This is a genomic window from Salipiger pentaromativorans (assembly GCF_024721115.1).
GTDB lineage: Bacteria > Pseudomonadota > Alphaproteobacteria > Rhodobacterales > Rhodobacteraceae > Salipiger > Salipiger pentaromativorans.
On the sequence record NZ_JAMDHK010000013.1, the window covers coordinates 53,170 to 109,279 of the forward strand.

Genomic DNA, 56,110 nt, shown 5'->3' on the forward strand with positions numbered 1-56,110 from the left:
GACGAATTTGCTCACATCGCCGCCGAGACGCGCGATCTCCTTCACCAGCTTGGAGGCAATCGCCTGATGCCGGGCCTCGGCCATCAGGAACACCGTCTCGACGCTGTTGTCGAGCGCGCGGTTCATGCCGACCATCTGGAATTCATACTCGAAATCCGCCACCGCGCGCAGCCCGCGCACGATGATCTGCGCACCCACGTCATGGGCGCAGTCGATCAGCAGATTCTCGAAGGGATGGGGCACGATCTCGGTGCCGGTCTCTTCCGAAAGCGCCCGGCATTCCAGCTCGATCATTTCAACGCGCTCTTCCAGCGTAAAGAGCGGGCCCTTGTCCCGGTTGATCGCGACACCGATCACCAGACGGTCGACAAGCGCCGCAGCGCGGCGAATAATGTCGATATGGCCCAGCGTGATCGGATCGAACGTGCCTGGATAAAGACCGATGCGCATGGGGGCTCCTCAACTTCCCGACTTTCGGCACGCAACAATATTACTTAAGGGAATGCAACCCCCGAAACGGCCCGCACGCAGCGGAAAGAGGCGGAACACGCTGAAAGACCGGGGTTTTCCGGCATCGGCGCCGCTTGCGCCGGGCCATTGTGCGATCTGCGATGGCCCGGCGCACGGTCCCGGACCGCGCGCCGCCGCCGCCTTTGGCACGGGCCTCAATAGCCCATGATCATGCCCTGAAGCGCCTCTTTCTCCATCGCCAGTTCCGAGATCTGCGCCTTCACCACGTCGCCGATGGTGATGATGCCCACCATGACCCCGTCCTCGACCACGGGCATGTGACGGAAGCGCCCCTCGGTCATCCGGGCAAGCACGACATTGCTGTCCTCGGCGCAGCTACAGACCTGCACCTTGCGGGTCATCAGCTCTTCGACGCGGGAACTCAGGCAGGTTCCGCCCTCCGCCGCGACGCGGCGGACGATGTCCCGCTCCGACAGGATCCCCAGCGGCGTCTGCCCATCTTCCGAGATCACCACGCCGCCGATGCGCCGCTCGGCCAGCACCTTCGCGGCCGCAGCGATGCTGGCCCCCGGCGCCACCGTGACAACCCCGTCATCCGCCTTGTCCTTGAGAATCTGTTGCACCTGCATTCGGCTCTCCTCCAATCGCGCTTCTGCATATGCATCCAGCGTCAACCCCCTGCGACAATCTGTCAAGTCAGACCTTCGAGCCGCGTCAATTCCCGCCGCACGCCTTGCACCAGCGCCTGCGCAAAGGTGTTGAGCCGCCCGAGCCTGCGGTCGTCCGCGTGGCGGATGAGATAGAAGCTGCGGGTCAGCTCCACCTCCTTCGCCAGCACCTTTTTCAGCCCCGGCGCGGCAGGCAGCGCAAAATCGTGCACGATGCCCAGCCCCGCCCCCTGCCGCAGCCAGTGGAACTGCACCGAGACCGAATTCGACGCGAGCCCCACGCGCTCGAGCCCCAGATCCGCGAGATAATCCAGCTCCTTGTCGAAGATCATGTCGGGAATATAGCCGACGATGCGGTGCCGCGTCAGATCGTCCCGCGAGCGGATCGGCGGATGCCGGGCGAGATAGTCTTCGGAGGCGGCGAGGTGCAGCCGGTAATCGGTGAGCTTCTGCACCACCAGACGCCCCGCCGTGGGCGCCGACACGCCGATGGCCAGATCCGCCTCGCGCCGCGACAGGTTCACGATGCGCGGCAGCGCCACGATCTGCACCTCCAGCTCGGGGTTCTCGGCGGTGATCTCGGCCACCACCTGCGGCAGCAGGAAATTCGCGCAGCCGTCCGGCGCGCCGATGCGAATCTGCCCCGAGAGCCCCTCGCCCGCGCCGCGCACCGCCTGAGTGCCCTGCCCCAGCGCCTGCTCGGCCGTCTCGGCATGGCTCAGCAGCCGCGCGCCCGCCTCGGTCAGCGCATAGCCCTGCGGGCTCTTGTCGAAAAGCGGTTGGCCCAGGCTCTCCTCCAGCCGCGCCACGCGCCGCCCCACCGTCGCGGGATCCATGCGCAGCACGCGGCCCGCGCCCGACAGGCTGTCGCCGCGCGCCACGGCCAGGAATATCCGCAGATCGTCCCAGTTCTCCCGCATGGGCGCACCCCTATTTTTGCAAAACCCTTTTGCCCGAATACCTCTGTATCCGGCATTTCTGCAAGACTATGGTTTCGCCAAACCCGGCAACAGGAGGAGCGATCATGAAAGAACTGACGCATTTCATCAACGGCGAGCACGTCAAGGGGACGTCCGGCCGTTTCACCGAGGTCTTCAACCCCGCCACCGGCGAGGCCATCGCCAAGGTGCCGCTGGCCACCGTGGAAGAGCTGAACGACGCGGTCGCAAAGGCCGCAGAGGCGCAGAAAGCCTGGGCCGCCACCAACCCGCAGCGCCGCGCGCGGGTGATGATGAAGTTCGGCGCCCTCATCAACGAGCACATGGACGAGCTGGCCGAGCTGGTCAGCCTTGAACATGGCAAGACCCTGCCCGACGGGCGCGGCGACGTGCAGCGCGGCCTTGAGGTGATCGAGGTTTGCATGGGCGCGCCCAGCCTGCTGAAAGGCGAATACACCGACGATGGCGGGCCGGGCATCGACCTCTATTCCATGCGCCAGCCGCTGGGTGTGGTCGCGGGCATCACGCCCTTCAACTTCCCCGCGATGATCCCGCTGTGGAAGATGGGCCCGGCGCTGGCCTGCGGCAACGCGATGATCCTGAAACCCTCCGAGCGCTGCCCCTCGACCTCGCTGCGGCTGGCCGAGCTGGTGATGGAGGCGGGCCTGCCCGCCGGTGTGCTCCAGGTGGTGAACGGCGACAAGGAAGTGGTCGACGCGATCCTCGACAACGAGACGGTGCAGGGCGTGGGCTTTGTCGGCTCGACCCCGATCGCGCAATATATCTATGGCCGTGCCGCCGCGAACGGCAAACGGGCGCAGTGCTTTGGCGGCGCCAAGAACCACATGATCATCATGCCCGACGCCGACATGGACAAGGCGGCGGATGCGCTGGTGGGCGCAGGCTTCGGCGCGGCGGGCGAACGCTGCATGGCGATCTCGGTCGCGGTGCCGGTGGGCGAGGCAACCGCCGACGCACTGATCGAACGGCTGGTGCCGCGCATCGAGAAGCTGAAGGTCGGCCCCTACACCGCGGGCGAGGACGTGGATTACGGCCCGGTCATCACCGGCGCCGCCAAGGCGCGCATCGACGGTCTGGTCGATAGCGGCGTGGAACAGGGCGCCAAGCTGGTGGTCGACGGGCGCGGCTTCAAGATGCAGGGCTACGAGAACGGCTTCTTCGTCGGCCCCTCGCTCTTCGACAACGTGACGCCCGAGATGGATATCTACAAGGAAGAGATCTTTGGCCCGGTGCTGAGCCAGGTGCGCACCAGCTCCTATGACGAGGCGCTGAATCTGGTGATCGACAACCCCTATGGCAACGGCACGGCGATCTTCACCGCCGATGGCGACACCGCGCGCGACTTCGCGCACCGGGTCAATGTGGGCATGGTCGGCATCAACTTCCCGATCCCGGTGCCGCTGTCGTATCACACCTTCGGCGGCTGGAAGAAATCGGCCTTCGGCGATCTCAACCAGTACGGCCCGGATGCCTTCCGCTTCTACACCAAGACCAAGACCGTCACGGCGCGCTGGTTCTCGGGGATCAAGGACGGCAGCCAGTTCAACTTCAAGGCCATGGACTGACCGAAGGCCCGCCCGAGCGGCGAAACGATGGCCCCGGACCAACCCAGGTCCGGGGCTTTTTGCTGCGGGGACCGACTCGGGGGCTGGTGCCGTCCCGGCATTGCGACAGTGACACCCGTGTCGCAGAGACCTCTCAAGCTCGCCCCCCTGTCACCCGCCCGCTTCGGCCAACACCGGAGGGAAAATAAAAGACGCATATTTACAATACCTTCCATACCATTTCTCCACGCAGGACAGCCCCGCAAGCCACGGCTTTCACCAGGCGAAGCGCCCTTCCGGAAAAGATCCGCGAAACACCCCCGTTCAGGGGGTTGATTTTCAAAAGCCGTTCCCCCCAGTGTGTCCGCCCGCACGCCTGCGACCGGCGCGCGGAAATCGCACCGCCACCCGGCCCAACTCCACTGCCATACAAGACCCAGCATGTCCGTCAGCTTTCAGATCCTCCCCGAATACGGCATCGTCTATGTCCGCTACGAAGGGTTCGTGCGCCTCGAAGACACGTTCCGGGCCTTTGGCGAATATCTCGAGCATCCGCAGGCCCGTGCCGGACAGAAACATCTGGTCGATCTGGCGCGCGTCACCGGCGTGGAAAGCAATTTCGCGAAGATGATGGAGCTGCAAGCCTTCAAGGCCGATGGATTCATCCAGAACGGCGCGGAGACGCTCATCGTCTATTACGCGCCGACCAAACTCTCCTACGAGATCTCGAGCTTCATCCTGCGCTCCTGGGAAGGCATCGACGCCGTGGTGCCTCTGGTGCAGGAAAGCGAGGCGCAGGCGCTGGCGCTGCTGGGGCTCAGCCAGTCGAGCTTTGCCGCGCTGCTCGAGGGCACCGGCTAGCCGCCCGGAGCGCCCTCCCTCCCCCCGAAGATTGACAGACCACGCGGTGGAGCGCATGTTTCCCGGGTGTAAACATGTATCCGCCGCCTACCATTCGGTCAGGCCCCGTGGCGCGAAGGGTCCCAAATGGCTGTGGACGTAGCCATCTTCGAACGGCGCAATCTCGCCTATCTCCGCTTTCACGGCCGGGTTACCCCGACCGACAGCCTGAACGCCCTCGACCGCGTGCTGTCGGATCCGCGCAGTCACCCCGATACGACGCAGCTCGCCGATCTGTCCTCGGTGGACGACATCTGTGCCGATTTCGTGCAGACCCTGACGCTGGTGGTGGCCGAAGCACGGCTCAGCAGCACGGTTCTGCCCGGCACGCGCTACGCCGTCTACGCCCCCGCCGATCTCACCTATGGCGCGGCACGGATGTATCACCAGATCGCGGAAACCGCGCTGCCCTACCAGATCGAGGTGTTCCGCGATCAACGCGGGGCGCTGGCCCATCTCTGCCAGCCCGAGCGCACGATCCCAGCATTCCTCATCGCCGCGGCGTGACGCCGGCCCCCGCAGGCGCGCCTTGCGCCGACGCACGCTCACCGGTGCCGCAGCCCGGGTCTTGCCGGAACCGCCCCGCTCTGCTTTGCTCCTGCCCGGGACAGCGAAGGGGGGCGGCATGGAGACGCCGGAGTTCAGCCTCGGGATCGAAGAGGAATACCTGCTGGTCGATCGCGACAGCCTGGCGCTGGCGGAGGCCCCCAAGGCGCTGATGGCAGCCTGCGCCGCCGAGCTCGAAGGCCAGGTGAGCCCGGAATATCTGCAATGCCAGATCGAGATCGGCACCCGCCCCTGCGCCGACATCTCCGCCGCGCGCGCGGATCTGCTGCGCCTGCGCCGCACGGTCGCGGACCAGGCGGCGCGCTTCAACCTCGCCCCCATCGCCGCCTCCTGCCACCCGCTGGCCGGCTGGAAGACCCAGCACCACACCGACAAGGACCGCTACAACAACCTGCGCCGCGATCTCGGCGGCGTCGTGCGCCGGATGCTGATCTGCGGCATGCATGTGCATGTGGGGCTGGGCGACGACAATCTGCGCGCCGATCTCATGCGGCAGGCGAGCTATTTCCTGCCGCATCTGCTGGCGCTCTCCACCTCCTCACCCTTCTGGCAGGGGCAGGACACCGGGCTTGCGAGCTACCGGATCTCGGTCTTCGACAACCTGCCCCGCACCGGCCTGCCGCCGCATTTCACCAACTGGCAGGACTATCAGCGCTCGGTTCAGGCGCTGGTCGATCTCGGCGTGATCGAGGACGCCTCCAAGATCTGGTGGGATCTGCGGCCCTCGTCGCGGTTTCCGACTCTGGAAACGCGGATCATGGATGTGCAGCCGCGGCTCGAGGACGCGCTGATGCTCGCCGCGCTGAACCAGTGCCTGATGCGCATGCTCTGGCGGCTCAGGCGGCGCAACCAGCGCTGGCGGATCTACGAGAATTTCCTCATCGGCGAAAACCGCTGGCGGGCACAGCGCTATGGCGTGACCGAAGGGCTCATTGATTTCGGCGCCGCCCGCATCGTGCCCTTCGCCGATCTGATCGACGAGCTGATTGCGCTGCTGGCGGAGGATGCCGAGGCGCTCGGCTGTCTGCCCGAGCTGGAGCGCGCCCGCAAGGTCGTGGCCGAGGGCAATTCCGCGACCCGCCAGCGCGCGGTGGCCGAGGCGGCTCCGGGGGACGAGACCGCCCGCATGCGCGCGGTGGTCGCGCATCTGATCGAGGAATTCCACGCGGGGCTCTGACCGCCCGGCCCCTTGCACGCCGGGCGCCGGGCGGGCACAAGGGCCCGGGCCAGAGCCGCCCCGGAGACCCCCATGAAGACCTGCATCGTCACCTCCGATTTCTTCGTCCCGGGCGAGACCTTCATCAACCGCCACATCGAACATATCTTCGGCGGCGACACCTGCGTTCTGGCGGGGCGCTTCAACGGCACCGACCCTCTGGGCAAGCCGCTTTTCGTGCGCCGCGCTCCGCTCGGCCCCGCCGACCGGCTGCGCGCGCCCTTTGCCATGGGCTGGAATGCCGCGGTCGAGGGCACCGGCCGGCTGCCCTTCGGCGACAACCGCCGCCGGCTCGCGGACTGGCTCCGCGCGCAGAAGGTCGAGGTGATCCTCGCGGAATTCGGCACCCAGGCGCTGGTGGTGGCCAAGCTCGCCACCGAGCTGAACCTGCCGGTCTTCACCTATTTCCGCGGCACCGATGCCAGCTTCGCCCTGCGCTCGCGCCAGATCGTGCGCGCCTACAGACGCATGATGCCCCGGCTCGACGGAGTGTTCTCGGTCAGCCAGTTCCTGCTCGACAATCTCGCCCGCCACGGCGTCAGCCATCCCAACGCCCATGTGGTGCCCTCGGGCGTGGACATCCGCCGCTTCACCCCCGGCGAGAAACGCCCCGGCTCCTTCCTCGCCGTGGGCCGCATGGTCGAAAAGAAGGCCCCCGAGGTGACGCTGCGCGCCTTCGCCAAGGCCGCGAAGGGCCGCGAGGCACATCTCACCTTCATCGGCGACGGCCCGCGGCTGGCGCCTTGCAAGGCGCTCGCCGCCGAGCTGGGCGTCGCGTCCCAGATCACCTTCACCGGCGCCCTGCCCCATGACGCGGTGCGCGAATATCTCAGCACGACCGAGGTCTTCCTCCAGCATTCGGTGACCGCGCAGAACGGCAATACCGAGGGCCTGCCCACCGCCATCCAGGAGGCGCTGGCCTGTGGCTGCATCACGCTCTCGACCTGGCATGCCGGCATTCCCGAGGCGGTGGAAGACGGCGTCAACGGGTTGCTGGTGCCGGAATGGGACGAGGCGGGCTTTGCCACGCGCATCACCCAGCTCCTCGACATGACCGACCGCAGTGCCATGACCCGCGCCGCGCGCGAGACGGCGGTGGCGAAATTCGACAATGCGGTGCTGCTGAGCAAGGTCGAGACCGTGATCCGCACCACGCTCGCCGCCCGCGCCTGACCCTCTGCCTTTCATCTTTCCGCAAATACTCGAAACGCGCGTGCCACAGGCACGCGCCCCCGGCGCCGGCGCCTCCGGCCGCGGCGCAATCCCTGCGCGCCCCCTTGCATCGCACCGCGACTCCCGGCACAATCTGAACAGTTGTTCAATTTCCATCGCGACAGGGAGGGTCCCATGGATTTTGCGTTGAGCGAGGAGCAGGTCGCCATCTTCGATATGGCCTATGGTTTCGGCCAGGAGCGGATCGCCCCCTTTGCAGCGGAATGGGAGACGGCGGGGACAATCCCGAAGGAGCTCTGGAAAGAGGCCGGCGCGCTTGGCCTCGGCGGGATCTACGTGAGCGAAGAGAACGGCGGCTCCGGGCTCAGCCGGCTGGATGCGACGCTGATCTTCGAGGCGCTCTCCATGGCCTGCCCCTCGGTCGCCTCCTTCCTCTCGATCCACAACATGTGCGCGCGGATGATCGACGCCTATGGCTCCGAGGCGCTGCGCGCGCGGTTCCTCGACAGCGCCGTCAGCATGGACACCGTGCTCTCCTATTGCCTCACCGAACCCGGCGCGGGCTCGGATGCCGCCGCGCTGCGCACCCGGGCCGAAACCGGCGCTGCGGGCTATACGCTCACCGGCACCAAGGCGTTCATCTCCGGCGGCGGCTATTCCGATGCCTATATCGTCATGGCGCGGACCGGCGGCGAGGGCGCGCATGGCGTCTCGGCCATTCTGGTGGAGGACGGCACTGCGGGGCTCTCCTTCGGCGGGCTCGAACAGAAGATGGGCTGGAGGGCACAGCCCACGCGGCAGGTGCAGATGGATGGCTGCGCGGTGCCGGCGGGCAACCTGCTCGGGGAAGAGGGCAAGGGGTTCAGATACGCCATGGCCGGGCTCGATGGCGGCCGGCTCAATATCTCGGCCTGCTCGCTCGGCGCGGCACAGGCGGCGCTCGACGCGACGCTCGCCTATATGGCCGAGCGACAGGCCTTCGGGCAGCGCCTCGACGCGTTCCAGGCCCTGCAGTTCCGGCTGGCGGATATGGAGATCGAGCTGCAGGCGGCGCGGGTCTTTCTGCGCCAGGCGGCCTGGAAGCTCGACCAGGGCGCGCCGGATGCGACCAAATTCTGTGCCATGGCGAAGAAATTCGTCACCGAGGCGGGCTCCCGGGTCGCCGACCAGTGTCTGCAGCTTCACGGCGGCTATGGCTATCTGGCCGATTACGGCATCGAGAAGATCGTGCGCGATCTGCGCGTGCATCAGATCCTCGAGGGCACCAACGAGATCATGCGGCTGATCGTGGCGCGCGGGCTGGTGGCGGCATGACGGGCGGTCCGGCGCGCGGCAAATCTCTTCGAAGAGATTTGCAAATTCCTTGCAAGGAATTTGCCCCCGGCGGAGCGCTCCGGTCATGAGCGACATCGACATCCGCAGAGAGGGCCGCGCCGGCCGCATCACGCTGACCCGCCCGGAGGCGCTGAACGCGCTCAGCTACGCCATGTGCCTGCGCGCCGAGGCCGCGCTGGACGCCTGGCGCGACGATCCCGAGGTGGCGCTGGTGCTGATCGACGCCACCGGCGACAAGGCGTTCTGCGCCGGCGGCGACATCGCCGAGATCTACCGCAGCGGCATCGCCGGCGATTACGACACCGGCCGGCGCTTCTGGCGCGACGAATACCGCATGAATGCCGGGATCGCCGACTATCCCAAACCCGTTGTCAGCTTCCTGCACGGTTTCGTCATGGGCGGCGGCGTCGGGCTTGGCGGGCATTGCGGACATCGCATCGTGGGCGAAAGCGCCCAGATCGCCATGCCGGAATGCGGCATCGGTTTCGTGCCCGATGTGGGCGGCTCGGCGCTGCTGGCCCGGGCGCCCGGACGGCTGGGAGAGTATCTCGGACTGACGGCCGCCCGCATGGGGCCCGGCGATGCGCTCCACGCGGGGTTTGCCGATCTCTTCGTGCCGCAGGCGGCCTGGCCCGCGCTGAAGGCACGGCTGGCCGAGACCGGCACGCTCTCGGCACTGGAGGAGGCGGCGGAGACCCCGCCGGCAAGCCCGCTCGCCGCCGCGCAGGCGCAGATCGACACGCTCTTCGGAAAGGCCACGCTGGCGGCGATCGTCGCGGGGCTGGAGGGCGCGACCGGGGATCTCGCCGGTCAGGCCCGCAAGGCGCTGGCGCGGAATTCGCCGCTGGCCATGGCGGTGACGCTGGAGATGCTGACCCGGCTGCGCGCCGGGGACGGCGACATCCGCAGCGCATTGCGGCAGGAATACCGGGTCTCGCACCGGGTGGCGGAACAGGGCGATTTCCTCGAGGGCATCCGCGCGCAGATCATCGACAAGGACCGCAGCCCGGTCTGGCGCTACAGGCTCGAGGAGGTGACACCGGAGCGCGTCGCGGCCATGCTGGCGCCGCTGGGAGAAGACGAGCTGGCGCTGTGATGCGCCGTTGTGGGAGGAGGAAACCATGAAGATCGCATTCATCGGACTGGGCAATATGGGCGCGCCCATGGCCGCCAATCTGGCCGCTGCCGGCCATGAGGTCACCGGCTACGACGTGGCCGGGGCCGGCGCCGAGGGGGTGGCCCGGGCCGCCAGCGCGGTGGCGGCCGTCGCCGGTGCGGAGGTGGTGATCACCATGCTGCCCAACGGCGCGATCCTGCGCGCGGTGGCGGAGGAGGTGATCCCCGCCATGGCGCCGGGCGCGGTGCTGCTCGACTGTTCCACGGTCGATGTGGAAAGCGCCCGCGCGGTGGCGGAAGACTGTGAAGCCGCCGGGCGCGGCGCGCTGGACGCGCCGGTCTCGGGCGGCGTCGGCGGCGCGGCGGCGGGCACGCTGACCTTCATGGTGGGCGGTTCCGATGCGAGCTTTGCCATCGCGGAACCGCTTTTCGAGATCATAGGCCAGAAGGCGGTGCATTGCGGCCCCTCGGGCAATGGCCAGGCGGCGAAGATCTGCAACAACATGATCCTCGGCGTCACGATGATCGCGACCTGCGAGGCGTTTGCCCTGGCCGACAAGCTGGGCCTGTCGCGAGAGGCGATGTTCGATGTGGTCTCGACCTCCTCGGGCTATAGCTGGTCGATGAACGCCTATTGCCCGGCGCCGGGCGTGGGGCCGGTTTCGCCCGCCGACAATGGCTACAAACCGGGCTTCGCCGCCGAGCTGATGCTGAAGGATCTGGGGCTGTCGCAGCAGGCCGCCGAGGCCGCCGACGCCGACACGCCCATGGGTCAGCGCGCGCTGGAGCTCTACCGCAGCTATGTCGAGGAGGAAGGCGGCAGGGGCATGGACTTTTCCGCCATGCTGCCCCGGTTCGAGAAACGCCGGCGCGGATAGGCGCGGCGCGGAGAGGCGCCGCCCGGCCACCGGGGCGGCGCCCTGCCCGGTTCCGACGGATTTTCGAGTATTTCCGGAAAGATGAAAGGCAAAGTGCCGCGCCGGACCCTCTGCGGTTTGTGGCCTTTCCCCCGCGCGCGATCCGGGGCAATGTCGCGGCCAAGGAGGTGCCTTCCGCATGACCTGGACCGAGACCGTCCCCGAAACCGCCGCCCTGTCGCCCCACAGCCGTCAGGCGCTCGACCGGCTTCACCCGTTCGACGCGCCGCGCGGCACCGTGCTGTTCCGCCCCGGCGATGCGGTGCAGGGCTTTGTCGTGGTGATCGCGGGGCGGGTCGAGGTGTTTCTGACCGGCCCCACCGGGCGCGACATCCTGCTTTACGGCGTGGAGCCCGGGCAGAGCTGCATTCAGTCGACCCTGGGGCTTCTGGGCGGCGAGGAATATTCCGGCGAGGCGGTGACCCGCAACGACTGCCGTCTGGTCATGATCCCCCGGCCGCTGTTCCTGCGGCTGATGGAGGAGGATGGCGCCTTTCGCGGATTTGTCTTCCAGGCCTTCGCGCAGAGGATGCAAAGCATGATGCATCTGCTTGAAAAGGTAGCCTTTCAGAGGGTCGAATGCCGGCTGGCCAGAACCCTGATCGACGAGTCCGAAGCGGGTGTTCTGCGCGCCACCCATGCCGAGATCGCCACCCGGATCGGCTCGGCCCGCGAGGTGGTCTCGCGGCGGCTCGACGCGCTGGCGCGGCGCGGGATCGTGGCGCTCGACCGCGGCGCGGTGCGGCTGCTCGACGCCGACACGCTGCGCGGCATTGCCGAGGCCGAGAGCTGAAGGCAGTCGATTCCGCCGCGCGGCCCTGCTAGGAAGGCCGGAAAAGGAACATTCCGAATGGTCACGCTCGACATCTTCTCCGACCCGATCTGCCCCTGGTGCTATATCGGCAAGACGCTGCTGGACCGCGCGCTCGAGGCGGCGCCGGGCCATCCCTTCACCCTGCGCTGGCGGCCCTTCATGCTGAACCCGCAGATGCCCGCCGGCGGCATGGACCGGCGGCTCTATCTGGAGGAGAAGTTCGGCGGCCAGGACCGTGCGGTCGCGGCCTATCTGCCGGTGGCGGAACATGCGAAGGCGGCCGGGCTGACGCTCAATCTCGACGCCATCGCCCGCACCCCGGCGACGCTCGACGCGCAGCGGCTGATCCATTGGGCCGGGATCGAGGGGGTGCAGACGGCGGTCGTCTCGGCGCTGTTCCGCGCCTATTTCACCGAGGGGCGCGACATCGGCGATGCGGAGGTTCTGGGCGACATCGCCGATGCCTGCGGGCTCGACGCCAGCCTGATCCTGCGGCTTCTGGCCTCGGATGCCGACCGGCGCGAGATCGTCGAGATGGACGCCGCCGCCCGTGGCATGGGCGTGACCTCGGTGCCCACCTTCGTGGTCGCGGGCCAGCACGCGGTGCCGGGCGCGCAGCCGACCGAACTCTGGCAGCGGGTCATCGCCGAGCTGGGCGGAGACGGCGCGCGGGAGGCGCGGGCATGAGCCCCGCCCCCCGGCAAAGATGAAACGGCTGCGCATCCTGACCCTGGTGGCGACGGTGCTGGGCATCATCGCGCTCGGCACGGTCTATTTCCGCCTGGTCGAAGGCTGGAGCTGGCTGGATTCCTATTTCTTCACCGTGGTGACGCTCTCGACCGTCGGCTATGGCAATCACATTCCGATCACCGTGGCCGGCAAGATCGGCACCACCGTATTCATCCTGCTCGGCCTCGGGATCTTTGCGGTGGCGGTACAGCAATTCGGCCTCTTCGCCATGCGCAAACGCGAAGAACATACCGAATGGCTGATCGCCAAGCTCGATCTCGACAAAGAGGCCGCAAACGAGGATGCCCCCGCCTCGCAGCAACCGGAGCCGCCGGCGAACCGCGACTGACTGGCGGCGAGACATGCAATTAACGCATAGCGGATATACCCACTATGCGAGACACAAGACGGTTGTGCACCCGAAGCAGTTTCCGATAGCCCGGTTGGTAGCGATAACCCGACACAATCCCCTGCGACAGTCCTGCCTGCGGGGCCGTTTATTGAGGCTTTGAGTTTTATGCGGTCATCCCCTGGAAGATTGGAATTCATCGCGCTGCTTGCGATGCTCTTTGCGACGATTGCCTTTTCCATCGACGCCATGCTCCCCGCCCTGCCCGAAATCGCGGCAGAGCTGACACCCGACGATCTCAACCGCGCGCAGCTTGTGGTGACCAGCTTCGTGCTGGGCATGGGGCTCGGCACGCTGTTCACCGGCCCGCTGTCCGATACGTTCGGGCGCAAGCCGGTGATCCTGGCCGGCGCGGTGCTTTATATCGCCATGTCGCTGGTTGCCGCGCAGGAGGATACGCTCGAGATGCTGCTGGTCGCCCGGCTGCTTCAGGGCCTCGGCGCAGCCGGCCCGCGTGTGGTGGCGCTGGCCATCATCCGCGATCTCTATGCCGGCCGGGATATGGCCCGCATCATGTCCTTCATCATGATGATCTTCACGCTGTTTCCGGCGCTCGCCCCGTCGATCGGCGCGGTGATCATCGAGCTGTCGAGTTGGCGCGGGATCTTCATCGCCTTCGTGCTGTTTGCCACGGTGGCCTCGCTCTGGCTGATGCTGCGGCTGCCCGAGACCCTGCCCCGCGCGCAACGCCGCCCCTTCCGCCTGACGACGCTCTGGGCGGCGATGCGCGAGCTGCTGAGCCACCCGGTGGTGCGGATCTCGATCGGCGTGCAGGCGCTGGTCTTTGCGATGCTGTTCTCGATGATCTCGACGGTGCAGCCGATCTACGATATCAGCTTCGGCCGCGCCGAGAGCTTCCCGGTCTGGTTCGGCGCGATTGCCGTTCTCGCCGCCTCGGGCAGCGTGCTGAATGCCTCGCTGGTCATGCGGCTGGGGATGCGCTTTCTGGTGACCGCCATGCTGGCGGTGCAGGCGGTGATGGCCGGCATCACGCTGCTGGCCTTTGCCGGCGGCGTCTCGGGCACCCCGGCCTTTGCGGTGTTCCTGGTCTGGCAGCTTGCGGTGTTCTTCCAGATGGGGCTGATCGTCGGCAATGTGAACGCCATCGCCATGGAGCCGGTGGGCCATATCGCCGGGCTCGCCGCTTCGGTCATCGGTGCCATCGCCACGGTGATGGCGGTGATCATCGCGATCCCCACCGGGCTGATGTTCGACGGCACGCCGCTGCCGCTGGCGGCGGGAATCTTTGTCGAGGCGGTGCTGGCGCTGCTGCTGATGCGCTATCTGGCCCGTATCGAGGCGGCGCTGCCGGTCTGAGGCCGCGGCGGGGCATCCGCCGGCTCCGGAGCCGTCTCGGGCCGCGGACGGAAGCGGAAGGCGCGCATCTCGTTCAGAAGCGCCTGCGCGTGATCGCGCAGGCGCAGGCCCATCGCCGCCATCTCCTCGCTCAGCCCGGCACTGTCCTGGGTTTCGGCGTCGAGCCGCGCCACGGTGTCTGAAAGCTGCCGCATGCCGCCCGACTGGCTGCGGCTGTCGTCGCGAATGGCGGCGATCATCGCGCTGACCGTGCTCACCTCCTCGACGATGGAGGACAGCCGTCCGCCCGCCTCGTCCACAAGCTGCGCCCCGCTGGTCACCTGCGCCTCGCTGTCGAGGATCAGCGTCCGGACCCCGGCGGCGGCTTCGGCGGTGCGCTGCGCAAGCTGCCGCACCTCGGCGGCGACCACCGCAAAGCCCTTGCCGCTCGCGCCCGCGCGCGCGGCCTCGACCCCGGCATTGAGCGCCAGAAGATTGGTCTGAAAGGAAATATCGTCGATCAGGTCGATGATCTTGCCAACCTCCGCCGAACTGCGCCGCAGACGCGCCATCGCCGCGATCGCCTCATCCGTCACCCGCCCGCCGGCCTCGGCGGCATCGCGCGCGGCGCGCGCACGATCCGAGGCAGTGCCGGCCTGGTCGGCGGTTTCGTTCAGGCCGCGCGTCAGCTCGGACAGGGTCTGCGCCGCGCTGCTGAGCGCCAGCGCCTGACGTTCGCCCCGCGCCGAAAGATCGCCGGTGACGCTGCCCAGCCCCTCCGCCTCGGCCTCGAAACTGCGGGCCATGTCATGGGCGCCGCGCAGCGCCTCGTCGAGCTGCGCGACCGCGCGGTTGAAATCCAGCCGCAGCGCATCGAAGGCGGCGGGCATCGGCGCCTCGATCCCGCAGGCGAGATCGCGGCCGGCCAGCGTCTGCAAATGCCGGTTGAAGAGCGCCACCACCTGCCGCGTTTCCTGCGCGCTGGCCTCGGCCCGCGCCTGCGCATCCGCCGCGCGGCGGCTTTCCTCCGCAAGCAGCGCACGGCTTTCGTCGATCCGCGCGCGGGCGGCGCTGCGTTGCAGGATGGCCATGGTCAGGATCGCCACCTCCATCGCGACCACACCGCCGTGAAACGCCGCCCGCATGACATTCTCGAAAAGATCGGTAGAGGGAAACAGCAGCGCCGGCGCCAGCAGGATCAGCACGGCATGATAGAGCCCCAGCGCCGCCGCCGCGCCGAACAGTACCGAAATCCGCCCGAGGATCGAGACCCCCGCGAGCATCACGAAATAGATCATATGCGTGTCGAGCTGCCAGGGATGCGCCCGGTAGATCCCGGTGAGCAGCAGCGCCTGCGTCAGCACGATCATCGCGATGACCCAGTCGCGCGCCAGAGGCGGCAGCCGCAACGCCGCCCCCGCCAGCGCGATCAGCGCCAGAGAGCCGAGCGTGGCCAGCATCCCGGTGTCGCCGAGATAGAGATCGGTCACCAGATCGACCGGCAGCAGCATCACCGCCAGGCAGATCAGCAGCGCCGGTTCGCTCATCCCCCGCACCCGGTCGAGCAGCGCCGCGATCATGGCCCGCCCCGGGCCGCAACCCGCCCCCGACCGGGCGAAAAAGACAGGAAATATGCACAGAGAACGCCCGACATGGCACAGAATTAGTCACCTGCACCTTTCAATCCGGTTACCCGCCGCATGTTTTCAGAGCAAAATCGGGAAAATTCGGTATACAAATGCATACACACCTTTTCGACTCCCGCAATCTGCGCTAAGGCGTCGGATATCCGATGCTATCAGCCACGAAAGGTGTGCCGCATGTCGAAGATCAAGGTCGAGAACCCCATCGTCGAAATGGACGGGGACGAAATGACCCGGATCATCTGGGACTTCATCAAGAAAAAGCTGATCCTGCCCTATCTGGACATCGACCTGCTTTATTACGATCTCGGCATCGAGAGCCGCGATGCCACCGACGACCAGATCACCATCGACGCCGCCGAGAAGACCAAGGAGGTGGGCGTCGCGGTGAAATGCGCCACCATCACCCCCGACGAGGGCCGGGTCGAGGAATTCGGCCTCAAGAAGATGTGGAAATCGCCCAACGGCACGATCCGCAACATCCTGGGCGGCGTGGTGTTCCGCCAGCCGATCATCTGCCGGAACGTACCGCGACTGGTGCCCGGCTGGACCAAGCCCATCGTGATCGGCCGCCATGCCTTTGGCGACCAGTACAAGGCCACCGACATGAAATTCCCCGGCCCGGGCACGCTGACGATGAAATTCGTCGGCGACGACGGCACGGTGATCGAGGAAGAGGTCTACAAGGCCCCCTCCTCGGGCGTCTATATGGGCATGTACAACCTCGACCAGTCGATCGCCGATTTTGCCCGCGCCTCGATGAACTACGCGCTGGATCTGGGCTGGCCGCTGTATCTGTCGACCAAGAACACCATTCTGAAACAGTATGACGGCCAGTTCATGATCCTGTTCCAGAAGATCTTCGACGAGGAATTCGCCGACAAGTTCAAGGCCAAGGGCATCTGGTACGAACACCGGCTGATCGACGACATGGTGGCCTGCTGCATGAAGTGGAACGGCGGCTTCGTCTGGGCCTGCAAGAACTACGATGGCGATGTGCAGTCCGACACCGTGGCGCAGGGCTTCGGCTCGCTGGGGCTGATGACCTCGCAGCTCATGACACCGGATGGCAAGATCGTCGAGGCCGAGGCCGCGCATGGCACGGTGACGCGGCATTACCGCCAGCATCAGGAGGGCAAGCAGACCTCGACCAACTCCATCGCCTCGATCTACGCCTGGACCGGCGGGCTCAAGCACCGCGCCAAGCTCGACGGCAACGAGGCGCTGATGCGCTTCGCCTCGACGCTGGAAAAGGTCATCGTCGAGACGGTGGAGGCCGGCTGGATGACCAAGGACCTGGCGCTGCTGGTGGGACCGGACCAGAAATGGCTGACCACCATGGGCTTTCTCGAAAAGATCGACGAGAATCTCAACAAGGCGCTGGCGGGCTGAACGGGGCGGCAAATTCCTTCGCAGGAATTTGCAAAAGTCTTCGAAGACTTTTGCGCGCGGGGCGGAGATCCGGCGCGCCCGGGGCAGATCCTGCCCCGGGCGCGCACAGTCTCTGATCGTCCGCCCCGGCAGCCCCACCCGCGACGCGGGGTTATCGCGTCAGGGATCTTGACCGGTCTTGCGACCCGCGTCATGGCTCCGGATATGCTGCTTCTCGAAAATCCCCCGCCGGACCGGCACACGCTCTGGGAGGATATCCAGGCCATCGTCACCGGCACCACGCTGGTGGCGCTGTCGATCCAGTTCCTGCGCGCCTCCGAGCTTTTCACCGGGCAGATCGCCGGGCTGTCGCTGGTACTCTCCTACCCGACCGGCCTGCCCTTCGGCGCGATCTTCTTCCTGCTCAACCTGCCCTTCTACGTGCTGGCCGTCCGCCAGCTCGGCTGGCGCTTCACCATCAAGAGCTTTCTGTCGGTGGCGCTGATGTCGACCATCGCCGAGACGCTGCCGCTGGTGCTGACGATCAACCATCTGCATCCGGCGCTCGGCGCGGCGCTGTCGGGCATGCTGGCGGGGGTGGGGCTGCTGCTGCTCTTCCGCCACGGCGCGACGCTGGGCGGGGTGGGCATCGTCGCGCTCTGGGCGCAGGACGCGCGCGGCATCAAGGCCGGTCACGTGCAACTGGGCTTCGACCTCTGCGTCTTCACCCTCGCGCTGTTTCTCTTCGACTGGGAGCAAGTGCTCTGGTCGCTCTTCGGGGCGCTGGTGCTGAACCTGCTGATCACCGTGAACCACCGGCGCGACCGCTATATCGCGCGCTCCTGACCCCTGACGGGCGTGCCGCCCCCGCGGGGAGACGGGGGCGGACGCGCTGTCAGCCCGCTTCCGGCAGGCTGCCGAGCTCACGCGCCGCCGCGACTTCCTCTTCGTTCAGAAGCCCGTCGCCATCGGCGTCCATGGAGATGAACCCGTCGGTCGACACCTCGGGCCAGATCGCCTGGACCTCGTCCACCGAGAGCATCCCGTCGCCATTCGTGTCCGCCTCCTCGGCGGCCAGGGCGGGCAATGCGGTGGCGGCCAGGGCGATCAGGGTCAGCATCTGTTTCGTCATAGGTATCGTCTCCCTTTCGTGGGTCGTGAGTGGTGACGAAAGCGCCTTTCCGGCGGCTTTCACGGGGTATGAGGCGCAAAACCCGCTCCGCGTCCCGCCCCGGTCGCTGCCGCAGCGCAGCGCGCGGCGCCCCGCCGAAATCCCGCCAAGGCCTGCGCGGGGGGCCGCCCAAACAAGACCGGGGAAAGCCGCTCGGCGGAAATCCCCCGTCTGGCCGGGGATTTTCCCGGCCCCATACTCCCGGACATGGATATGAGCTCTGACCATCTCACCCGCCTGCGTGCCCGCGCGCGCCGCCTGACCCGTTCCCGAAGCGAGGCCGACGACCTCGTTCAGGAGGCGCTTCTGGGCTATCTCGAACAATGCGGGAAAGGGGCCGAGATCGCGGCCCCCCTGCCCTATATGATGACCGCCCTGCGCCACGCCGCCGCCGCGCGCCGCCGCCAGTCCCTGCGCCTGGCGCCGCTCGACAGCGCCGAGGAACCCAGCACCGCAGATGCCGAACTGCCCTGTTTCACGGCCGAGGTGCTGCGGGCCATCGACGACCTGCCCGAGAGCGACCGGCGGCTGCTGCGCCGGGTGATCGCGGGCGAGACGCAGCCTGCGGTCCTGGCGCGCGAGATGGGGCTGCCTCCCGGCACGGTGATGTCGCGTCTCGCCCGCGCCCGGCGCCGCCTGCGCACCGCTCTGGGAGAGGCGTAGGGTGGGCAATCTGCCCACCGCCCCCGCGCCTCAAAACGCAAGAAGCGCGCCGCAATCGCGGCGCGCCTCCGGACATCCACAGTCCGCGTCGCGAAGGACGCGCCGCCTCAGAGCGAGGCCTGATAGATCTTGTCGATATTGCTGCCGAGCAGCGCGTTGAACGCGTCGTCCGACTGCTTCTTCGACAGGCCCTCGGCCAGTGCGCGGCTGAAGGACGCGATCATCTTCGGCTGCTTGGCGAGCTTCTCGCAGGCCACATCGGTCGAATAGCCGCCCGAGAGCGCCACCACGCGCACCACACGCGGATGGTCGGCCAGCGCGTCGTAAAGCCCGTCAACCGTCGGAATGGTGAGCTTCAGCATCACATCGTCGCCCTCGGGCAGCGCGTCAAGCTCGGCCGCGATGGCGGCTTTCAACATCTCCTCGGCCTCGGCCTTGGTGGACGAGTTGATATCGACCTCGGGCTCGATGATCGGCACCAGACCGGCGGCGACCACGGTCTTGCCCACTTCGAACTGCTGCGCGACCACCGCCTTGATGCCGGCCTCGTTGGCCTCGTGGATCACCGAACGTTCCTTGGTGCCGAAGATGCCAAAGGTCGCCTTGGCCTCGGCCAGCAGTTCCTCGAGCCCCGGCATCGGCTTCATCAGCTGCACGCCGTCTGCCTTGTCGGCCAGCCCCTTGTCGATCTTCAGGAAGGGCACAACGCCGCGCTTTTCCCAAAGGTACTGCGCGGTCGGGATGCCCTCGATCTCAGCGCGCATGGTGCGCTCGAAAAGGATCGCGCCCAGCACCTTGGCGTCGGTGAACTCCGGCGCGGTGATGATGCGGGTGCGCATCTTGTGGATCTCGCCATACATCTCGGCTTCGCCGTTGTACTCGTCCTCTTCCACGCCGTAGAGCTTCAGCGCCTTCGGGGTCGATCCGCCCGACTGGTCAAGCGCCGCGATAAAGCCCTGGCCCGTCGCCATCTTCTGTTTCTGTTCTTCGAAAACGCTCATGAGGAACCCTCTCTCCCATGCTGAAAATGCCTGTCGCGACAGGCATAAACCAAGGCCAAAGGGTTGGATAGGTGGCGACGCCGGGTTTAACGCTAACGTCCGCCGCTAACGGCGCTCCACCGCCAGGTGAATCCCGTCGCGGGCGCGCACGGTCAGAAAGGCCACCGGCTCGGGCACCTTGCCGGGCAGCGCGGTGAGTTTCAGATCGCGCAGGATGAGCGAGAGCATCAGCACCCCCTCGACCATGGCAAAGCCCGCCCCGGTGCAGACGCGCGGCCCGGCGGAAAACGGCATATAGGCCTCGCGCATGCACTGCCGGCCGTTCTCGGTGCCCCAGCGTGCCGGGTCGAACCCGTCGGGATTGTCCCAGAGCCGTTCGTGCCGGTGCTGGTGCCAGGGGCTCAGCACCACCTGCGCGCCCTTCGGCAGCGTGCGGTCACGGAACCGCTCGGGACAGGTCGTCTCGCGCACCATCATCGGCACCGGCGGGTAGAGCCGCAGCGCCTCGCGGAACACGTCGCGCGAGAGCTTGAGTTTCGAGATGTCAGCAAAATCGGGCGCATCGCCGAGGATCTGCGCCTCTTCCGCCAGCCGCTCCTGCCACTCCGGGTGCGTCGCCACGAGATAGAGCGCCCAGGCCAGCGCCGAGGCGCTGGTCTCGTGGCCCGCCAGAAAGAAGATCGCCACCTGATCGACCATTTCTTCGGTGGAGAAGGTCTCGCCGGTTTCCGGGTCGGCGGTGGTCATGATCTTGGTCGCCAGATCGTCGGGCGCCCGGCCCGCCGCGATCTCCGTCCTGCGCCGTTCGGTCAGCTCGGTAATGAGGCCGCGAATGCGTTTCGCCGCCGCCTTTGTGTCGGCACGGAAAAAGCGCGGCATCCAGCGCGGCAGCGGCAGGAAGGCGGCGAGGTTGAGGATCGGCTGGGTGCGCTGATAGGCGCGGAATTCGTGAAACACCTTCTGCGCCAGCGCATCCTCGATCGGGATGGAAAACAGCGTGCGAAAGATGATGTCGGCGGCGGCATGGGAGGTCTGCTCCTCGATCTCCACCACCTCGCCCGCGCGCGCCGTCAGCCGCGCCAGCGCCGCCTGCGCCGCCTCCCACATCGCCGGATAGGTCTCGCGCAGCCGCCCGCCCTCGAAGGCCGGGTCGATGATGCGCCGCTGCCGCTGCCAGAGCGCGCCGTTGGTCAGAAACACCGAGTCGCCGAGCAGCGGGCGCAGCCCCTCCGAAATGCGGCCCGATTTGGGGAAATCGAGCGGCCGGTCCTTCAGCACGGTCTTCACCAGATCCGGCTGGTTGACCAGATACGACCGGAAGAAGGGCGTTTTGAACTCTGCCATCCAGGCGCGGTAGAGCCGCGCCGGTTGCGCCGAGAGGATGTCCTCCCGGAAGAGCTTCACATAGCGGCGCAGCGAAACACGGTCGGGGCGCGATCTCGGTTTCGGCGGGATCACGGTGCCACCGAGGTGAATTTCGACACCGCCACGTCGATGCGGCTGTTCGACGGCGGGCGCTCCGCATAGCGGCTGGCGAGGCTGAGCGGCCCGGCGGTGATCTGGAAATAATCGTAATCGAGCGGCCGATCGAAGGCGCAGAGATATTGGAAATGCAGCCGGAAGAACCGCCAGCGCAGGGCTTTCCAGCGTTCGGGGCTGAGCGATTTGGTGAACTGCGCCGAAAACACCAGCGGCCAGCGCTTGCCCGCAGGCGCCACGCCCGAGACCGCCACCGGATCGCAAAGCGCAAAGGCGCAGCCATCGCCCGGTGCGGTGACGTCGACCCAGGTCAGCTCGTTGCGCATGGACAGATAGGCGAGATCGGCACGCAGCCGGTAGGCGTCGCGCAGAAAGGAGACCATGGGCACCACCTGGCCGAGGCTCAGAAAGGCGAGACGCGGGCCGCGCGCGGGCACCCGGCCCTGCCGGATGAGATCGGCAAGGATCGACACCGCCAGATGCGCGCCCGAACTGTGGCCCACCACCAGCACCTCATCGGCATCCGAGCGCAGCGCCTCGGCGATGGTTTCGGTGAAGGCCGCCATGCGCGCCTCCAGCTCGGGCGGGTTGGCGCCCCGGAACTGCGCCGAATAGGCGTAATCGTGCATGAGGTAATAGGCGAAAAGCTTGCCGTCCTTGCGCTTGAACCAGCGCAGCAGCAGCACCGCCACCGCGCCCCAGGCGCCCAGGCCCAGCAATACCGCGACGCCCCCCAGCCAAGGACGCAACAGCTGGACCCCGGCATAGACGGCCCATCCCACCAGCAGCGCGAAAATCAATTGCAGCAGCAGCATCCCCACCGGGTAAAGCGCCGCGATCACCGGCCCCTTGCGCAGCAGCATGAGCCGCCGCAGCGCGCCGGTGGCGATATATTCCCAGGCCGTGCGCATCAGTTGCAGATAGGTCGCGGGGATCGAGGTCGCCATGCTGTCGCGCACGATGTCGGACCAGACCAGCACCTCCACATCCGCCTCGACCGCCGCGCCCCGCATCTCGGCCGACACATGCCAGCCATAGGGACCCTTGGTGGTCTTGGGGGTCAGCCCGATGTCATAGCCGGAAATCTCCGCCTGTGCCGCGCCCTCCTTGCGGTAGAGCTCGCGGTAGCGGCGCGGGTGAATCGGATCGTAACCGGGGATGTAGAACACCCGGCGCCGCCTCACCTCCTGCACCTCATGCGGGTCGTTGCCCATCTCTCTGCCTTCTTTGCCTCGATCCAGTCTTTATCAGCTCTTGTGGGCAAGAGTGTGGCGCGGATGGGCGCGGGCGCTGTCGTCTTTTCGCGTATTTCGAAAGAGAAGAAGACGAGGCGCGCGCCTGTGTTTCTTCTCTTTGAAAAATACGCCCGCCGGAGGCCTGCCAGACAGAGCGGTTTTTTGAGTATTTGGGGAAAGATGAAACCCGGATCAGCCCAGTTCCCCCAGCGCCGGGAAGGTTTCCAGCAGCCAGAAGGAAAAGGCCGAGAAGGCGCCGGTCAGCAGCATGAGCCCCACGGCGATCAGAAGCCCGCCCATGATCTTCTCGATGAGCGCCATATGGCGCTTGAGCCGGTTCATCACCCCCATGGCGCGGCTCAGGAACACCGCTGCCAGCAGAAAGGGCAGCCCCAGCCCTGCCGCATAGGTCGCCAGCAGCAGCGTGCCGCGCGCCACCGAGGTTTCGGAGGCGGCCATGGAGAGGATCGCGCCAAGCTGCGGACCGATGCAGGGCGTCCAGCCGAAGGCGAAGGCGAGCCCGAGCAGATAGGCCCCGAAGGCCGAGCCGCCGGTGTCGCCGGTGTCGATCCGCGCCTCGCGGTCGAGGAAGGGGATGCGGAAGACATGCAGGAAATGCAGCCCGAAGACGATCACCACCACACCCGAGATCCGCGCCAGCAGGATCTGGTTCTGCAAAAAGAACATGCCCAGCCAGGAGGCGGTGAAGCCCAGCAGCACGAAGACCGTCGAGAGCCCCATGACAAAGAACAGCGCCGCCAGAAAGGCGCGCAGCCGGGCGCGGCCACCCGCCTCCATCTCGGCCAGGCTGACGCCGGACATGAAGGCCAGATAGGGCGGCACGATGGGCAGCACGCAGGGGCTCAGGAACGAGATGATCCCTGCGGCGAGCGCCACGAACATGGCCGGCAGAAGGCTGGCGTCGATGAGGTCGATTCCGAACATATGCCGCTGATAGAAGATATTCGCGCCCCCGTCACGCGGCGCGGGGTCACATCCCCGTGGACAGGCCGTAACGCGCGGCGTAAGCGGACGGCATGGAAGAGCTCGATGCCACGGGGCTGCTCTGCCCCCTGCCCGTTCTGAAGACCCGCAAGCACCTGCTGGCGCTGGCGCCCGGCGCGCTGCTGCGCGTGCGCACCGACGATCCGGTGGCGGTGGTGGATATGCCGCATTTCTGCGCCGAGGCGGGGCACGGGCTGGAATCGCAGGACGAGGACGGCACGGTCATGATCTGGGTGATCCGGCGCGGCGCGTTTTAGGCGCGGAGTCGCGCGGCGCGACGCTAGAGGGCGGCGGTGGGCAGATTGCCCACCCTACAAGAAAAAAGCCCCGGAAACGCTCCGGGGCTTTTTTCGTCATTCTTCGCGGGCGCTCAGCGACCGATCGACCACCAGCCGCGGCGCTTGGGCTTGTCGTCGTCTTCCGGCGCATCGCCAGCCTCCGCCGTCTCGGCCACCGGCTCGGGCTCGGGCGCCGGTTCCGGCGCGACCTCCGCCTCGGGCTCTGCGGCAGGCGGCTCCTCGACCGGCGCTTCGGCCTCGGCGACCGGCACGGGGTCCGGCTCCGCAACGGGCTCGGGTGCCACGGCCTCCTCGGGCTCCGCGACCGGCACGGCCTCCTCTGCGGCAGGCTCGGCCGGGGCCTCGTCCATCGCCGGGGCCGGCTCTTCCGGCGCCGCTTCGGGCTCGGCCAGGGCAGCTTCGGGCTCGGTCACCGTTTCCGGCTCCGCCGCACCCTCGGCGGTCTCAGGCGCAGGCTCCGCGTCCGGTGCGGCGGCTTCCTCCACAGGCGTCTCGACCGCCACAGGGACCTCGGCCTCCGGGCTCTCGGCGACAGCCTCGGCGCTTTCCGGCTTCGGCTCGGATTTTTTCGAGCGCGAGCGCGACCGGGTGCGCTTGGGTTTGGCCGGGGCCGGCTCTTCCTCGGCGGGCGCAGCCTCCTCGGTGGAGACGGTATCTTCGGCGACAGCAACCTGCTCGGCCTGCGCGGTAACCTCGGCAGGTGCGGCACGTTCCTCCGAAACGCTCTCCGCCTCTGCGTCGGCACCCGCGCCCGCATCGCCTTCGCCCTCGTCGGACCCGTTCTCGTCCTCCTCGCCGTTCTCCTTGGATTTCGAGCGCGACCGGCGACGCCGGCGGCGGCGCTTCTTGGGCTTGCTATCGTCCTCGGACGCGGGCGTCTCGGCGACGGCCTCCTCCTCGTCCTCTTCCTCGGCGGCGGTATCCTCGTCGATCTGATCCATCAGCGTGGTATCGACCGAGACCACCGGCGCCACGACCTCGGGGACGTTGCGGGTGGCGGTCTTGAATTTCTCCATGGAGAAATCAGGGCTCACCAGATGCAGATCCCCCTCGATGCGCACGGACATACCGTAGCGCGCCTCGATCTGGGCCACATGCTCGCGCTTCTGGTTCATCAGATAGTTGGCAATGGCCACCGGACATTTCACCAGCACCTCGCGCGAACGGCCGCGGGTGCCCTCTTCCTCGATCTGGCGCAGGATGTTCAGCGCCATATTGTCGTCGGAGCGGATAAGGCCGGTGCCGTGGCAAGCCGGGCACGGCTGCGTCGTCGCCTCGATCATGCCGGGGCGCAGGCGCTGGCGCGACATCTCGAGCAGACCGAAGCCCGAGATCCGGCCCACCTGGATGCGGGCGCGGTCGGTCTTGAGCTTGTCCTTCAGCTTCTTCTCGACGGCGGCGTTGTTCTTGCGCTCTTCCATGTCGATGAAGTCGATCACGATCAGACCGGCGAGGTCGCGCAGACGGAGCTGGCGGGCCACCTCCTCGGCGGCTTCCAGGTTGGTCTTGAGCGCGGTCTCCTCGATCGAGCCTTCCTTGGTGGCCCGGCCGGAGTTCACGTCGATGGCGACCAGCGCCTCGGTGACACCGATGACGATATAGCCGCCGGATTTGAGCTGCACCGTCGGGTTGAACATCGAGCTGAGATAGCTTTCCACCTGATAGCGGGCGAAGAGCGGCATCTGCTCGACGTAATGTTTCACGTTCTTGGCGTGGGACGGCATGATCATTTTCATGAAGTCCTTGGCGATGCGGTAGCCGCGCTCGCCCTCCACCAGAACCTCGTCGATCTCGCGGTTGTAAAGGTCGCGGATCGAGCGTTTGATCAGGTCGCCCTCTTCATAGATCTTCGCAGGCGCAATGCTTTTCAGCGTCAGCTCGCGGATCTGTTCCCAGAGCCGCTGAAGATATTCGTAATCGCGCTTGATCTCGGTCTTGGTGCGCTTGGCACCGGCGGTGCGGATGATCAGCCCCGCGCCCTTGGGCACGTCGATTTCCTGCGCGATCTGCTTGAGCTTGGAGCGGTCGGTGGCGTTGGTGATCTTGCGCGAGATGCCGCCGCCACGGGCGGTGTTGGGCATCAGCACGCAGTAGCGGCCCGCCAGCGACAGGTAGGTGGTGAGCGCCGCGCCCTTGTTGCCGCGCTCTTCCTTGACGACCTGCACCAGCATGATCTGGCGCACCTTGACGACTTCCTGAATCTTGTACTTCCGCGGGCGCGGCTTGCGCTTGGGGCGGATGTCTTCCTCGGTGTCGTCATCGGCCACCGACTCGATGCTGTCGTCGCGGGCGGCGTGATCGTCGTCGCCGTCGTCGTCCTCATCCTCGTCGGAGGAGTCGTCCTCGCTTTCGGTTTCGTCCGAAGCCTCGGCCTCCTCTGCCGCCGCTGCGGGCTCAGCCCCGGCGGGCGGGGTCTCTTCGGAGGGCGCGGCCTCATCGGCGCTGCCCGCCTCTTCGGCCGGAACGGCGCTGTCCTCGGCGGGTTCCTCGACCGGCGTTTCCTCGACCAGCTCCATCGGCGAGAGACCCTCGGCAGTATCGTCGCCGGTTTCCTCGTCGGCCAGGTCGATGGTCTCCATCCCCTGGATCTCGGAGACTTCCGCCGTGGCCGTCTTGTCGTCGGTCTTGGTCTTTTCCGCCTTGGAGCGCGAGCGCGACCGCGAGCGGCGCGACCGCGAGGAGCGCGAGCGGGATTTCTCCTTATCGCCCTCGTCCTCTTCCTCGGCCTCCGCGGCAAGCGCGGCCTCTTCCTCCATCAGCGCCTGACGGTCGGCGACGGGGATCTGGTAATAATCGGGATGGATTTCCGAGAAGGCGAGGAAGCCGTGGCGGTTTCCGCCGTAATCCACAAAGGCCGCCTGGAGCGAAGGCTCCACCCGCGTCACCTTGGCGAGATAGATGTTCCCCGCTAGCTGACGCTTGTTCTCCGATTCGAAGTCGAATTCCTCGACCTTGTTTCCGTCGACCACCACAACGCGGGTTTCCTCCGCGTGGGTGGCGTCGATGAGCATTTTCTTTGCCATGTTGTCCGTCTGCACGGCGCAAGCGCCCCAGCTCCTCCGGGAGGGGGACGAAGAGGTGTTGCGGCGTGGCTTGTCTGGGCGAGTTGCGGCGTGCAGGCACGGGAAGACAATCTGTCTTCACCCGGGTGCCTGCATTGCGTCGCACGCTTCATCGCGTTTCTTCTCCGACGCATGTCCGGGCATCGCCCGGCTGCGCCTGTTTACGGCCCGTCGCCTGTCAGGCGATCCGAGCGGTCTTCGGGTGGCCTTGCGGCCCGATCGGCCTGCTCCGGGTCCTCGGTGGGATCGCGCCGGCGCAGCGAAACTCTGGTGGTCTCGTATGTGCAGAGACCTGTCCGCCAGCATAAGGGACGGGGTGTGGAAAAGACAATATGGAATATGACGGGGCGGTAAAGAACGACGGGGAGCCGGGGCCGGGTCATGCATACGACCCGGCAGAGGGGGCGCCGGGTGCCGTCGAACCGCCCGCGGATGGCGAGCGCTCGGACCTTGGGTTCAAGCCAAGGCGACCGCTGCTGCACACGGCACGCATGTCAGCTATTCGGCTCCGGCGGCCAGGCGCTTGGCCAGCGCCAAATTCAATGCCATCGCCATCAGCAGAAAGACCGCGCCAAGACTCCACGCAACGGATGTGGAGTATATCTCGGCGACGGCACCGGCCATGACCAACCCAATTGCAGCCCCCAATTGTTGTATGAGGGATCGCAGCGACAGCATGGTCGACCTCTGACGATCTTCAACACAGCGATGCAGGATGCTGCTTGCGGGGGTCTCGCTTGCTCCGAGCGTGATGGAATATGCAAGAAAGACGACAATAAATCCCAAAAGGCTCCCCTGCATTGCCAGTGCGACCTGAACCACCCCAAGACCTGCAAAAATTGCCGCAAGCGTCACTGCGTGGCGGCGCCGGAAGACCCGGCTGATATGGGGGGACAGCGATGCGCCAAAGGCGATTGAGAAAAAGTAGCCCGCGGTCAAGGCTCCGATCGCGGTGTTGGCATAGCCGTCGTCCAACATGGGCTTTGCGTATGTCGGCCAGATGACCTCGACCGGGTTTGTCGCCATCAGAAACAGCGCGAGCGCCGCCAGAAGCGTGGATAATGTCGGGTGTTTCAGCGCAAGAAGACCGGCCTCGGCAATCACCGAGGGAACGCTGGCGAACCCTTGTCTTAGGGTCGTCAGTTTGAGCGGGCGCGGCTTTTCGGCGATGGCGAGCATGGTGTAAACCAATACGCCGACCATCGCGGCGAAACTTGCCGCGTAGGAAACATCGTAGACGCTGATCCCATACGCCAAGCCTGTTGCGCCAATTGCGTCTGGCAGGAGCCCTCCCAAAATGGCGCCAATGGCAAGGCCCATTGCATTGGCCCATTGCGCCTTTGCCAGAGCGGGTTGGACATCCACATTTGGCGCGGCGGCTTTGAACGTTTCGACGAACCATGCATCGAGTGTGCCTGAGCGAAGGGAACGTCCGAACCCGATGAACGCAAACGAAAGGGCCAGGACACGAAAGTCGCTCGATGAAAGGAAAAGCGCCAACGAGATCAGACTGGCGATGACCGCTGCAAGAAAAACCGGCTTGCGACCAATGCTGTCGGCCAGGCCGCCGAACGGAAGTTCCATCGCCATGGCGGTAAGGGAATAGACCCCGAACAGAAGCGAGATCTGAAACAGGTCCATGCCGCGATCCGCCAGCGCGAGCGCGACGACAGCGACCGTCAGCCCCATGGCAAACCGGTCGAGAAACTGGTGTATTTGAAACACCCGAATGTGCCGTCGCGCTGTGTCCGTCAGAGCCTTGAACGAGAACTCGATTTCCGTTGCCATGGCCGAAGCATCTGCCTTTTCACACCTGTTCGCAACGGCTTGCCGGCAGGAAGGGGACTTAGCGCTGCGTGGACTCAGTCAATCCCGCGACCGCAGCGAATGGCAGGTTTGTCCCGAATTGCGCCCCTTACGCATCTTGCCGGAGCACACCCCTTATGAAACGCCACGCTACGGACTCTCCTGAGTGACCCGCGAGAGCCGGGCCAACGCCCGGCCCCGTCAGCTCAGTCGAACGCCTTCAGCCGCCTGATCAGGCTCGACGTGTCCCAACGCCCGCCGCCCATGGCCTGCACGTCCTTATAGAACTGATCGACCAGCGCGGTGACCGGCAGCGCCGCGCCGGTTTCCTCGGCCGTCGCGAGGCAGATGGCGAGATCCTTGCGCATCCAATCCACCGCAAACCCGTGCTCGAACTTGCCGTCCAGCATCGTCTCGTAGCGGTTCACCATCTGCCAGGAGCCCGCAGCACCGCCACCGATCACCTCGACCACCGCGCGCCCGTCGATGCCCGCCTTCTCGGCAAAGGCCAGCCCTTCGGACAGCCCCTGCACCAGACCCGCGATGCAGATCTGGTTGACCATCTTGCATTTCTGCCCGGCGCCGCTGTCGCCGATGCGCTTGCAGAGCTTGGCATAGGCGCCGATCACCGGCTCGGCCATGTCATAGTCGGGCGCATCGCCGCCGCACATCACCACAAGCTGGCCGTTCTCGGCCCCCGCCTGCCCGCCCGAGACCGGCGCATCGACAAAGCCGAAGCCGTTTTCCTTGGCGACTGCATATAATTCCACCGTCACCATCGAACTGACAGTGGTGTGATCGACAAAGATCGCGCCCTCGGACATGCCGGCGAAGGCGCCGTCCTCACCCAGACAGACGCTGCGCAGATCGTCGTCATTGCCGACACAGGCCATGATGAATTCCGCGCCTTCGGCGGCTTCACGCGGTGTCGGCGCCATCTTGCCGCCATGCTCGGCCACCCAGGCCTCGGCCTTGGCTGCGGTGCGGTTGTAGACCGTCACCTCGTGACCGGCGGAAACCATATGCCCCGCCATCGGATAGCCCATCACCCCGAGCCCCAGAAACGCGCATTTCGCCATGGTTCAACCTCCCGTTATCGCTGACGTCAGAAGACTTGTCGCCCCTTGCCCGCCCCTTGGCAAGGGGACGGCGGCACGCTAAGCCCCCGAAAGACCGGACAACGCGGAGCATTCCTGCATGGCGACACTCTTTCGATGGCTTCTCAGGCTCGCCTCGGCGGCGATCTTTCTGACCGTCATCGTGGTGGCGCTGGTCTATTACCTGGCCTCGCGCTCGCTGCCAGACTACGACAAGGAGCTGGCCGTCGCCGGCACCGACGCCGAGATCGAGATCGTGCGCGACAACGCCGCCGTGCCGCATATCTTCGCCCAGACCGACGCGGATGCCTATTTCGGCCTGGGCTATGCCCATGCCCAGGACCGGCTGTGGCAGATGGTGCTGATGCGGCGCAGCGTGCAGGGACGGCTGTCCGAGCTGTTCGGGCGGCGCACGCTCGACACCGATATCCTGATGCGGCGGCTGGATCTCTACCCGCTGGCGGTGCGCTCGGTGCTGGCGCAGGACGCCGAGACGATGGCGGCCCTGCGCGCCTATGCCGCCGGGGTCAACGCGCGGATCGCCGAGATCAATGCCGAAAGCCTCGGCCGGGGGGCACCGGAGTTCTTCGTCTTCAACGCCCCCATCGCGCCCTGGCAGCCGGCGGATTCCATCGCGCTGATCAAGCTGATGTCGCTGCAGCTCTCGGGCCAGTTCCGCGACGAGATCCTGCGCGCCCGCACCTCGCTGCTGCTGCCCGATCCGGACCGGCTGGCCGACATCCTGCCCGATGCGCCGGGCAGCGGCATTGCCGCCCTGCCCGATTACGCCAGCCTGTTCCCCGGCAAGACCCTGCCGCGCTACGCCGAAACCGCCGGCCCCCGCCCTACCGCGCTGCTACCGCTGGTGCCCGAGCGCGGCATGGCCGGCGCCTCCAACGCCTGGGCGGCGGCGCCCGCGCGCTCCGCCGGCGGCGGCACGTTGCTGGCCAACGACCCGCATCTGGGCTTTACCGCGCCCTCCACCTGGTATCTGGCGCGGTTGCAGCTCTCCTCCGGCGGGGTGATCGGCGGCACGATCCCCGGCATCCCGGCGATCATGCTGGGCCGCTCGCAGCGCCTCGCCTGGGGGATCACCTCGTCCTATCTCGACGATCAGGATCTCTTCATCGAAGAGCTGAACCCCGAAAACCCCGAGCAATACCGCACCCCCGACGGCTGGAAACGCTTCGAGACGCGCCGCTCGATCGTCGAGATCAAGGACGAGCAACCGGTCACCGTCACGCTGCGCTGGACCGAGAACGGCCCGGTCCTGCCCCGAAGCCGCTTCGATCTCGAGGCGATCACCCCGCCCGGCCATGTGGTGGCGATGAGCTGGACCGCGTTGTCCGATGCCGATACCTCGATCGGCGGGGCGCTGCGGCTGATGACCGCCGGCAGCGTCGAAGAGGCGCTGGCCGCCGCGCCGCTTTATGTGGCCCCCTCGCAGATGCTGACGGTGATCGACCGCGACCATGTCGCGCTGAAGCTGGTGGGGGCGATGCCCCGCCGCGACGCGCGGCACCAGAGCCAGGGCCGCCTGCCCGCGCCCGGCTGGATCGCCGAGAACCGCTGGCAGGGCATGCTGCCCGACGCCTCGAACCCGGTCTGGGTGGATCCGGCGGGGGGCATCGTCGGCAACACCAACAACAAGATCATCGACCGCCCCTTCCCGCTGCATGTGAGCTACGACTGGGGCGACAGCCAGCGGATCATGCGCTGGACCCAGCTCATGCAGGGCCGGCAGGTGCACACGCGCGACAGCTTTATCGAGGCACAGCTCGACACCGTCTCGCCCGCCGCGCGCACGCTCTTGCCGCTGATCGGGCGCGATCTGTGGTACACTGGCGAGGCCGCCCCCGCCGGCACGCCCGAGCGTCAGCGCCAGCGCGCGCTGGATCTTCTGGCCAACTGGAACGGCGAGATGAACGAACATCTGCCCGAACCGCTGATCTATGCCGCCTGGCTGCGCGCATTGCAGGATCGGCTGATCCGCGACGAGCTGGGCCCGCTGGCGGATGCCTATGACCATGTGGAGCCGCTCTTCATCGAACGGGTCTACCGCAACGTCGACGGCGCCAGCGTCTGGTGCGACGTGATCCGCTCGGTCGCGGTGGAAAGCTGCACCGACATCGCCCGGCTGGCGCTGGACGACGCGCTAGTCTGGATCGGCGAGACCTATGGCACCGCGCTGGAAAGCCTGCGCTGGGGCGATGCGCATCAGGCGCTGCACAAACATACGGTGCTGGGCGACATCCCGGTGCTGCGCTATTTCGTGAACATCCGGCAAAGCACCTCGGGCGGCGATTTCACCCTCGAACGCGGGCGGACCTCGGGGCAGGATCCCGAGCCCTTCCTCAGCGTGCATGGCGCCACCTATCGCGGCGTCTACGATTTCGCAGATCCCGACAGTTCGGTGTTCATCAGCTCAACCGGGCAGTCGGGGCATTTCCTGTCGCGCCATTACGACGATCTGGGCACGCTCTGGCGGCGCGGGGAATATATCCCGATGTCGCTGGACGAGGATCTGGCCCGGGCCGCCTCGATCGGGGTGACCCGTCTGGTGAGGCCGTGACCGGCGCTGTGCCTGGAGAGGACCATCTGGACAAGGCCACCGCGCGGGCCCGCGCCCGCGCCGCGCTGGAGACGCGGCACCCCGGCCAGAGCTTCGGTCTGGGCTGTCTGAAGAATGTCGAGACACCGCTGCCCGCGCAGGTGTTCTGCGCTGCCACGCCCGATAGGCGACTCACGGTCAAGGTCTTTGCCCGCGATCTGGCCGAGAAGGCCCGCGCGCAGGCCGCGCGGCAGCGCGAGCTGGCCGCGGCGCTGCCCGGACAGGTCGCGGACTGGCTGTTCTTCGACGAGACGGCGCTGGTTCTGGGCATGTCCTATGTGGACGGGCCCAGCCTGGCGGCGCTCTGGCCGCATCTGGATGCGGCCAGAGCCGGGCAACGGCTGGAAGAGGCCGGGCGCTGGCTCGCGGCCTTTCACGGGCTCACCCGCGTCGCGCACCCGTTCCGGCCGAAGGGCCAGATCGCCTGGCTGAACCGGCTGCTGGAGCAGCACGCGGACGGACGGCGGCAGATCCCGCAGATCGCGCAGTTCCGCGGCGAGGTCGAAACGCTCGAGGCGATGTTCCGCGCGGTGCGGGGCAAACCCGCGCAGCGCGCCGTCACCCACCGCGATCTGCACCTGTCGAACCTCATGGTCACGGAGCGCGGTCTGGTCGGGCTCGATTTCGAGAACGACAAGCCGGACGAGCCCCTGCGCGATCTGGTGGTGCTGCTGATCGACGCGCTGGCCCGGCACGGCAAGGCTGCCGATCCCGTCCCGGCGGCAGAGGCGCTGCGGCGCGGCTATGGTCCGACCGGCACCGATCCGCAGGCGCTGCTGTTCCTGCAGCGGCTCTTCGCCCTCGGGGTCTGGGCGGCCACCCCGTCCGAGCCCTCGCTGCACCAGACCGCGCGCTATCTGGCCGCGCGCCGGATCGTCGAGGCCGCGACCCCGCTGTTTCGCTGACCCGCGCCGGGCCCCTGCCCGTGCATCCCCACCCGCGCCGCAAATTCCTTTAAAGGAATTTGCAAGAATTTTCGAAAATTCTTGCCCGCCCCGCTCAGAGCGTTTCGAACTGGGCGCGGTCCTTCGCCGACCAGCGCAGCAGCAGGACAAAACCGTCCTCCTCCTGCCGCTCCTCCAGCACCAGCCCCTTGTCGAACAGCCAGGCCCGTTTGCGCCCGTCGCCGAACCCCAGACGCAGTTCCTCGTCCAGAGTGTCGCCCTGCAGCCGCTGGGTCACCGCTGCCAGAAACCCGTCCAGCCCGTCGCCGGTCAGCGCCGACACTGCAAAGACCTCCTCGTCCCGCGCGGCGCGCGCCAGCACCGCCGCCCGCGCCTCCGGGTCCAGCCGGTCGGTCTTGTTCCAGACCTCGATCTGCGGCACCGCCTCATCGACGCCAAGCGCCGCGAGGATCGCCGCCACATCCCCGGCCTGTTCCTCGGTGTTGGGATGCGAGATGTCGCGCACATGCACGATGATGTCGGCGGCCAGAACCTCTTCCAGCGTGGCGCGGAAGGCCGCAACCAGCTCGGTCGGCAGGTCCGAAATGAACCCCACCGTGTCCGACAGGATCACCTCGATCCCCGTGGGCAGCCGCACTGCCCGCATGGTCGGGTCCAGGGTCGCGAAAAGCATGTCCTTGGCCATCACCTCGGCACCGGTCAACCGGTTGAACAGCGTCGATTTTCCCGCGTTGGTATAGCCCACCAGCGCGACGATCGGATAGGGCACCTTGGCGCGCGCCTTGCGGTGCAGATCGCGGGTCTTGACCACCCTATCGAGCTGGCGGCGCAGCCGCACGAGCTGCTCGTCGATGGCGCGGCGGTCCGCCTCGATCTGGGTTTCGCCGGGCCCCCCGACAAAGCCCAGCCCCCCGCGCTGGCGTTCCAGGTGGGTCCAAGCCCGCACCAGCCGGGTGCGCTGATAGGAGAGCGCCGCCATCTCGACCTGCAACACGCCTTCGCGGGTGGCCGCCCGGTCGGAGAAGATCTCGAGGATCAGCCCGGTCCGGTCGAGCAGCTTGACGCCCCACTCCTTCTCCAGATTGCGCTGCTGCACCGGCGAGACCGGCCCGTCGACCAGCACCAGCTCGGCCTCGGCAGCCCCGATCTGCGCCTTCAGCTCGGCGATCTTGCCCGAGCCGAAAAGCGTGCCAGGATGCGGATCGCGCAGCGGCACGACCGCGCTGCCCACGACCTCGAGATCGGGGAGCGCGGCGGCCAGGGCCACGGCCTCTTCAAGCGCCATCTCCGCATCGCGGCGGTCGCGGTCAGAGCGGATGTCGGGATGCAGGACCCAGGCGCGGGTCACATGCGCGGCGTGTTCCTTCAATCGTTGCCGTCGCCGTCATACAGGTTGATCGGCTGCGACGGCATGATCGTCGAAATCGCATGCTTGTAGACAAGCTGCGACTGCCCGTCGCGGCGCAGAAGCACGCAGAAATTGTCGAACCAGGTGATGACGCCCTGCAATTTGACGCCATTGATCAGGAATACCGTGACCGGAACCTTGGTTTTGCGGACATGGTTGAGAAATGCGTCCTGAAGGTTTTGTCTGTCCGAAGCCATTGATTTTGCCTTTATTCTTGCCCTCCGCCGCAAGGCGGCCTTCCCTCTTCCGGGCGAGTATGTATCGCGCGTGCGGGAACTTCCAGTGCAAAAATCCGGGCATTGCCCAAAAGCCGGGCGGGGCTTTGCTCATTGCCTGCCGGGCAGGCAGGTGCGGCTCAGTCGCGCCAGATGTCCGGCGTCAGCAGCACGATGATCGCCAGAAGTTCGAGCCGCCCCAGCACCATCGCGGCACAGATCGTCAGCTTGGCACCGGCGGTCAGCGCCGCCAGATCCACCGGCTGTTCGGCGGCGGCAAAGATCAGCGGGCCGCAATTGGTGAGCCCGGCGATGGTCAGCACCATGGCATTCTCGAAATCGATCCCGAACAGGCCGAAGATCAGCGAGAAGGCCGCGATGGACATGGCGAACAGCATGAAGAAGACCCAGGCGATGAACGCCCCCTGCCGGCGGATCCGCCGCGCCATCACCCCCGAGCGCCCGACCGAGGACGGGTGCACCAGCCGTTCCAGCTCGCGCTTGCCGGCAAGGTAGAGCGCATAGATCCGCAGCAGCTTGACCCCGCCGGCGGTGGTGGCCACCCCGCCCCCGACGATGGCAAGCCCCATGAGGATCAGCCCCGGCGTCGGCAGGCCCGACCAGCCGCGCGCCTCGGCCCAGTCGGCGCTGACGAATCCGGTGGTGGAGAGAAAGGAGAGCGCGGTGAACACCCCGCCCCAGAGCGCCCGCAGCCCGAGCAGCCAGTTCTGTTCCTCCCCCACCTCGAACGCGGCGATCCAGTGCCGCAGGAACAGCACCGCCGGCACCATGGCGGCAATGACGATCCCCATGCGGAACTCGGGGTCCTGTCCCAGCCCGGGACGGTGCGATCCGCCGGTATCGCCCGAAAAGGTCAGCCGCGACAGCGCGAAGAACAGGAAGCAGAAGACGATCATCTCGCCGGCGAGCCCGCTCGGCGCCTGCATCGGCCCGCCGATGGGCGAAATCCCCGAGGTCGCCATGGTGGACATGGCATGGCTCAGCGCCACCAGCGGCGGATCGCCGGCCAGCAGCAGCATGATCCACAGCGCCAGCGTCAGCCCCGCATAGATCGGCACCAGCAGCCGCGCCGAGGCCGACAGCCGCTGCGCCGGGTCCGACAGGTCGCGCCGGGCGGCGCCGGCATCGACGCTCTGCCCCGGTTCGCCGCGCGCGGTGACCTCGAAACCGCCCAGCGTCAGCGGCGCCAGGATCGCCGCCGCCGCGACCCACATCAGCAGGCCGCCCATCCAGCCCACCTGCGCCCGCCAGAGATGCTCGGACGAGGACAGCCGGTCGGGCGCGAAAAGCGTCGCGCCGGTGGTGGTCAGGCTCGAGATCATCTCGACGAAGGCGTTGAGGAAGGTGGTCGTCCGCACCGCTTCGTGAAACGGCACCGCCAGCACCGCCGGCAGCAGCACGAAGGCCGCCATCAGCGCAAAGAGCTGTCGCGAAGCCGAGCGGTTATGCGGCCGTGTCGCCTGGGCAATGGCGACCAGCGCGGTCACCACCATCCCCACCAGCGCCGAATAGAAGAAGCTGCGCGCGTCGTGGAATTCCTCCTCGGCCAGCGCCACCGCCGCGGGCAGGATCATCGACGCGCTGGCGAGCCCCGTCAGCAGCAAGATCAACGGCATGCGGGTCAGAGCGCGCATCGGTCAGAAAAAGTCGATCGACACCTGGAGGAGCCGTTCGACCTCCGGCACGTCGCTGGCCATGGCAAACAGAACGATGCGGTCGCCATCCTCGATCCGCAGCCCGCCGGTGATCTTGACCACCTCCTCGCCCTTGCGCACGGCGCCCACGAGGACACCTTCGGGGAAGTCGATCTCGCGGATGGACTTGCCGGCCATCGAGGAGGTCGACAGCACCTCGGCCTCGATCACCTCGGCCTCGGCATCGCCGATGGAATAGACCGACCGCACCCGCCCGTGGCGGATGTGGCGCAGGATCGAGCTGACGGTGGTGGCGCGCGGGTTGATATAGGCGTCGACGCCCAGCGGCTCCATCAGCGGGATCATCGTGGGATCGTTGACCAGCGCGATGGCGAAGGGGCAGCCTTCGGCCTTGGCACGCACGGCGGCGAGCATGTTCGTCTTGTCGTCGTCGGTGACGCAGAGCACCGCATCGGCACGGTCGATGCCCGCCTCGGCCAGCAGCGCCGAATCCAGCCCGTCGCCATGCAGCACGATGGTGCGCTCCAGCGCGTCGGCGGCCCGCTCGGCGCGCTTGCGGTCGCGTTCGATCACCTTGGCACGGATGCGTTCGGTGCGCGCCTCGAGGGCGCTGGCCACCGCGAGGCCGACATTGCCGCCGCCGATCACCACCACGCGCTCCTGCTTGCGCTGCGACTTGCCGAAGATCTCGAGCGTGCGGCGGATGTCGTCCTTGTGGACGACCACATAGCAGGAATCGCCGACGAAAAGCTGATCGCCCGGTTCCGGCGCGAACAGCGTGCCCTCGCGGCGCACGCCCACCACCACCGAGCGCAGGGTCGAGAACAGATCGGAAAGCTGCCGCAGCGGCGTGTTGACCACCGGGCAATCCTCTTCGATGGTCAGCCCGAGAAGCTGCGCGCCACCGTCGAGAAACCGTTCCGTATCGAAGGCGGCAGGGGCAGAGAGGCGCTGCTGCGCCGCCTCGGCCACCTCGCGTTCGGGGCTGATCACCACGTCGATGGGCATGTGATCGCGGCGGTAAAGGTCGGAATAGATCGCTGTCAGATAGCTTTGCGAGCGCAGCCGCGCGACCTTGCGGGGGATGGCAAAGATCGAATGGGCCACCTGACAGGTGACCATGTTGACCTCGTCGGAATAGGTGGCGGCGATGATCATGTCGGCATCGCGCGCACCGGCCTTTTCCAGAACGTCCGGATAAGAGGCAAAGCCCGCGATCCCCTGCACGTCGAGCGTGTCGGTGGCGCGGCGCACCAGATCGGGGTTGCTGTCGACGACGGTGACGTCGTTGCGCTCGCCCGAGAGATGCCGGGCGATCTGCCAGCCGACCTGCCCCGCACCGCAAATGATGACCTTCATGCGCTCCTCGCCTCTGGTCCCAACGTCTTTGTGGCATGACACGCAGGCGCCGGACGGTCAACGCCCCGCAGTCCCCGTCCCGCCGCGGCGGGTCGCCCGCCGGTCCGGATGCCGTTTCGCCATGCGCCGCGCCCGTCCCTCACCGGAGCAGGCCCCGGTCGAACACGGGCCTATCCGCCGGCCAGCGCCTTTTCCTTCCAGGCCCGGTGCCAGGCCCGCACCGCCTCGCGCGTTTCCCAGGTGTAGCGCGGATCCTCGGTCACCTGGCCGAACCAGAGCCGCCCCTGCCCCAGCCGCCAGGGATCGAGGATCACCCCCGTTTCCATCGGCCGGCCCCGGGCGGTCACGATGACCGTGGCATGTTCCAGGCTGAGGTTGCGCGCATTGGCGATGGCCCGGTGCAGTTCGAGCGTCCGGAACGCCTCGGCATGCAGCGCGATCTCCATCGCATCGGCCCAGTCCTGGCACACGCCCTTGTCCCGGAACCCGTTCACCACCTTGAAATTATGCACCAGCGGCGCATCCACGACCCGCCACTCCCGCGCCCAGGCCAGCGGTTCCAGCACCGCGATCCGTGCCGCGCGCGCCGCCTCCTGCGGATCGACATCCGGCCCCAGCGCCCGCAGCGCCGCCGTGACCTCGGCAATCTGCGCCTCCTGCGCCTCGGCAACCTGCCCGCTGGTCGCGAAACTCAGGCTGTCGGGCGCAACCGGCGCCTCGCAGCCCGCCAGCAGCGCCACGCAGAGCCCGAGACCGGCGAGCCAGCCGCCCCGCATCGGCTTCGACATGTGCTGCGCCTTATCCGACCTTCTGGACATGATCCTCGTCCACATAGGCGATACGCCCGCCGGATTTCGATCCGGTCACCACGCCCAGCGATTTCAGCTTGCGGTGCAGCGCCGAGCGCTCCATCCCTACAAAGGCCGCGGTGCGCGAGATATTCCCGCCGAAGCGGTTGATCTGGGTCAGCAGATATTCACGCTCGAACGCCTCGCGCGCCTCGCGCAGCGGCAGGGTCGCCAGCGTGCCCGAAAGCACCACGCGCCCCTCTTCGTCGCCGTCCACCGGCGCCTCCTGCGGCAATTCGCGCGCCTCGATGGGGCCGCTGCCTTCGCCCAGGATCAGCACCCGCTCCACCAGGTTCTTGAGCTGGCGCACATTGCCTGGCCAGATCATCGTCTGCATCAGCGCCACCGCATCCTCGCTCAGCGTCCGCAGCGGCAGGCCCTGCGCCTTGTTGCAGGCGTCGATGAAATGCTCCGCCAGCAGCGGAATGTCCTCGCGCCGGTCCTCGAGCGAGGGCACCGCGATCGGCACCACGTTCAGCCGGTGATAGAGCTCCTGACGGAAGCGGCCCGCCGCGATCTCCTCGTCGAGATCGCGATTGGTCGAGGAGATCACCCGCAGATCCACCCGCACCTTGTCGGCGCCGCCGACGCGGACAAAGGACTGATCGACCAGCACGCGCAGGATCTTGGACTGGGTGCCAAGCGGCATATCCGCCACCTCGTCGAAATAGACCACCCCGCCATGCGCCTGCTCGAGCAGCCCCGGCTCGATGCCGCGCTCGGGCGTCTCGCGCCCGAACAGCACCTCTTCCATGGTCTCGGGCTCGACGCCTGCGCAGTTCACCGTGATGAACGGCCCCGCCGCGCGGCCCGAATTGGAATGGATGTAGCGCGCCGCCACCTCCTTGCCGCAGCCCGCCGGGCCGGTCAGCATCACCCGCCCGTTCGATTTCGTCACCTTCTCGAGCTGGCTGAGCAGCGCGCGGAAGGCGGCGCTGTCGCCCACCATCTGGGCCACCTCGGTCTCGCGCCGCTTGAGCTTCTGGTTCTCGCGCCGCAGCCGCGAGGTCTCCATCGCGCGGCGGATCACCACCAGCAACTGGTCAATGTTGAAGGGCTTTTCGATGAAATCGTAAGCACCCTGCTTGATCGCGGCGACCGCGATCTCGATGTTGCCGTGGCCCGAGATGATGATGATCGGAATATCCGGGTTGTCGCGCTTGACGGTCTTCAGGATGTCGATCCCGTCCATCTTGCTGTCCTTCAGCCAGATGTCGAGGATCATCAGGCCGGGCGGTTCGGAATTGACCTCCGACATGGCCTCGGTCGAATTCGACGCAAGCCGCGTGGTATAGCCTTCGTCCTCGAGGATGTCCCCGATCAGCTCGCGAATGTCGCGCTCGTCGTCGACGATCAGGATGTCGCTCATGTCTGCCCCTCTAACTCTGAAATGACTCTGTGCATATGGGCCGGCCGCGCCGGCGCGAGCCCGAGCGGCAGGCGGATCACCGCCATCGCCCCGGCATGGGTCGCACCGTCGAATAGCGGCGCGTCTTCGAGAACCAGGCTGCCGCCATGCTCCTCGATGATCTTCTTCACGATGGGCAGGCCAAGGCCGGTGCCCTTGTCGCGGGTGGTCACATAGGGCTCGAAAAGCCGCGCCCGGTCCTCGGGCAGCCCGATGCCATTGTCCATGATGCGGATCAGCGCCCGCCCGTCATCGTCTTCGAGAGAGACGCGGATCTCCGGGGAATAGCCTTTGGGAACGCCGTTTTCCGTCAGGGTTTCAATGGCCTCTCCGGCGTTCTTGATAAGGTTGGTCAGGGCCTGCCCGATCATCGTCGCGTCCAGCTCGGCGGGCATCTCGCCCTCCGGGAAATCGGTGACAAAGCGCACATCGGGCTGGCCGGTCTCCTGCAACAGCACCGCGCCGCGCAGCAGCGCCACCACGTCCTCGGGCTTGCGCTCGGGCTCGGGCATGCGGGCGAACTTGCTGAACTCGTCGACGATCCGCCGCAGATCCTCGGTCTGGCGCACGATGACCTCGGTCATCTGGTCCAGCTTCTCGGCATCCTCGGCCTCCATCGTGCGGCCGAACTTGCGCTTGATGCGCTCGGCCGACAGCCGGATCGGGGTGAGCGGGTTCTTGATCTCATGCGCGATGCGCCGCGCCACGTCGCCCCAGGCGGCCATGCGCTGCGCGCTGACCAGATCGGTCACATCGTCGAAGGCGACCACATAGCCCTCGAGCGAGCCATTGTCCCGCCGTCGCACAGACATGCGCACCAGAAGATGTTCCAGCCGCCCCTCGCGGCTGACCTTCACCTCTTCCTGCGCGGTCTCGTGCCCGCTGTCGCGCAGCTTTGCGAAAAGCGCGCCGAACTCCGGCACCGCCACGGTGATCGGCACTTCGGATTTGGTCTCGTGCCAGCCCAGCAGCCGTTCCGCCGAGCGGTTCACGAAAGTCACCCGCCCGGTATCGTCGAGCCCCACCACCCCGGAGGTCACCGAGGAGAGCACGGAATCGAACAGCCGCTGGCGGCGTTCGATCTGGCGGGTGTTTTCCAGCAGCGTCTCGCGCTGCGCCTTGAGCTGCCGGGTCATCTGGTTGAAATAGCGCCCGAGCATCGAAATCTCGTCGTCGCCCTCGTCCTCGATGACCTGCACATCCAGATCGCCGGCGCCGACCCGCTGCGCGGCGCCGGTGAGCCGCCCCACCGGCTGCGCCAGCCGCTCGGCGAACCACAGGCCCAGCCAGGTGGCCGCCAGGATCAGCAGCATCGCAAAGCCAAGATAAAGCAGCGCAAAATCGAAGAGCCGCCGGCCGCGTTCGCTTTCCTGCTGCTGATAGAACTGTGCGGTGGCCTGGGTCTCGTCGAGCAGGTTCAGCAGGTTCCCGTCCACATCGCGGCTGACATAAAGATAGCGGTCGGCAAAGGCCGTCAGCGGGATCATCGCCCGCAGCTCGTGGTTGTCCCAATCCGGGATCAGCACCATGCCCTGCTCGTCCGCCTGGGCGATCTGGGCAATGGTGGGCTGCTCGTAATCGAAGAGATACGACCGCTCGCCCCGCGCCCGGATCTCGCCCGCACCGTCGATCACATAGGCCTCGCGCAGACCGCGCTGGATCTGCCCCTGCCCTTGTTGAAGAATCTGCCGTATATCCCCATCGTCCAAGGCAAAATTCGCCCGGCGCGCGGCATCCAGAAAGCGCCCCAGCGCCTCCACGTCCTCGGAAAGCCCGCGGCGCTGCTCGGCCTCATAGGCTTCGGCGGCGGCAAGCGAGGCGCCCACCACGTTCTGCACGCGGCTCGAGAACCAGGTTTCCAGACCGATATTGATGGTGAGCACCGCAAACACCGCAACGGTGACGGTGGGCAGCAGCGCCATCAGCGCGAAGACGCCGGTCAGCCGCAGGTGCAGCCGCGAGCCCGCCGATTGCGCCCGGCGGTCGGAGATCATCCGCGCCACCCGCGCCAGCACCAGCGCCGCCAGCAGCAGGACATAGACCAGATCGGCCAGCAGCACGAGCCGCAGGCTCATCTCGGTGCCCCGCCCGCTGTCGAGCGGACCCAGCACCATGAAGGTTGCCAGCGCCAGCACCGGCCCCAGCAGCACGAGCCCCAGCGTGGCCGCGTTCTGCACCCGCCGCTGTCGCCGCAAACGGCTGAGCCGGGACCACGTCATGCGACGCGCACCAGATTTCCGTGCCCGCGTGGCCACAGAGATACCTCACAAGGATGTGCTGCTCGAAGCAGCGGACCGCCATATCTTGTGGCTTCTTTGCCGCTTCGCGAAAAACGAAGCAGCGCGGCCACATCTATGTGACCCTTTTACATCAGTTTGCGGCGGCGTGTCACGCGAATATCCAGATCGGTGATCTTCTTGCGCAGGGTATTGCGGTTGATTCCCAGCAGATCGGCGCATTTCGCCTGATTGCCGCCGGTGGCCTCCAGCGCGATCTCGATCAGAGGCGCCTCGACCTCCTTGAGAATGCGCGCGTAGAGCCCCGGCGGCGGCAGCATGTTGCCGTGCAGGTCGAAATAGCGGCGCAGGTGACGGGCCACCGAGGTGCCCAGTTTCTCCGCGTCGCCGCCGCGCAGGATCGGGCCGGTATCGGGCTGGTTGCCCAGCACCGCCTCGACCTCGGACCGGCTGATTTCCTCGGCGCGCGAGGTCAGGCTCAGGCGCCGCACGGAGTTTTCGAGCTGCCGCACGTTGCCCGGCCAGCTATAGGCGCGGAACAGCTCGGCGGCATCCCGCGACAGCCAGCGCTTGGGCGCGCCCTCGCGCTCGGCACGGGCCAGGAAATGGTCGGTCAGCAGCGCGATGTCCTCGACTCGCTCGCGCAGGCTCGGCACGTTGATCGTGGCGCCGGAGAGCCGGTAATAAAGATCCTGCCGGACGCGCCCGTCTTCCATCGCCTGCGCCAGATCGCCCTGCGAGGTGGCCATGAAGCGCGGCACATGTTCGCCGGGGATGTCCATCATGCGCACCACGCGCGCCTGGATCTCGTCCGAGATGTCGGTGATCTCGTCAATGAGCAGCGTGCCGCCCTTGACCCGCGCCAGCACCCGCGCGGGGCCTTCGAGATCGGACAGGTCGGCGCCGGTCACGGTGATGAAGGGCAAGGTGCGGCGGTCGGAGAAATCGTGGATCGCGCGCGCGATCAGCGATTTGCCCGTGCCGCTCTCGCCCGAGATCAGCACCGGCAGATCGGTGTTCATGACCCGCGCAACGAGACGGTAAAGCGCCTGCATCGCGGGCGTCTTGCCGACCAGCGGCAGTTCGTCCGGCCCGTCGGCACCGATCGTTGCCACATCCTCGCGCTTGGGCGCGCGGTTGCGATTGTCGAGCGCCTTGGCGGTGCGCTTCATCAGATCCGGCAGGTCGAAGGGCTTGGGCAGGTAATCGTAGGCCTCGGCCTCGGCGGCCTGGATCGCCGTCATGATGGTGTTCTGCGCCGAGATCACGATGACCGGCAGGTCGGGCCGGTCCTGATGAATTTTCGGGAGCATTTCCAGACCGTTGCCATCGGGCATGACCACGTCCGAGATGACCACGTCGCCCTTGCCCTCGCCGACCCATCGCATCAGCGTGGTGAGCGAGCTGGTTGCATGTACCTTACATCCCGCGCGCGTCAGCGCCTGGGTCAGAACCGTACGGATCGTGCGGTCATCATCTGCGACCAGAACCGTGCCATCCATTATTTCTTCTCCTCTGTCTCGCGCGGGGCGCGGGGAAGCGAAATCCGAAAGACCGTGCGGCCGGGCACAGACTCCACGGAAATCCAGCCGTCATGATCCGATATGATTTTGGAGACCAGCGCGAGGCCCAGCCCCGTACCGTTTTCCTTGCCCGACACGAAGGGATCGAAGATGTCGCCCTTGATGTCGTCGGGCAGGCCGGGGCCGTCGTCGATCACCTCGACCTGAAGGGGGAGCTTCTGCGTCGTGCCGTCCGCGCGGCGCATCCGGAAGGAATGTTCAAAGAACGTGTGCAGCCGGATCGTACCGCCTTCTTTCGGGTCGGCGGCTTCTGCCGCGTTCTTCAGGAGGTTCAACACCACCTGCAACAGCTGGTCGGGATCGCCGAAGGCCAGCGGCAGCGAGGGGTCGTAATCCTCGATGAATTTCATATGCGCGCCGACGCCGAGCTGGGTGGAGCGCCGCGCGCGGTCGAGCACGTCGTGAATATTGACGGGCTTTTTCTCGGGCGCCGAGAGATTGCCGAACTGCTCGACCTGTTCGAGCAGCTTCACGATGCGGCGGGTCTCGGCCACGATGAGATCTGTGAGTTCGAGATCGTCCTTGGAGAGAGACATCGACAGAAGCTGCGCCGCCCCGGCGATACCCGCGAGCGGGTTCTTGATCTCGTGCGCCAGCATCTCGGCCATGCCGATGGCCGATTTCGCGGCGGATTTCACCGAATGGCTCTGGGTCATGCGCCCCGCCAGCTCACGCGGGGAAATCAGCATAATGAACCAGCCGGGATAGTTCTGCACCGGCGCCAGTTGCAGGTTGCAGACCAGCGGCGGGCGCGAGCCGGTGCCCACGTCGACATCGTTCACAAACAGCGGCGTGCCGTTTTCACGCGCCCGCGCCAGGCTTTCTTCCAGCGGCGCGTCCACCGCCAGCCGGTCCCAGATCGGCTGACCGATCAGCCATTTGGCCGAGTTGTTCATAAAGCCCTCGGCCGCCGGGTTCATGTCGGCGATGCGCTCCTCGGCATCCAGCAGGATCGCCGGAACCGGCAGCGAGGACCAGAGCTGCATCTGAAGCTCGTTGTTCATGCCGCCTCCATCAACGCCTCTTCCAGCGCCGGTTTGAGAAGCGACAGAACGCGCGAGGGATCGCGCTCGGTGAGGATCTCACGGCGCGGCTCCGGGGCCGTGCCCGCCGCGTCCATGTACCAGCCCAGATGCTTGCGGGCGCATTTCGCCCCCAGCTCCGGCCCGTAAAAGCCGATCATTGCGTCGTAATGCTCCTGAACAATGTCTGTCAGCGCCGCCCCCTGCGGCACCTGCGGCGCGGGCGCGCCGTAAACCTCATGCGCGATCTCGGCCAGCCGCCAGGGCGCGCCCTGCGCACCGCGTCCCACCATCACGCCATCGGCGCCGGAGAGGCGCAGCGCCTCGCGCGCGCTGGCCGCGTCCACGATGTCGCCATTGGCGATCACCGGCACCGAGACCGCCGCTTTCACCGCGCGGATCGCCGCCCAGTCGGCGCGGCCCTTGTAGAACTGGCAGCGCGTGCGGCCGTGAATCACGATCATCCGCACCCCCGCCGCCTCGGCCCGCTTCGCAAGACCTGCGGCGTTCAGCGTGTCGCCATCCCAGCCGAGCCGTGTTTTCAGCGTCACCGGCACGTCGACCGCCTCCACCACCGCCTCGATCAGCCGCAGCGCGTGGTCGGGCTCACGCATCAGCGCCGAGCCGGAATAGCCGCCGGTGACCTTCTTGGCCGGGCAGCCCATGTTGATGTCGATGACCCTGGCGCCCATGTCCGCCACCATACGCGCGGCCTCGGCCATGGGTTCGGGCGCACGGCCCGCGATCTGCACCGAGGTGTTCTCGATCCCCGCGCCCAGCTCGGCCTTTTCACGGGTGCCGGGGCGCGCGGTGAGGAATTCGCCGCTCGCGATCATCTCGGACACGACAAGACCCGCCCCCCAGCGCGCCACCAGGGTTCGGAACGGCAAGTCCGTAATGCCCGCCAGCGGGGCCAGCAGAACAGGTGGAGAGATCGACCTGTCACCCAGAGGGAAACTCAAGCGCCTATTCCTTGTGCAGATGCTTGGGAGGTAACCTGCCGCCGCCGCTCATTCAATCGTTCCGGCCCTTTAAAGCCCCTTCACAACGCAGTTTGCACAATTTTTAAGCGCGACGCCAGAGCGCATTGCGCAGCGCCGGGGCAGTGCCTAGAGAGGCCGGTAAGGAGCGAGGCCCATGGACACAGCCGTTATCATCGTCGCCGCCGGGCGCGGCACCCGTGCCGGGGGCGATCTGCCCAAGCAATGGCGCGAGATCGCGGGCAAACCCGTGGCGCGCTGGACGCTGGAGGCGTTTGCCCACCTGCCCCGGCTTCTGCTGGTGATTCATCCCGACGACCGCGCCCGTGCAACCGCCGTCTGCGCGGGCCTGCCGGTGACGCTGGTCGAGGGCGCCGGGGACCGCGCCGGATCGGTGCGCGCGGGGCTGGCGGCACTGGCGGGCGATCCGCCCGCGCGGGTGCTGATTCACGATGTGGCGCGGCCCTGCGTGCCGCGCACGGTGATCGACGCGGTGTGCGCCGCGCTGGACCATGCGCCGGGCGCCGCCCCGGCGCTTGCGGTGACCGATGCGCTCTGGACCGGCGCCGGCGGCCATGTGACCGGCACCCGCGACCGCGCCGGGCTTTTCCGGGCGCAGACGCCGCAGGGCTTTCGCTACGACGCCATCGCGTCCGCCCATGCCGCCCATCCGGGCGGCGCGGCGGACGATGTCGAGGTGGCGCGCGCCGCGGGGCTGGACGTGGCCATCGTTCCGGGCGAGGAACGCAATCTCAAGATCACCGGCCCCGAGGATTTCGCGCGGGCCGACGCGCTTTTGAAGGAGCAGAGAATGGATATTCGCCTGGGCAACGGCTTTGACGTGCACCGCTTCGGCGAGGGCGATCATGTGGTGCTGTGCGGCGTGGCGGTGCCGCACGGGCGCGGTCTTCAGGGCCATTCCGACGCCGATGTCGGCATGCATGCGGTCACCGATGCGCTTTACGGCGCCATGGCCGAAGGCGACATCGGCCGGCACTTCCCGCCCAGCGATCCGCAGTGGAAAGGCGCCGCGTCAGAGATCTTTCTGCGCCACGCGGTGGATCTGGCGGTCTCCAGGGGGTTTGCCATCTCCAATATCGACGTGACGCTGATCTGCGAGCGCCCCAAGATCACCCCGCACGCCCCCGCGATGATCGCGGAGATGGCGCGGATCATGGGGCTCTCCGCCGACCGCGTCTCGGTCAAGGCGACCACCTCCGAGCGGCTGGGCTTTACCGGGCGCGAAGAGGGAATCGCCGCCATCGCAACAGCCACGCTGGTGAGATCATGAAAGCCATCGCTTCGTTCTTCTATGTCGGATTCCTGAAACCCGCCCCGGGCACCTGGGGCTCGCTCGCCGCCCTGCCCGTCGCCTATGCGCTGCTGCTGGCGGGCGGGTTCTGGCTGCTGCTGATCGCCACGCTGCTGGCCTTTGTCCTCGGACTGCTGGCCACCAAGGCCGTGACCGAGGGGGCCGACGACCATGACCCTTCGTGGATCGTCATCGACGAGGTGGTGGGCCAGTGGATCGCGCTTTTCCCGGTGGGTTATGGCGCGGCGATGATGGGGGTGGAGATCTGGCGGCTTTATCCCGGCTGGATCACCGGGTTTCTGTTCTTCCGGCTCTTCGACATCTGGAAACCCTGGCTGGTGGGCAGGGCCGACCGGCGCGGCGATGCGCTGGGGGTGATGCTGGATGACGTGATTGCGGGCGTGTTTTCTGCTATCGTCAGCATTGCGCTTGCCGCGCTTGCCCATGGAGTCCTGATGTGACCGAAGTCCTCGCCCGAGAGATCCTCATGCGCGCCCGCGAACAGGGCGTCACCGTCACCACCGCCGAAAGCTGCACCGGCGGCATGGTCTCGGCGGCGCTGACCGATGTGGCGGGCTCGTCGGACATCTTTCACCGGGGCTTTGTCACCTATTCCAACGCCGCCAAGCAGGAGATGCTGGGGGTGCATGCGGAAACGCTTTCGGTGCACGGGGCGGTGTCGGAAGAGGTGGTGCGCGAGATGGCCGAGGGCGCGCGGCGCGCGGCGGCAGCGGATCTTGCGGTGGCGATCTCGGGCATCGCGGGCCCCGGCGGATCGGAGCACAAGCCCGAGGGCATGGTGTGTTTCGCGCTCGCCCGCGAGGGCGAGACGGTCACCGAGACGGTGGAATTCGGCGCTCTGGGCCGCGCCAATGTGCGCGCGGCGGCCACGCATCACGCGCTGGAGCTGCTGCGGAGCGCGCTGGCGGGAGAGTGAGGGGCGGTGGGCAGGATTGCCCACCCTACGCCCCTGCCCCGGACCAGGTCCGGGGCGGGTGTCACGCGCCACTCAAGCCGTGCCGTAAAGCTCCGCCGCACGGCGTTCGAAGGCGCGCACGATGCGCTGCATCGCCTCGTAAAAGAACATCCCCGCCGCGCCCTGAAGGATACGGTTCTTGAACTCAAAATCGACGAAGAAATGCACGTCGACCCCGCCCTCGGCACTGTCTTCGAAGCGCCATTTCGAGATCATGTGCCGGAACGGCCCGTCGAGATATTCCGTGTCGATCCGGTTCTCGCCCGGCCACAAGGTCACCCGGCTGCCAAAGCGTTCGCGGAAGACTTTGAACGAGATCACCAGATCGGCCAGCATCACCTCGTGATCGGCATGCTCCTCGCGCGAGCGGATGCGCGCGGCGGCGGTCCAGGGCAGGAACTGCGGGTAGGATGCGACATCGGCCACGAGGTCGTACATCTGCTGCGCGCTGTAAGGCAGGTGTTTTGTCTCGGAATGGGTCGGCATGTCGCTGGTCCGGCGGTCCTTTATCGCGTGACAGTGGGTCCCCATTTCGTATGCTGGGCGCGGCTTTGCAAGGGGGTTGGGATGACAGAGCGGCCATATGTCGTAGACGAGATGATCTCGGCCAAATCCATCGCCGCGCGGATCGAGGCGCTGGCGCGCGAGATCGGGCGCGAATTCCGGGACACCGACAAGCTGGTGGTCGTGGGGCTTTTGCGCGGCAGCTTCGTCTTCATCGCCGATCTGGTGCGCGAGATCGACCTGCCCGTCGAGGTGGATTTCCTCGAAGCCTCCTCCTATGGCGACGCCATGCAGTCGAGCCGCGAGGTGCGCATCCTCAAGGACCTGCGCTCGCCCATCGAAGGCCGCGACGTGCTGGTGGTCGAGGACATCGTCGACACGGGCTTTACCCTCAGCCACGTTCTGCGCCTGCTGAAATCGCGCGAGCCGCGCAAGCTGCGCACCATCGCGCTTCTCGACAAACCGGCGCGGCGCGAGGTCGATCTGCGCGCCGACTGGACCGGATTCGAGATCCCCGACGAATTTGTCGTGGGCTATGGCATCGACTACGCGCAGCGCAACCGCAACCTGCCCTTCATCGGCAAGGTGCGCTTTCCCGAGGGCTGAGATGAATTTCCTCTGGCTCCTGCGCATGGCCAAATGGGCCCGCAACCCGCCCTCTGCGGGCCGCGTCAAGCTGGTGCTGGCGGTGATCGCCATCTGCCTCGCGCTCTACGCGATCGAACGCTGGGTGGGCTGGCCCGAGGCGCTGAGCACCGAGCGGGTGCGGGTGCCGACCCGCGTGATGCCCTGACCGCCGGCATCACATCTGCGCGAGGATCGCGTCAGAAAATCGCCCCACGATTGATCCACTCGCCTTCCCTTAGGTCAACATCCTGCTGTTTCCGCTGGGAAATCCCGCTCCGGCGTTGAGATCACCGCGCGCATTGCCCGCCCCCGGCACCACCGCAGAGCGCGATTGCCAGACGGCTGCACTCCGGAAAGACTGGATATGCTCCGTGGCCCTGCCGGGTCTGCTCGGGCGAACGCGTCACACAAAAGGGGGGAGACCCATGACCCGATTTCTGACCGGCCTCGCGGCCATTGCGATCTGCACCGCCGGTGCCGTCCAGGCGCAGGACTTCAGCGCCCCGCTCAAGGCGCGGCAGGGCCAGTTCCGCATTCTGGCGATCAACCTCGGCACATTGGGCGGCATGGCCCAGGGCAAGATCGACTATGACGCCGAGGCCGCGCAGATGGCCGCCGACTCACTGGTCGCCGTGACGATGATCCACGAAGGTCCGCTCTGGCCCGAAGGCTCGTCCGAGATGGACATCGACGGCACCCGCGCCAAGGCCGAGATCTGGGACAATTGGGAGGATTTCGCCTCGAAATGGTCCGCGCTCGGCGCGGCGGCCGAAGGTATGCAGACCGTTGCGGCCACCGGACAGGAGGCGCTCGGCCCCGCTCTGGGACAGCTCGGCGCGGCCTGCAAGGCCTGCCACGACAGCTACCGCGCGCCGGAATCCTGACGCCGTGCGCCGGCTGATCGGCGGTCTGGCCCTGGCGGGCCTGTTTGCCGCCGGGGCCGCCTGGGTGCTGAGCGCGCCCCGGCCCCTGCCCGGCGGCAGCTTTGCCGGGGTTGCGGGCGACGCGTCCCGTGGCGCGCAGGTGTTCACCGCCGCGGGCTGCGCCTCCTGCCACCATGCGCCCGACGCCGAGGGCGAGGCCAAGCTGGTCTTGACGGGCGGCCAGCGCTTCGTCTCGGATTTCGGCACCTTCCTGGCGCCAAATATTTCGCCCGATCCCGACCACGGGATCGGCGGCTGGTCCGAGGAAGATTTCGCCAATGCGGTGCTGCGCGGTGTCTCGCCCGAGGGCGCGCATCTCTACCCCGCCTTCCCCTACACCGCCTATACCCGCATGGACGACCGCGATCTGGCCGACCTCTGGGCCTATATGCAGACCCTGCCCGCCTCGGACACGCCCAGCCTGCCGCATGAGCTGGGCTTTCCCTTCAACATCCGCCGCAGTCTCGGGTTCTGGAAGCTGCTCTATTTCAACGACGACTGGGTGATGCCCGAGGCCGAGGGCCAGCAGATGGTCCGGGGCCGCTATCTGGTCGAGGCGCTGGCGCATTGCGGCGAGTGCCACACCCCGCGCGACATGCTGGGCGGGCTCGACACATCGCGCTGGCTGACCGGCGCGCCCAATCCCAACGGGCGCGGCACGATTCCGGGGCTGACGCCGGATCACCTGAGCTGGGACGCGAGCGAGATCGCCTACTACCTCGAAACCGGCTTCACCCCCGATTTCGACAGCGTCGGCGGACATATGGTTGAGGTGGTGGAGAATTTCTCGCAGCTCTCGGCCGAGGACCGCGCGGCGGTGGCGGCCTATCTCAAGGCGCTGCCCGAGGGCGGGGAGATGCGTTAAGACGTTCGTTCCGAGAAGGGTCGCTCCACAAGCGCAACGGAAGCCGGGCCCGGCGGCTGCCCGTGGGGTGCCGCTCTGCCCGTTGAATCCCTTGATCTATCCCGCCCAGATTCGAAGGACCTCTCGACTATGCGCGAACGTCACCAAAGCGGCAGCCCGCCGGGACGGGCAGCCGCTGGGCCCGGCGGCGCTCCGCGCCTTGTTCCGGGCCAAGGACGTGGGGATGGAGCATGCTCCACTAGCAAATGATCTTTCACCACGCCCACCGCTTTCCCCCTTAACACCGCCCCCATGATCCCCTATCTGCCCCGACATGACACAAAGATTGCATATCGTCGGCGGCGGCATGGCCGGATCCGAGGCGGCCTGGCAGGCGGCCAATATGGGCGTTCCCGTGGTGCTCCACGAGATGCGCCCCAAGGTCGAGACCTTTGCCCACCGCACCGGCAACCTGGCGGAAATGGTCTGTTCCAACTCCTTCCGTTCGGACGATGACGAGCAGAACGCCGTGGGGCTGCTGCATTGGGAGATGCGGCAGGCGAACGGGCTGATCATGCGCAGCGCCCAGACCCACCGCCTGCCCGCGGGCGGCGCGCTGGCGGTCGACCGCGACGCGTTTTCGCAAACGGTGACCGAGGCGCTGACGGCGCATCCGAACATCGACATCTCGGGCGAGGAGATCACCGAACTGCCCGAGGACGGCCAGTGGATCATCGCCACCGGCCCGCTCACCTCGGACGCGCTGGGAAAAGCCATCGCAGCAGAGACCGGCGCCGAGGCGCTCGCCTTTTTCGACGCCATCGCCCCCATCGTCTATGCGGACAGCATCGACATGGGCAAAGCCTGGCTGCAATCGCGCTACGACAAGGGCGAGACCGAGGAAGAGCGCCGCGCCTATATCAACTGCCCGATGGACAAGGCCCAGTACGAGGCCTTCATCGACGCGCTTCTGGCCGCCGACAAGACCGTGTTCCACGAGGGCGAAACCGCCAGCTATTTCGACGGCTGTCTGCCCATCGAAGTCATGGCCGAGCGTGGCCGCGAGACGCTCCGCCACGGCCCGATGAAGCCGGTGGGGCTCACCAACCCGCACCAGCCCGACATCAAGGCTCATGCGGTGGTGCAGCTGCGCCGCGACAATGCGCTGGGCACGCTCTACAATATCGTCGGCTTCCAGACGAAGATGAAGTATGGCGCGCAAGCGGATGTTTTCAAAATGATTCCCGGCCTCGAAAACGCCCGGTTCGCGCGTCTCGGCGGCATCCACCGCAACACCTTCCTGAACTCCCCCACGCTGCTAGACGCGCAGATGCGGCTGCGCTCGAAGCCGCATATCCGCTTTGCCGGGCAGATCACCGGGGTCGAGGGCTATGTGGAAAGCTCGGCCATGGGGCTTGCCGCGGGCCGCATGGCCGCCGCCCAGATCCTCGGTCGCCCGCTGGCGGATATCCCGCAGGACACCGCCCATGGCGCACTCATCCACCACATCACCGGCGGCGCCGAGGCCAAGACCTTTCAGCCGATGAACGTGAACTTCGGCCTCTTCCGCCCGGTCGACGGGCTGAAGGGTGGCCGCCGGGGCCGCGTCGCCCGCTACAAGGCCTATACCGACCGCGCCAAGGCCGAGTGGCAGGGCTGGCTCGCCGCGCAGGAGGTGCCCGCATGAATTATGTACTCGCGCTCTTCCTGCCGCCGCTGTCGATCCTGCTGACCGGCCGCCCGATCCTCGCCATCGTGGTGTTCCTGATCTGGATTCCGGCGATCATCTTCTCCGGCGGGCTCACCCATCCGATGTTCATCCTGCTCGCCTGGGTGCTGATCTACCAGTCCGGCGAGGAACGCCGCACCCGCCGCATCGAACGCGCCTATCGCGACGAGTGATGCGCAGCCGCTTCGCGCCCTCGCCCACCGGCCCGCTGCATCTGGGCCATGCCTATTCCGCCCTGCTCGCCTCCGACATGGCCCACGCCGCAGGCGGCAGCTTCCTGCTGCGCATCGACGATCTCGACCAGAGCCGCTCCCGCCCCGAATGGGAGGTCCAGCTCAAGGAAGATCTGCACTGGCTCGGCCTCGACTGGCCCGAGCCCTGCCGCCGCGAATCCGAGCATCTCGCCGACTACGAGGCCGCGCTCGACCGGCTCTGGCAGATGGGCCTGCTCTACCCCTGCACCTGCACGCGCCGCGACATCCGCGAGGCGCTGTCGGCCCCGCAGGAAGGCACACCGCGCACCGGTCCCGACGGGCTGGTCTATCCCGGCACCTGCCGCCCGCCCGCGCCGCCCTCGGGTCCGCGCCCGCGGGACGGCACGCTGCGCCTCGACATGGCCCGCGCCTGCGTCGCGCTCTCCGCGCCCCTGAGCTTCACCGAAACCGGCGCCGGACCGGAGGGCGAGACCGGCCCGATCACGACCGGCATTGAAAAGATGATCGACAGCATCGGCGACGTGGTCTTGGCCCGCAGGGAGATGGGCGCCGCCTATCACCTCGCTGTCGTCGTGGACGATGCCGCGCAAGAGATCACCCATGTGATCCGGGGCCGCGATCTCTTCGAGGCCACCCGCATCCACGTCCTGCTCCAGCGCCTGCTGGCCCTGCCCACCCCGGTCTATCATCACCACCGGCTGATCCGCGACGACCAGGGCAAGCGCCTCGCCAAGCGCGACGACGCCCGCGCCATCGCGCTCTACCGCGGCGACGGCAAGAGCCCGCAGGACATCCGCGTCCTGGTCGGGCTCTGACCCGCCCACAGCCCTTTCATCTTTCTGAAAATACTCAAAAAAAACGGCGCGCAGCGCCGCCCTCAGCCGTCCATCGGCGCCATGATCTCCACCTCGGCGCCGTCCCTCAGCGCCGTGTAGAAACAGGACCGCCGGTTGGTGTGGCAGGCCGGGCCCGTCTGGCGCACCAGCGCCAGCAGGCAGTCGCGATCGCAATCCACCCGCAGTTCCACCAGTTCCTGCACATGGCCCGAGCTTTCGCCCTTCACCCAGAAGGATGCCCGCGAGCGCGACCAATAGGTCACCCGGCCGGTCTCCAGCGTCTTGGCGACAGCCTCGGCGTTCATCCAGGCCATCATCAGCACCTCGCCGGTCTCCGCCTCCTGCGCGATGCAGGGGATGAGACCGCGCGCGTCATAGACCAAAGTCTCGGGATCGAAGCTCATGACACAAAACCCTTTTGCAGCGCGTGGATCAGACCTATCTATGGAAAGCATCCGGAAAGGGAAAGCCATGTCCGCCGAGACCGACCTGATCAAGCTCTATTCCCAGCGCATCCTCGCGCTCGCCGCCGACATCCCGCGGACGGGCCGGCTCGAGGCACCCGATGCCAGCGTCAAGAAACGTTCGCCGCTCTGCGGCTCGACCGTCACCGTGGACCTGCGGATGGAGGACGGGCGCGTCGCCGATTACGCCCAGGACGTGAAGGCCTGCGCACTCGGTCAGGCCGCCGCCTCGGTGGTGGGCGGCGCGATCGTCGGCTGCACCCCGCAGCAGATCGCCGAAGCGCGCGACGCGCTGCGCGCCATGCTCAAGGAAGACGGCCCCACCCCGCCCGCGCCCTTCGACGATCTCGAAGTGCTGCGCCCGGCGCAATCCTACAAGAACCGCCACGCCTCGATCCTGCTGACGCTCGACGCCGCGGCAGAGGCCGCCGCCCAGGCTCAGGAAGCGCAGAGCGCTTAAGCTGATCTTGACCTTTTGGGGTCTATGCCGGTGCCGAAACAGCACGGTACCGGTATGCAACACGATCCTTCCCTGTCGGCGCCCGATGCGGCGCGCGAACTCTCGAGCCTGACCCGCGGCGCCACGGCGCTGGGACGTGAGGTGGTGGACATCGCCGGCTTTCTGCAAGCGCTCGACGCGCGCAGCCGCAGCCAGCTCACCGCGCTGTCCGAGGTCGGACAGGCCAGCGACAATGTCGCCGCCGCCAATGGCCGGGTCTCGTCGAATGTGCGCGCCGTGGCGCAAAGCGCGGCGGAGGCCGGGGAGCGGGTGGAAAACTCCATCGGCACGCTCGCCCGCTCGGGCAAGGCAGCGCGCGAACTGGCGCGCTGGGTCAAGTCGGTGCATGCCGAAAACGATCTGGTCGAGGAGATGCTGGGCGCGGTGAAGACCTCGAACAGCCAGATCGCTTCCATCGCGAGCCAGGTGAACATCCTCGCCGTCAATGCCAAGATCGAGGCCGCGCGCGCCGGTGATGCCGGGCGCGGCTTTGCCATCGTGGCCGAGGCGATCAACGAGCTGAGCCAGCAGACCGGCGCGGCGGTCAACGCGATCTCGGCCACCATCGCACGCATGTCCGACTGGATCGAAGAGCTGAACTCCGGTGCCCTGCACACCTCGCAGGAGGCCGAGACCGTGCTCTCCGGCTCCGAGGCGGCGGATGCCGCCCTGTCCGAGATCCGCGACCGCATGGGCACGCTGCGCGGCGCCACCGCGCGCATCGCCGAGGATATGGAACGCGCCAGCGCCGCCGTCGAAGAGCTGCGCCCCACGGTGGCCGGCATTCAAAGCTCCATCGGCGAGGTCGCGCGCGGCGTGGACGAGGCATCGCGCCGCTGCGACCGGCTGGTGGACGGCTCCGAGGCGATCCTGCAACATGCGGTGGCCATCGGCGGCACCGGTGAGGATGCGGCGATGATTGCCCTGGTGCGCGATCTCGCCGCCCGCGTCTCGCAAAGTTTCGACGCGGCGCTGACGGCGGG

Annotated in this window: 54 protein-coding genes (1 of these 54 cut by a window edge); 30 read left to right on the forward strand and 24 right to left on the reverse strand. The window is 67.1% G+C overall.

Annotated elements, in window-relative coordinates; all coding sequences use genetic code 11:
* From coaD to M4578_RS17760, 3 genes are all read right to left on the reverse strand, one after another.
* Positions 1-450, reverse strand: a 450-nt coding sequence (gene coaD, locus M4578_RS17750; RefSeq protein WP_258094634.1) for a pantetheine-phosphate adenylyltransferase, incomplete at its 3' end; no start/stop codon positions are given.
* A gap of 215 nt (positions 451-665) precedes the next feature.
* Positions 666-1,100 carry a CBS domain-containing protein gene (locus M4578_RS17755; protein WP_258094635.1) on the reverse strand — a complete coding sequence of 145 codons (435 nt, stop codon included), beginning with the start codon at positions 1,098-1,100 and terminating at the stop codon, positions 666-668.
* A 62-nt stretch (positions 1,101-1,162) separates the two neighbouring features.
* Entirely contained in the window at positions 1,163-2,059 is an 897-nt protein-coding gene (locus tag M4578_RS17760; RefSeq protein WP_258094636.1) for a LysR family transcriptional regulator, read from the reverse strand.
* Between the two features lie 104 nt (positions 2,060-2,163).
* Here M4578_RS17760 and M4578_RS17765 point away from each other — a divergent pair, with 104 nt between their 5' ends.
* The 12 genes from M4578_RS17765 (at position 2,164) to M4578_RS17820 (ending at position 14,135) form a co-directional block, all read left to right on the forward strand.
* Positions 2,164-3,663, forward strand: a complete 1,500-nt coding sequence (locus M4578_RS17765) for a CoA-acylating methylmalonate-semialdehyde dehydrogenase (RefSeq protein WP_258094637.1) — start codon at positions 2,164-2,166, stop codon at positions 3,661-3,663.
* Positions 3,664-4,083: 420 nt separating this feature from the next.
* Complete coding sequence (locus tag M4578_RS17770; protein ID WP_258094638.1) at positions 4,084-4,503, forward strand: hypothetical protein; 420 nt, start codon at positions 4,084-4,086, stop codon at positions 4,501-4,503.
* A gap of 126 nt (positions 4,504-4,629) precedes the next feature.
* A complete protein-coding gene (locus M4578_RS17775; protein WP_258094639.1) occupies positions 4,630-5,049 on the forward strand; it encodes a hypothetical protein in 420 nt (139 codons plus the stop codon).
* A gap of 118 nt (positions 5,050-5,167) precedes the next feature.
* Positions 5,168-6,286, forward strand: coding sequence for a carboxylate-amine ligase (locus tag M4578_RS17780; RefSeq protein ID WP_258094640.1), 1,119 nt, complete (start codon positions 5,168-5,170; stop codon positions 6,284-6,286).
* A gap of 72 nt (positions 6,287-6,358) precedes the next feature.
* Positions 6,359-7,498: a glycosyltransferase gene (locus tag M4578_RS17785; RefSeq protein ID WP_258094641.1), complete on the forward strand. Its 1,140-nt coding sequence runs from the start codon at positions 6,359-6,361 to the stop codon at positions 7,496-7,498.
* A 174-nt stretch (positions 7,499-7,672) separates the two neighbouring features.
* Entirely contained in the window at positions 7,673-8,812 is a 1,140-nt protein-coding gene (locus M4578_RS17790) for an acyl-CoA dehydrogenase family protein (RefSeq protein ID WP_258094642.1), read from the forward strand.
* An 85-nt stretch (positions 8,813-8,897) separates the two neighbouring features.
* Positions 8,898-9,929 carry an enoyl-CoA hydratase/isomerase family protein gene (locus M4578_RS17795; protein ID WP_258094643.1) on the forward strand — a complete coding sequence of 344 codons (1,032 nt, stop codon included), beginning with the start codon at positions 8,898-8,900 and terminating at the stop codon, positions 9,927-9,929.
* Positions 9,930-9,954: 25 nt separating this feature from the next.
* Positions 9,955-10,827, forward strand: coding sequence for a 3-hydroxyisobutyrate dehydrogenase (gene mmsB, locus M4578_RS17800; RefSeq protein ID WP_258094644.1), 873 nt, complete (start codon positions 9,955-9,957; stop codon positions 10,825-10,827).
* 178 nt (positions 10,828-11,005) lie between these two features.
* Positions 11,006-11,659 (forward strand): Crp/Fnr family transcriptional regulator, encoded by a 654-nt coding sequence (locus tag M4578_RS17805; RefSeq protein WP_258094645.1) that lies wholly within the window; start codon positions 11,006-11,008, stop codon positions 11,657-11,659.
* Between the two features lie 57 nt (positions 11,660-11,716).
* Entirely contained in the window at positions 11,717-12,367 is a 651-nt protein-coding gene (locus tag M4578_RS17810) for a DsbA family oxidoreductase (RefSeq protein ID WP_258094646.1), read from the forward strand.
* Between the two features lie 19 nt (positions 12,368-12,386).
* Positions 12,387-12,758 carry a potassium channel family protein gene (locus M4578_RS17815; RefSeq protein ID WP_258094647.1) on the forward strand — a complete coding sequence of 124 codons (372 nt, stop codon included), beginning with the start codon at positions 12,387-12,389 and terminating at the stop codon, positions 12,756-12,758.
* A gap of 168 nt (positions 12,759-12,926) precedes the next feature.
* The gene (locus tag M4578_RS17820) at positions 12,927-14,135 is read left to right on the forward strand and encodes a multidrug effflux MFS transporter (protein WP_258094648.1); all 1,209 of its coding nucleotides are present in this window, start codon (positions 12,927-12,929) and stop codon (positions 14,133-14,135) included.
* Here the strand turns inward: M4578_RS17820 and M4578_RS17825 are convergent.
* Positions 14,099-15,694, reverse strand: coding sequence for a methyl-accepting chemotaxis protein (locus M4578_RS17825; protein ID WP_258094649.1), 1,596 nt, complete (start codon positions 15,692-15,694; stop codon positions 14,099-14,101). The genes M4578_RS17820 and M4578_RS17825 overlap by 37 nt on opposite strands.
* 240 nt (positions 15,695-15,934) lie before the next feature.
* On the opposite strand from M4578_RS17825, the gene M4578_RS17830 reads away from it, so the two are divergent.
* The gene (locus M4578_RS17830; RefSeq protein ID WP_258094650.1) at positions 15,935-17,149 is read left to right on the forward strand and encodes an NADP-dependent isocitrate dehydrogenase; all 1,215 of its coding nucleotides are present in this window, start codon (positions 15,935-15,937) and stop codon (positions 17,147-17,149) included.
* A gap of 204 nt (positions 17,150-17,353) precedes the next feature.
* The gene (locus M4578_RS17835) at positions 17,354-17,974 is read left to right on the forward strand and encodes a YitT family protein (RefSeq protein ID WP_258094651.1); all 621 of its coding nucleotides are present in this window, start codon (positions 17,354-17,356) and stop codon (positions 17,972-17,974) included.
* Positions 17,975-18,023: 49 nt separating this feature from the next.
* Here M4578_RS17835 and M4578_RS17840 read toward each other — a convergent pair whose 3' ends face one another.
* A complete protein-coding gene (locus M4578_RS17840; RefSeq protein WP_258094652.1) occupies positions 18,024-18,260 on the reverse strand; it encodes an EF-hand domain-containing protein in 237 nt (78 codons plus the stop codon).
* A 252-nt stretch (positions 18,261-18,512) separates the two neighbouring features.
* Here M4578_RS17840 and M4578_RS17845 point away from each other — a divergent pair, with 252 nt between their 5' ends.
* Positions 18,513-18,962 carry an RNA polymerase sigma factor gene (locus M4578_RS17845; protein WP_258094653.1) on the forward strand — a complete coding sequence of 150 codons (450 nt, stop codon included), beginning with the start codon at positions 18,513-18,515 and terminating at the stop codon, positions 18,960-18,962.
* Positions 18,963-19,069: 107 nt separating this feature from the next.
* Here M4578_RS17845 and M4578_RS17850 read toward each other — a convergent pair whose 3' ends face one another.
* From M4578_RS17850 to M4578_RS17865, 4 genes are all read right to left on the reverse strand, one after another.
* A complete protein-coding gene (locus tag M4578_RS17850; RefSeq protein ID WP_258094654.1) occupies positions 19,070-19,963 on the reverse strand; it encodes a fructose bisphosphate aldolase in 894 nt (297 codons plus the stop codon).
* 105 nt (positions 19,964-20,068) lie between these two features.
* The gene (locus M4578_RS17855; RefSeq protein WP_258094655.1) at positions 20,069-21,421 is read right to left on the reverse strand and encodes a cytochrome P450; all 1,353 of its coding nucleotides are present in this window, start codon (positions 21,419-21,421) and stop codon (positions 20,069-20,071) included.
* Positions 21,418-22,656 (reverse strand): hypothetical protein, encoded by a 1,239-nt coding sequence (locus tag M4578_RS17860; RefSeq protein ID WP_258094656.1) that lies wholly within the window; start codon positions 22,654-22,656, stop codon positions 21,418-21,420. Before M4578_RS17860 ends, M4578_RS17855 begins: the two co-directional genes overlap by 4 nt.
* A 213-nt stretch (positions 22,657-22,869) precedes the next feature.
* Positions 22,870-23,622, reverse strand: coding sequence for a cytochrome c biogenesis CcdA family protein (locus M4578_RS17865; protein ID WP_258094657.1), 753 nt, complete (start codon positions 23,620-23,622; stop codon positions 22,870-22,872).
* A gap of 92 nt (positions 23,623-23,714) precedes the next feature.
* Here M4578_RS17865 and M4578_RS17870 point away from each other — a divergent pair, with 92 nt between their 5' ends.
* On the forward strand, positions 23,715-23,939 hold the full coding sequence (locus tag M4578_RS17870; RefSeq protein WP_258094658.1) for a sulfurtransferase TusA family protein: 225 nt from the start codon (positions 23,715-23,717) through the stop codon (positions 23,937-23,939).
* Between the two features lie 113 nt (positions 23,940-24,052).
* On the opposite strand, the gene M4578_RS17875 is transcribed toward M4578_RS17870, so the two are convergent.
* The 3 genes from M4578_RS17875 to M4578_RS17885 form a co-directional block, all read right to left on the reverse strand.
* A complete protein-coding gene (locus M4578_RS17875; protein WP_258094659.1) occupies positions 24,053-27,004 on the reverse strand; it encodes an Rne/Rng family ribonuclease in 2,952 nt (983 codons plus the stop codon).
* Between the two features lie 537 nt (positions 27,005-27,541).
* Positions 27,542-28,831, reverse strand: a complete 1,290-nt coding sequence (locus tag M4578_RS17880; protein WP_258094660.1) for an MFS transporter — start codon at positions 28,829-28,831, stop codon at positions 27,542-27,544.
* 224 nt (positions 28,832-29,055) lie between these two features.
* The gene (locus M4578_RS17885) at positions 29,056-29,928 is read right to left on the reverse strand and encodes an NAD(P)-dependent oxidoreductase (RefSeq protein WP_258094661.1); all 873 of its coding nucleotides are present in this window, start codon (positions 29,926-29,928) and stop codon (positions 29,056-29,058) included.
* 118 nt (positions 29,929-30,046) lie between these two features.
* On the opposite strand from M4578_RS17885, the gene M4578_RS17890 reads away from it, so the two are divergent.
* Positions 30,047-32,518, forward strand: a complete 2,472-nt coding sequence (locus M4578_RS17890) for a penicillin acylase family protein (protein WP_258094662.1) — start codon at positions 30,047-30,049, stop codon at positions 32,516-32,518.
* On the forward strand, positions 32,515-33,462 hold the full coding sequence (locus M4578_RS17895) for a phosphotransferase family protein (RefSeq protein WP_258094663.1): 948 nt from the start codon (positions 32,515-32,517) through the stop codon (positions 33,460-33,462). Before M4578_RS17890 ends, M4578_RS17895 begins: the two co-directional genes overlap by 4 nt.
* A gap of 94 nt (positions 33,463-33,556) precedes the next feature.
* Here the strand turns inward: M4578_RS17895 and hflX are convergent, their stop codons facing one another.
* The 10 genes from hflX to dusB form a co-directional block, all read right to left on the reverse strand.
* On the reverse strand, positions 33,557-34,810 hold the full coding sequence (hflX, locus tag M4578_RS17900) for a GTPase HflX (RefSeq protein ID WP_258094732.1): 1,254 nt from the start codon (positions 34,808-34,810) through the stop codon (positions 33,557-33,559).
* Between the two features lie 17 nt (positions 34,811-34,827).
* Positions 34,828-35,067, reverse strand: coding sequence for an RNA chaperone Hfq (gene hfq, locus M4578_RS17905; protein WP_007800966.1), 240 nt, complete (start codon positions 35,065-35,067; stop codon positions 34,828-34,830).
* Between the two features lie 158 nt (positions 35,068-35,225).
* Positions 35,226-36,740 carry a TrkH family potassium uptake protein gene (locus M4578_RS17910; RefSeq protein WP_258094664.1) on the reverse strand — a complete coding sequence of 505 codons (1,515 nt, stop codon included), beginning with the start codon at positions 36,738-36,740 and terminating at the stop codon, positions 35,226-35,228.
* 3 nt (positions 36,741-36,743) lie between these two features.
* Positions 36,744-38,120, reverse strand: a complete 1,377-nt coding sequence (gene trkA / locus M4578_RS17915) for a Trk system potassium transporter TrkA (RefSeq protein ID WP_258094665.1) — start codon at positions 38,118-38,120, stop codon at positions 36,744-36,746.
* Between the two features lie 170 nt (positions 38,121-38,290).
* The gene (locus M4578_RS17920) at positions 38,291-38,908 is read right to left on the reverse strand and encodes a hypothetical protein (RefSeq protein WP_258094666.1); all 618 of its coding nucleotides are present in this window, start codon (positions 38,906-38,908) and stop codon (positions 38,291-38,293) included.
* A 10-nt stretch (positions 38,909-38,918) separates the two neighbouring features.
* Positions 38,919-40,337 carry a nitrogen assimilation response regulator NtrX gene (ntrX, locus tag M4578_RS17925; protein ID WP_258094667.1) on the reverse strand — a complete coding sequence of 473 codons (1,419 nt, stop codon included), beginning with the start codon at positions 40,335-40,337 and terminating at the stop codon, positions 38,919-38,921.
* Positions 40,334-42,595 carry a sensor histidine kinase gene (locus M4578_RS17930; RefSeq protein ID WP_258094668.1) on the reverse strand — a complete coding sequence of 754 codons (2,262 nt, stop codon included), beginning with the start codon at positions 42,593-42,595 and terminating at the stop codon, positions 40,334-40,336. The genes ntrX and M4578_RS17930 overlap by 4 nt, the downstream gene beginning before the upstream one ends.
* Before the next feature lie 146 nt (positions 42,596-42,741).
* On the reverse strand, positions 42,742-44,115 hold the full coding sequence (locus M4578_RS17935; RefSeq protein WP_258094669.1) for a response regulator: 1,374 nt from the start codon (positions 44,113-44,115) through the stop codon (positions 42,742-42,744).
* Positions 44,115-45,200, reverse strand: a complete 1,086-nt coding sequence (locus tag M4578_RS17940) for a two-component system sensor histidine kinase NtrB (protein ID WP_258094670.1) — start codon at positions 45,198-45,200, stop codon at positions 44,115-44,117. The genes M4578_RS17935 and M4578_RS17940 overlap by 1 nt, the downstream gene beginning before the upstream one ends.
* Complete coding sequence (gene dusB, locus M4578_RS17945; RefSeq protein WP_258094671.1) at positions 45,197-46,180, reverse strand: tRNA dihydrouridine synthase DusB; 984 nt, start codon at positions 46,178-46,180, stop codon at positions 45,197-45,199. The genes M4578_RS17940 and dusB overlap by 4 nt, the downstream gene beginning before the upstream one ends.
* Before the next feature lie 175 nt (positions 46,181-46,355).
* Between dusB and M4578_RS17950 the strand changes: the two genes are divergently transcribed.
* From M4578_RS17950 to M4578_RS17960, 3 genes are read left to right on the forward strand one after another with little or no spacing between them, the layout of a single operon-like run.
* A complete protein-coding gene (locus tag M4578_RS17950; protein WP_258094672.1) occupies positions 46,356-47,489 on the forward strand; it encodes a bifunctional 2-C-methyl-D-erythritol 4-phosphate cytidylyltransferase/2-C-methyl-D-erythritol 2,4-cyclodiphosphate synthase in 1,134 nt (377 codons plus the stop codon).
* The gene (locus M4578_RS17955) at positions 47,486-47,971 is read left to right on the forward strand and encodes a phosphatidylglycerophosphatase A family protein (protein ID WP_258094673.1); all 486 of its coding nucleotides are present in this window, start codon (positions 47,486-47,488) and stop codon (positions 47,969-47,971) included. Before M4578_RS17950 ends, M4578_RS17955 begins: the two co-directional genes overlap by 4 nt.
* Entirely contained in the window at positions 47,968-48,447 is a 480-nt protein-coding gene (locus tag M4578_RS17960) for a CinA family protein (RefSeq protein WP_258094674.1), read from the forward strand. Before M4578_RS17955 ends, M4578_RS17960 begins: the two co-directional genes overlap by 4 nt.
* A 72-nt stretch (positions 48,448-48,519) precedes the next feature.
* On the opposite strand, the gene M4578_RS17965 is transcribed toward M4578_RS17960, so the two are convergent.
* Positions 48,520-48,972 carry a type II toxin-antitoxin system RatA family toxin gene (locus M4578_RS17965; protein ID WP_258094675.1) on the reverse strand — a complete coding sequence of 151 codons (453 nt, stop codon included), beginning with the start codon at positions 48,970-48,972 and terminating at the stop codon, positions 48,520-48,522.
* A gap of 81 nt (positions 48,973-49,053) precedes the next feature.
* Here M4578_RS17965 and hpt point away from each other — a divergent pair, with 81 nt between their 5' ends.
* The 7 genes from hpt to gluQRS all read left to right on the forward strand — a co-directional run bounded on the left by hpt (position 49,054) and on the right by gluQRS (position 54,143).
* Positions 49,054-49,596, forward strand: a complete 543-nt coding sequence (gene hpt, locus M4578_RS17970) for a hypoxanthine phosphoribosyltransferase (protein ID WP_258094676.1) — start codon at positions 49,054-49,056, stop codon at positions 49,594-49,596.
* Between the two features lies 1 nt (position 49,597).
* A complete protein-coding gene (locus M4578_RS17975; RefSeq protein ID WP_258094677.1) occupies positions 49,598-49,783 on the forward strand; it encodes a hypothetical protein in 186 nt (61 codons plus the stop codon).
* Positions 49,784-50,042: 259 nt separating this feature from the next.
* Positions 50,043-50,501, forward strand: coding sequence for a c-type cytochrome (locus M4578_RS17980; protein WP_258094678.1), 459 nt, complete (start codon positions 50,043-50,045; stop codon positions 50,499-50,501).
* Positions 50,502-50,505: 4 nt separating this feature from the next.
* The gene (locus M4578_RS17985; RefSeq protein ID WP_258094679.1) at positions 50,506-51,405 is read left to right on the forward strand and encodes a c-type cytochrome; all 900 of its coding nucleotides are present in this window, start codon (positions 50,506-50,508) and stop codon (positions 51,403-51,405) included.
* A gap of 313 nt (positions 51,406-51,718) precedes the next feature.
* Positions 51,719-53,071, forward strand: coding sequence for a methylenetetrahydrofolate--tRNA-(uracil(54)-C(5))-methyltransferase (FADH(2)-oxidizing) TrmFO (gene trmFO / locus M4578_RS17990; protein WP_258094680.1), 1,353 nt, complete (start codon positions 51,719-51,721; stop codon positions 53,069-53,071).
* Positions 53,068-53,286 (forward strand): hypothetical protein, encoded by a 219-nt coding sequence (locus M4578_RS17995; RefSeq protein WP_258094681.1) that lies wholly within the window; start codon positions 53,068-53,070, stop codon positions 53,284-53,286. The genes trmFO and M4578_RS17995 overlap by 4 nt, the downstream gene beginning before the upstream one ends.
* The gene (gluQRS, locus tag M4578_RS18000) at positions 53,286-54,143 is read left to right on the forward strand and encodes a tRNA glutamyl-Q(34) synthetase GluQRS (protein WP_258094682.1); all 858 of its coding nucleotides are present in this window, start codon (positions 53,286-53,288) and stop codon (positions 54,141-54,143) included. Before M4578_RS17995 ends, gluQRS begins: the two co-directional genes overlap by 1 nt.
* 62 nt (positions 54,144-54,205) lie before the next feature.
* Here gluQRS and hisI read toward each other — a convergent pair whose 3' ends face one another.
* On the reverse strand, positions 54,206-54,568 hold the full coding sequence (gene hisI / locus M4578_RS18005; protein WP_258094683.1) for a phosphoribosyl-AMP cyclohydrolase: 363 nt from the start codon (positions 54,566-54,568) through the stop codon (positions 54,206-54,208).
* 67 nt (positions 54,569-54,635) lie between these two features.
* Between hisI and M4578_RS18010 the strand changes: the two genes are divergently transcribed.
* Together M4578_RS18010 and M4578_RS18015 are read left to right on the forward strand one after the other, a co-directional pair.
* The gene (locus tag M4578_RS18010; protein WP_258094684.1) at positions 54,636-55,088 is read left to right on the forward strand and encodes an iron-sulfur cluster assembly scaffold protein; all 453 of its coding nucleotides are present in this window, start codon (positions 54,636-54,638) and stop codon (positions 55,086-55,088) included.
* Positions 55,089-55,142: 54 nt separating this feature from the next.
* On the forward strand, positions 55,143-56,110 hold the 5' portion of the coding sequence (locus tag M4578_RS18015; protein ID WP_258094685.1) for a methyl-accepting chemotaxis protein. The gene runs 436 nt beyond the window's last position; the window shows 968 of its 1,404 coding nt (coding positions 1-968); it begins with the start codon at positions 55,143-55,145; its stop codon lies beyond the right edge, outside the window.

Coding starts and splice junctions, on each gene's coding strand:
- M4578_RS17965 (WP_258094675.1), bottom strand. CDS start 48,972: ATGCCGACCCATTCCGAGACAAAACACCTGCCTTACAGCGCGCAGCAG.
- M4578_RS17865 (WP_258094657.1), bottom strand. CDS start 23,622: ATGTTCGGAATCGACCTCATCGACGCCAGCCTTCTGCCGGCCATGTTC.
- M4578_RS17955 (WP_258094673.1), top strand. CDS start 47,486: ATGAAAGCCATCGCTTCGTTCTTCTATGTCGGATTCCTGAAACCCGCC.
- M4578_RS17835 (WP_258094651.1), top strand. CDS start 17,354: ATGCTGCTTCTCGAAAATCCCCCGCCGGACCGGCACACGCTCTGGGAG.
- M4578_RS17880 (WP_258094660.1), bottom strand. CDS start 28,831: ATGGCAACGGAAATCGAGTTCTCGTTCAAGGCTCTGACGGACACAGCG.
- M4578_RS17845 (WP_258094653.1), top strand. CDS start 18,513: ATGAGCTCTGACCATCTCACCCGCCTGCGTGCCCGCGCGCGCCGCCTG.
- M4578_RS17975 (WP_258094677.1), top strand. CDS start 49,598: ATGAATTTCCTCTGGCTCCTGCGCATGGCCAAATGGGCCCGCAACCCG.
- hfq (WP_007800966.1), bottom strand. CDS start 35,067: ATGGCTTCGGACAGACAAAACCTTCAGGACGCATTTCTCAACCATGTC.
- M4578_RS17875 (WP_258094659.1), bottom strand. CDS start 27,004: ATGGCAAAGAAAATGCTCATCGACGCCACCCACGCGGAGGAAACCCGC.
- M4578_RS18010 (WP_258094684.1), top strand. CDS start 54,636: ATGTCCGCCGAGACCGACCTGATCAAGCTCTATTCCCAGCGCATCCTC.
- M4578_RS17840 (WP_258094652.1), bottom strand. CDS start 18,260: ATGACGAAACAGATGCTGACCCTGATCGCCCTGGCCGCCACCGCATTG.
- M4578_RS17820 (WP_258094648.1), top strand. CDS start 12,927: ATGCGGTCATCCCCTGGAAGATTGGAATTCATCGCGCTGCTTGCGATG.
- M4578_RS17850 (WP_258094654.1), bottom strand. CDS start 19,963: ATGAGCGTTTTCGAAGAACAGAAACAGAAGATGGCGACGGGCCAGGGC.
- M4578_RS17910 (WP_258094664.1), bottom strand. CDS start 36,740: ATGCGCGCTCTGACCCGCATGCCGTTGATCTTGCTGCTGACGGGGCTC.
- M4578_RS17940 (WP_258094670.1), bottom strand. CDS start 45,200: ATGAACAACGAGCTTCAGATGCAGCTCTGGTCCTCGCTGCCGGTTCCG.
- M4578_RS17765 (WP_258094637.1), top strand. CDS start 2,164: ATGAAAGAACTGACGCATTTCATCAACGGCGAGCACGTCAAGGGGACG.
- M4578_RS17920 (WP_258094666.1), bottom strand. CDS start 38,908: ATGTCGAAGCCGATGCGGGGCGGCTGGCTCGCCGGTCTCGGGCTCTGC.
- M4578_RS17885 (WP_258094661.1), bottom strand. CDS start 29,928: ATGGCGAAATGCGCGTTTCTGGGGCTCGGGGTGATGGGCTATCCGATG.
- M4578_RS17825 (WP_258094649.1), bottom strand. CDS start 15,694: ATGATCGCGGCGCTGCTCGACCGGGTGCGGGGGATGAGCGAACCGGCG.
- mmsB (WP_258094644.1), top strand. CDS start 9,955: ATGAAGATCGCATTCATCGGACTGGGCAATATGGGCGCGCCCATGGCC.
- M4578_RS17870 (WP_258094658.1), top strand. CDS start 23,715: ATGGAAGAGCTCGATGCCACGGGGCTGCTCTGCCCCCTGCCCGTTCTG.
- M4578_RS17790 (WP_258094642.1), top strand. CDS start 7,673: ATGGATTTTGCGTTGAGCGAGGAGCAGGTCGCCATCTTCGATATGGCC.
- M4578_RS17815 (WP_258094647.1), top strand. CDS start 12,387: ATGAAACGGCTGCGCATCCTGACCCTGGTGGCGACGGTGCTGGGCATC.
- M4578_RS17995 (WP_258094681.1), top strand. CDS start 53,068: ATGAATTATGTACTCGCGCTCTTCCTGCCGCCGCTGTCGATCCTGCTG.
- ntrX (WP_258094667.1), bottom strand. CDS start 40,337: ATGAGCGACATCCTGATCGTCGACGACGAGCGCGACATTCGCGAGCTG.
- M4578_RS17980 (WP_258094678.1), top strand. CDS start 50,043: ATGACCCGATTTCTGACCGGCCTCGCGGCCATTGCGATCTGCACCGCC.
- gluQRS (WP_258094682.1), top strand. CDS start 53,286: ATGCGCAGCCGCTTCGCGCCCTCGCCCACCGGCCCGCTGCATCTGGGC.
- M4578_RS17775 (WP_258094639.1), top strand. CDS start 4,630: ATGGCTGTGGACGTAGCCATCTTCGAACGGCGCAATCTCGCCTATCTC.
- M4578_RS17795 (WP_258094643.1), top strand. CDS start 8,898: ATGAGCGACATCGACATCCGCAGAGAGGGCCGCGCCGGCCGCATCACG.
- M4578_RS17810 (WP_258094646.1), top strand. CDS start 11,717: ATGGTCACGCTCGACATCTTCTCCGACCCGATCTGCCCCTGGTGCTAT.
- M4578_RS17755 (WP_258094635.1), bottom strand. CDS start 1,100: ATGCAGGTGCAACAGATTCTCAAGGACAAGGCGGATGACGGGGTTGTC.
- M4578_RS17890 (WP_258094662.1), top strand. CDS start 30,047: ATGGCGACACTCTTTCGATGGCTTCTCAGGCTCGCCTCGGCGGCGATC.
- hpt (WP_258094676.1), top strand. CDS start 49,054: ATGACAGAGCGGCCATATGTCGTAGACGAGATGATCTCGGCCAAATCC.
- trmFO (WP_258094680.1), top strand. CDS start 51,719: ATGACACAAAGATTGCATATCGTCGGCGGCGGCATGGCCGGATCCGAG.
- M4578_RS17760 (WP_258094636.1), bottom strand. CDS start 2,059: ATGCGGGAGAACTGGGACGATCTGCGGATATTCCTGGCCGTGGCGCGC.
- M4578_RS17930 (WP_258094668.1), bottom strand. CDS start 42,595: ATGACGTGGTCCCGGCTCAGCCGTTTGCGGCGACAGCGGCGGGTGCAG.
- M4578_RS17780 (WP_258094640.1), top strand. CDS start 5,168: ATGGAGACGCCGGAGTTCAGCCTCGGGATCGAAGAGGAATACCTGCTG.
- M4578_RS17860 (WP_258094656.1), bottom strand. CDS start 22,656: ATGGGCAACGACCCGCATGAGGTGCAGGAGGTGAGGCGGCGCCGGGTG.
- M4578_RS17830 (WP_258094650.1), top strand. CDS start 15,935: ATGTCGAAGATCAAGGTCGAGAACCCCATCGTCGAAATGGACGGGGAC.
- M4578_RS17785 (WP_258094641.1), top strand. CDS start 6,359: ATGAAGACCTGCATCGTCACCTCCGATTTCTTCGTCCCGGGCGAGACC.
- M4578_RS17950 (WP_258094672.1), top strand. CDS start 46,356: ATGGACACAGCCGTTATCATCGTCGCCGCCGGGCGCGGCACCCGTGCC.
- M4578_RS17805 (WP_258094645.1), top strand. CDS start 11,006: ATGACCTGGACCGAGACCGTCCCCGAAACCGCCGCCCTGTCGCCCCAC.
- hisI (WP_258094683.1), bottom strand. CDS start 54,568: ATGAGCTTCGATCCCGAGACTTTGGTCTATGACGCGCGCGGTCTCATC.
- M4578_RS17935 (WP_258094669.1), bottom strand. CDS start 44,115: ATGGATGGCACGGTTCTGGTCGCAGATGATGACCGCACGATCCGTACG.
- M4578_RS17770 (WP_258094638.1), top strand. CDS start 4,084: ATGTCCGTCAGCTTTCAGATCCTCCCCGAATACGGCATCGTCTATGTC.
- trkA (WP_258094665.1), bottom strand. CDS start 38,120: ATGAAGGTCATCATTTGCGGTGCGGGGCAGGTCGGCTGGCAGATCGCC.